The 55,961-nt window shown below is 70.9% G+C and carries 52 protein-coding genes, 3 pseudogenes and 1 riboswitch (2 of these 56 only partly in view); of the genes and pseudogenes, 31 read left to right on the forward strand and 24 right to left on the reverse strand.

Features of this window, described 5'->3' with window-relative positions:
- The 4 genes from AB0N17_RS16850 to AB0N17_RS16865 form a co-directional block, all read left to right on the forward strand.
- Positions 1–587, forward strand: the final stretch of a protein-coding gene (locus AB0N17_RS16850) for a YifB family Mg chelatase-like AAA ATPase (RefSeq protein WP_366012059.1). 1,039 nt of this gene lie to the left of the window's left edge; the window shows 587 of its 1,626 coding nt (coding positions 1,040–1,626); its start codon lies off the left edge, out of view; the stop codon is at positions 585–587.
- Positions 584–1,744, forward strand: coding sequence for a DNA-processing protein DprA (dprA, locus tag AB0N17_RS16855; RefSeq protein WP_366012060.1), 1,161 nt, complete (start codon positions 584–586; stop codon positions 1,742–1,744). The genes AB0N17_RS16850 and dprA overlap by 4 nt, the downstream gene beginning before the upstream one ends.
- A gap of 341 nt (positions 1,745–2,085) precedes the next feature.
- On the forward strand, positions 2,086–2,928 hold the full coding sequence (whiG, locus tag AB0N17_RS16860) for an RNA polymerase sigma factor WhiG (protein WP_366012061.1): 843 nt from the start codon (positions 2,086–2,088) through the stop codon (positions 2,926–2,928).
- Between the two features lie 65 nt (positions 2,929–2,993).
- A complete protein-coding gene (locus AB0N17_RS16865) occupies positions 2,994–3,548 on the forward strand; it encodes a helix-turn-helix domain-containing protein (RefSeq protein ID WP_366012123.1) in 555 nt (184 codons plus the stop codon).
- A gap of 207 nt (positions 3,549–3,755) precedes the next feature.
- On the opposite strand, the gene AB0N17_RS16870 is transcribed toward AB0N17_RS16865, so the two are convergent.
- A complete protein-coding gene (locus AB0N17_RS16870) occupies positions 3,756–4,358 on the reverse strand; it encodes a peptidoglycan DD-metalloendopeptidase family protein (RefSeq protein ID WP_366012062.1) in 603 nt (200 codons plus the stop codon).
- Between the two features lie 272 nt (positions 4,359–4,630).
- Between AB0N17_RS16870 and rpsB the strand changes: the two genes are divergently transcribed.
- The 5 genes from rpsB (at position 4,631) to AB0N17_RS16895 (ending at position 9,603) form a co-directional block, all read left to right on the forward strand.
- Entirely contained in the window at positions 4,631–5,548 is a 918-nt protein-coding gene (gene rpsB / locus AB0N17_RS16875) for a 30S ribosomal protein S2 (protein WP_366012063.1), read from the forward strand.
- Between the two features lie 169 nt (positions 5,549–5,717).
- On the forward strand, positions 5,718–6,554 hold the full coding sequence (gene tsf, locus AB0N17_RS16880) for a translation elongation factor Ts (protein WP_366012064.1): 837 nt from the start codon (positions 5,718–5,720) through the stop codon (positions 6,552–6,554).
- Positions 6,555–6,758: 204 nt separating this feature from the next.
- On the forward strand, positions 6,759–7,517 hold the full coding sequence (gene pyrH / locus AB0N17_RS16885) for a UMP kinase (RefSeq protein WP_366012065.1): 759 nt from the start codon (positions 6,759–6,761) through the stop codon (positions 7,515–7,517).
- Between the two features lie 176 nt (positions 7,518–7,693).
- On the forward strand, positions 7,694–8,251 hold the full coding sequence (gene frr, locus AB0N17_RS16890) for a ribosome recycling factor (RefSeq protein ID WP_039656445.1): 558 nt from the start codon (positions 7,694–7,696) through the stop codon (positions 8,249–8,251).
- Positions 8,251–9,603, forward strand: a complete 1,353-nt coding sequence (locus AB0N17_RS16895; RefSeq protein WP_366012066.1) for a phosphatidate cytidylyltransferase — start codon at positions 8,251–8,253, stop codon at positions 9,601–9,603. The genes frr and AB0N17_RS16895 overlap by 1 nt, the downstream gene beginning before the upstream one ends.
- A gap of 82 nt (positions 9,604–9,685) precedes the next feature.
- Here AB0N17_RS16895 and AB0N17_RS16900 read toward each other — a convergent pair whose 3' ends face one another.
- Together AB0N17_RS16900 and AB0N17_RS16905 are read right to left on the reverse strand one after the other, a co-directional pair.
- Positions 9,686–10,336, reverse strand: coding sequence for a YceI family protein (locus AB0N17_RS16900; RefSeq protein WP_366012067.1), 651 nt, complete (start codon positions 10,334–10,336; stop codon positions 9,686–9,688).
- A 121-nt stretch (positions 10,337–10,457) separates the two neighbouring features.
- Positions 10,458–10,982 (reverse strand): hypothetical protein, encoded by a 525-nt coding sequence (locus AB0N17_RS16905; protein ID WP_366012068.1) that lies wholly within the window; start codon positions 10,980–10,982, stop codon positions 10,458–10,460.
- Positions 10,983–11,135: 153 nt separating this feature from the next.
- On the opposite strand from AB0N17_RS16905, the gene AB0N17_RS16910 reads away from it, so the two are divergent.
- On the forward strand, positions 11,136–11,438 hold the full coding sequence (locus AB0N17_RS16910; protein WP_366012069.1) for a hypothetical protein: 303 nt from the start codon (positions 11,136–11,138) through the stop codon (positions 11,436–11,438).
- Positions 11,439–12,402: 964 nt separating this feature from the next.
- Here the strand turns inward: AB0N17_RS16910 and AB0N17_RS16915 are convergent.
- The gene (locus AB0N17_RS16915; protein WP_366012070.1) at positions 12,403–12,927 is read right to left on the reverse strand and encodes a hypothetical protein; all 525 of its coding nucleotides are present in this window, start codon (positions 12,925–12,927) and stop codon (positions 12,403–12,405) included.
- A 219-nt stretch (positions 12,928–13,146) separates the two neighbouring features.
- Here AB0N17_RS16915 and AB0N17_RS16920 point away from each other — a divergent pair, with 219 nt between their 5' ends.
- The 6 genes from AB0N17_RS16920 (at position 13,147) to AB0N17_RS16945 (ending at position 19,492) form a co-directional block, all read left to right on the forward strand.
- Positions 13,147–13,461 carry a hypothetical protein gene (locus tag AB0N17_RS16920; protein ID WP_366012071.1) on the forward strand — a complete coding sequence of 105 codons (315 nt, stop codon included), beginning with the start codon at positions 13,147–13,149 and terminating at the stop codon, positions 13,459–13,461.
- A 136-nt stretch (positions 13,462–13,597) separates the two neighbouring features.
- Positions 13,598–14,704 (forward strand): 23S rRNA (adenine(2503)-C(2))-methyltransferase RlmN, encoded by a 1,107-nt coding sequence (gene rlmN, locus AB0N17_RS16925; protein ID WP_366012072.1) that lies wholly within the window; start codon positions 13,598–13,600, stop codon positions 14,702–14,704.
- A gap of 23 nt (positions 14,705–14,727) precedes the next feature.
- A riboswitch (TPP riboswitch) is annotated at positions 14,728–14,836 on the forward strand.
- 83 nt (positions 14,837–14,919) lie between these two features.
- A complete protein-coding gene (locus AB0N17_RS16930; protein ID WP_366012073.1) occupies positions 14,920–15,993 on the forward strand; it encodes a thiamine ABC transporter substrate-binding protein in 1,074 nt (357 codons plus the stop codon).
- Positions 15,994–16,049: 56 nt separating this feature from the next.
- Complete coding sequence (locus AB0N17_RS16935) at positions 16,050–17,651, forward strand: iron ABC transporter permease (protein ID WP_366012124.1); 1,602 nt, start codon at positions 16,050–16,052, stop codon at positions 17,649–17,651.
- Positions 17,651–18,670: an ABC transporter ATP-binding protein gene (locus tag AB0N17_RS16940; RefSeq protein WP_366012074.1), complete on the forward strand. Its 1,020-nt coding sequence runs from the start codon at positions 17,651–17,653 to the stop codon at positions 18,668–18,670. Before AB0N17_RS16935 ends, AB0N17_RS16940 begins: the two co-directional genes overlap by 1 nt.
- 24 nt (positions 18,671–18,694) lie before the next feature.
- Positions 18,695–19,492, forward strand: coding sequence for a maleylpyruvate isomerase family mycothiol-dependent enzyme (locus AB0N17_RS16945; RefSeq protein WP_366012075.1), 798 nt, complete (start codon positions 18,695–18,697; stop codon positions 19,490–19,492).
- A gap of 187 nt (positions 19,493–19,679) precedes the next feature.
- On the opposite strand, the gene AB0N17_RS16950 is transcribed toward AB0N17_RS16945, so the two are convergent.
- The 7 genes and pseudogenes from AB0N17_RS16950 to AB0N17_RS16980 all read right to left on the reverse strand — a co-directional run bounded on the left by AB0N17_RS16950 (position 19,680) and on the right by AB0N17_RS16980 (position 26,572).
- Positions 19,680–20,375 (reverse strand): LAETG motif-containing sortase-dependent surface protein, encoded by a 696-nt coding sequence (locus tag AB0N17_RS16950; RefSeq protein WP_366012076.1) that lies wholly within the window; start codon positions 20,373–20,375, stop codon positions 19,680–19,682.
- Positions 20,376–20,538: 163 nt separating this feature from the next.
- Positions 20,539–21,663, reverse strand: a pseudogene (locus AB0N17_RS16955) (Rossmann fold nucleotide-binding protein).
- 35 nt (positions 21,664–21,698) lie between these two features.
- Positions 21,699–22,106: a VOC family protein gene (locus AB0N17_RS16960; protein ID WP_366012077.1), complete on the reverse strand. Its 408-nt coding sequence runs from the start codon at positions 22,104–22,106 to the stop codon at positions 21,699–21,701.
- Positions 22,107–22,218: 112 nt separating this feature from the next.
- On the reverse strand, positions 22,219–23,772 hold the full coding sequence (locus AB0N17_RS16965; RefSeq protein ID WP_366012078.1) for a hypothetical protein: 1,554 nt from the start codon (positions 23,770–23,772) through the stop codon (positions 22,219–22,221).
- Positions 23,754–24,494: an ATP-binding cassette domain-containing protein gene (locus AB0N17_RS16970; protein WP_366012079.1), complete on the reverse strand. Its 741-nt coding sequence runs from the start codon at positions 24,492–24,494 to the stop codon at positions 23,754–23,756. The genes AB0N17_RS16965 and AB0N17_RS16970 overlap by 19 nt, the downstream gene beginning before the upstream one ends.
- A 189-nt stretch (positions 24,495–24,683) precedes the next feature.
- Positions 24,684–26,048 (reverse strand): aspartate aminotransferase family protein, encoded by a 1,365-nt coding sequence (locus tag AB0N17_RS16975; RefSeq protein ID WP_366012080.1) that lies wholly within the window; start codon positions 26,046–26,048, stop codon positions 24,684–24,686.
- A gap of 2 nt (positions 26,049–26,050) precedes the next feature.
- A complete protein-coding gene (locus AB0N17_RS16980; protein WP_366012081.1) occupies positions 26,051–26,572 on the reverse strand; it encodes an Lrp/AsnC family transcriptional regulator in 522 nt (173 codons plus the stop codon).
- A 207-nt stretch (positions 26,573–26,779) separates the two neighbouring features.
- Here AB0N17_RS16980 and AB0N17_RS16985 point away from each other — a divergent pair, with 207 nt between their 5' ends.
- Both AB0N17_RS16985 and AB0N17_RS16990 read left to right on the forward strand, forming a co-directional pair.
- Positions 26,780–28,219 (forward strand): gamma-aminobutyraldehyde dehydrogenase, encoded by a 1,440-nt coding sequence (locus AB0N17_RS16985; RefSeq protein ID WP_366012082.1) that lies wholly within the window; start codon positions 26,780–26,782, stop codon positions 28,217–28,219.
- Positions 28,220–28,533: 314 nt separating this feature from the next.
- The gene (locus AB0N17_RS16990; RefSeq protein ID WP_366012125.1) at positions 28,534–29,697 is read left to right on the forward strand and encodes an extracellular solute-binding protein; all 1,164 of its coding nucleotides are present in this window, start codon (positions 28,534–28,536) and stop codon (positions 29,695–29,697) included.
- 356 nt (positions 29,698–30,053) lie between these two features.
- On the opposite strand, the gene AB0N17_RS16995 is transcribed toward AB0N17_RS16990, so the two are convergent.
- Entirely contained in the window at positions 30,054–30,521 is a 468-nt protein-coding gene (locus AB0N17_RS16995; RefSeq protein ID WP_366012083.1) for a hypothetical protein, read from the reverse strand.
- A 202-nt stretch (positions 30,522–30,723) separates the two neighbouring features.
- On the opposite strand from AB0N17_RS16995, the pseudogene AB0N17_RS17000 reads away from it, so the two are divergent.
- Positions 30,724–30,892: pseudogene (locus tag AB0N17_RS17000) on the forward strand (IS5/IS1182 family transposase); the annotation flags it as partial.
- Positions 30,893–31,131: 239 nt separating this feature from the next.
- Here the strand turns inward: AB0N17_RS17000 and AB0N17_RS17005 are convergent.
- From AB0N17_RS17005 to AB0N17_RS17030, 6 genes are all read right to left on the reverse strand, one after another.
- Positions 31,132–31,512 carry a hypothetical protein gene (locus AB0N17_RS17005; protein WP_366012084.1) on the reverse strand — a complete coding sequence of 127 codons (381 nt, stop codon included), beginning with the start codon at positions 31,510–31,512 and terminating at the stop codon, positions 31,132–31,134.
- A gap of 93 nt (positions 31,513–31,605) precedes the next feature.
- Positions 31,606–32,475 carry a carbohydrate ABC transporter permease gene (locus AB0N17_RS17010; protein ID WP_366012085.1) on the reverse strand — a complete coding sequence of 290 codons (870 nt, stop codon included), beginning with the start codon at positions 32,473–32,475 and terminating at the stop codon, positions 31,606–31,608.
- Complete coding sequence (locus tag AB0N17_RS17015; RefSeq protein WP_366012086.1) at positions 32,472–33,434, reverse strand: sugar ABC transporter permease; 963 nt, start codon at positions 33,432–33,434, stop codon at positions 32,472–32,474. The genes AB0N17_RS17010 and AB0N17_RS17015 overlap by 4 nt, the downstream gene beginning before the upstream one ends.
- Entirely contained in the window at positions 33,428–34,768 is a 1,341-nt protein-coding gene (locus AB0N17_RS17020) for an ABC transporter substrate-binding protein (RefSeq protein ID WP_366012087.1), read from the reverse strand. Before AB0N17_RS17020 ends, AB0N17_RS17015 begins: the two co-directional genes overlap by 7 nt.
- Entirely contained in the window at positions 34,765–35,763 is a 999-nt protein-coding gene (locus AB0N17_RS17025; protein WP_366012088.1) for a GNAT family N-acetyltransferase, read from the reverse strand. Before AB0N17_RS17025 ends, AB0N17_RS17020 begins: the two co-directional genes overlap by 4 nt.
- A gap of 48 nt (positions 35,764–35,811) precedes the next feature.
- Positions 35,812–37,008 carry a DUF1343 domain-containing protein gene (locus AB0N17_RS17030; protein WP_366012089.1) on the reverse strand — a complete coding sequence of 399 codons (1,197 nt, stop codon included), beginning with the start codon at positions 37,006–37,008 and terminating at the stop codon, positions 35,812–35,814.
- Between the two features lie 206 nt (positions 37,009–37,214).
- Here AB0N17_RS17030 and AB0N17_RS17035 point away from each other — a divergent pair, with 206 nt between their 5' ends.
- Positions 37,215–37,745, forward strand: a complete 531-nt coding sequence (locus AB0N17_RS17035) for a hypothetical protein (RefSeq protein WP_366012091.1) — start codon at positions 37,215–37,217, stop codon at positions 37,743–37,745.
- 12 nt (positions 37,746–37,757) lie between these two features.
- Here AB0N17_RS17035 and AB0N17_RS17040 read toward each other — a convergent pair whose 3' ends face one another.
- From AB0N17_RS17040 to AB0N17_RS17050, 3 genes are all read right to left on the reverse strand, one after another.
- Positions 37,758–38,957, reverse strand: coding sequence for a serine hydrolase domain-containing protein (locus AB0N17_RS17040; RefSeq protein ID WP_366012092.1), 1,200 nt, complete (start codon positions 38,955–38,957; stop codon positions 37,758–37,760).
- A 156-nt stretch (positions 38,958–39,113) separates the two neighbouring features.
- The gene (locus tag AB0N17_RS17045; protein WP_366012093.1) at positions 39,114–39,803 is read right to left on the reverse strand and encodes a glycerophosphodiester phosphodiesterase; all 690 of its coding nucleotides are present in this window, start codon (positions 39,801–39,803) and stop codon (positions 39,114–39,116) included.
- Positions 39,804–39,816: 13 nt separating this feature from the next.
- On the reverse strand, positions 39,817–40,905 hold the full coding sequence (locus AB0N17_RS17050; RefSeq protein ID WP_366012126.1) for an adenosine deaminase: 1,089 nt from the start codon (positions 40,903–40,905) through the stop codon (positions 39,817–39,819).
- Positions 40,906–41,072: 167 nt separating this feature from the next.
- Between AB0N17_RS17050 and AB0N17_RS17055 the strand changes: the two genes are divergently transcribed.
- A complete protein-coding gene (locus AB0N17_RS17055; protein ID WP_366012094.1) occupies positions 41,073–41,858 on the forward strand; it encodes a DUF4190 domain-containing protein in 786 nt (261 codons plus the stop codon).
- Positions 41,859–41,966: 108 nt separating this feature from the next.
- Complete coding sequence (locus AB0N17_RS17060; protein ID WP_366012095.1) at positions 41,967–42,395, forward strand: DUF4190 domain-containing protein; 429 nt, start codon at positions 41,967–41,969, stop codon at positions 42,393–42,395.
- Positions 42,396–42,638: 243 nt separating this feature from the next.
- Here the strand turns inward: AB0N17_RS17060 and AB0N17_RS17065 are convergent, their stop codons facing one another.
- Complete coding sequence (locus tag AB0N17_RS17065) at positions 42,639–43,202, reverse strand: NADAR family protein (RefSeq protein ID WP_366012096.1); 564 nt, start codon at positions 43,200–43,202, stop codon at positions 42,639–42,641.
- A gap of 208 nt (positions 43,203–43,410) precedes the next feature.
- Between AB0N17_RS17065 and AB0N17_RS17070 the strand changes: the two genes are divergently transcribed.
- The 8 genes from AB0N17_RS17070 to AB0N17_RS17105 all read left to right on the forward strand — a co-directional run bounded on the left by AB0N17_RS17070 (position 43,411) and on the right by AB0N17_RS17105 (position 53,097).
- Positions 43,411–44,946, forward strand: coding sequence for a gamma-aminobutyraldehyde dehydrogenase (locus AB0N17_RS17070; RefSeq protein WP_366012097.1), 1,536 nt, complete (start codon positions 43,411–43,413; stop codon positions 44,944–44,946).
- Between the two features lie 48 nt (positions 44,947–44,994).
- A complete protein-coding gene (locus AB0N17_RS17075; protein WP_366012098.1) occupies positions 44,995–46,242 on the forward strand; it encodes a spermidine/putrescine ABC transporter substrate-binding protein in 1,248 nt (415 codons plus the stop codon).
- Complete coding sequence (locus AB0N17_RS17080; protein ID WP_366012099.1) at positions 46,239–47,399, forward strand: ABC transporter ATP-binding protein; 1,161 nt, start codon at positions 46,239–46,241, stop codon at positions 47,397–47,399. Before AB0N17_RS17075 ends, AB0N17_RS17080 begins: the two co-directional genes overlap by 4 nt.
- Positions 47,399–48,328: an ABC transporter permease gene (locus tag AB0N17_RS17085; protein ID WP_366012100.1), complete on the forward strand. Its 930-nt coding sequence runs from the start codon at positions 47,399–47,401 to the stop codon at positions 48,326–48,328. The genes AB0N17_RS17080 and AB0N17_RS17085 overlap by 1 nt, the downstream gene beginning before the upstream one ends.
- Complete coding sequence (locus tag AB0N17_RS17090; RefSeq protein WP_366012101.1) at positions 48,328–49,128, forward strand: ABC transporter permease; 801 nt, start codon at positions 48,328–48,330, stop codon at positions 49,126–49,128. The genes AB0N17_RS17085 and AB0N17_RS17090 overlap by 1 nt, the downstream gene beginning before the upstream one ends.
- Before the next feature lie 36 nt (positions 49,129–49,164).
- The gene (locus tag AB0N17_RS17095; protein ID WP_366012102.1) at positions 49,165–50,595 is read left to right on the forward strand and encodes an FAD-dependent oxidoreductase; all 1,431 of its coding nucleotides are present in this window, start codon (positions 49,165–49,167) and stop codon (positions 50,593–50,595) included.
- 116 nt (positions 50,596–50,711) lie between these two features.
- Positions 50,712–51,170: a hypothetical protein gene (locus AB0N17_RS17100; protein WP_366012104.1), complete on the forward strand. Its 459-nt coding sequence runs from the start codon at positions 50,712–50,714 to the stop codon at positions 51,168–51,170.
- Positions 51,171–51,255: 85 nt separating this feature from the next.
- Positions 51,256–53,097, forward strand: coding sequence for a glycoside hydrolase family 18 protein (locus AB0N17_RS17105; protein ID WP_366012105.1), 1,842 nt, complete (start codon positions 51,256–51,258; stop codon positions 53,095–53,097).
- Here AB0N17_RS17105 and AB0N17_RS17110 read toward each other — a convergent pair.
- Together AB0N17_RS17110 and gabT are read right to left on the reverse strand one after the other, a co-directional pair.
- Positions 53,039–53,734 (reverse strand): annotated as a pseudogene (locus tag AB0N17_RS17110) (phosphatase PAP2 family protein); the annotation flags it as partial. The gene AB0N17_RS17105 and the pseudogene AB0N17_RS17110 overlap by 59 nt on opposite strands.
- 385 nt (positions 53,735–54,119) lie before the next feature.
- Positions 54,120–55,454, reverse strand: a complete 1,335-nt coding sequence (gene gabT / locus AB0N17_RS17115; RefSeq protein ID WP_366012106.1) for a 4-aminobutyrate--2-oxoglutarate transaminase — start codon at positions 55,452–55,454, stop codon at positions 54,120–54,122.
- Between the two features lie 310 nt (positions 55,455–55,764).
- Between gabT and AB0N17_RS17120 the strand changes: the two genes are divergently transcribed.
- Positions 55,765–55,961, forward strand: the start of a protein-coding gene (locus AB0N17_RS17120) for an ATP-binding protein (protein ID WP_366012107.1). The gene runs 1,930 nt beyond the window's last position; 197 of the gene's 2,127 nt are visible here — the first part of the coding sequence; it begins with the start codon at positions 55,765–55,767; its stop codon lies off the right edge, out of view.

A 55,961-nucleotide genomic window follows, 5' to 3' on the forward strand; every position in this document is an offset into this window, starting at 1 on the left:
AGTCGGGACACGTCGTCATCGCCCGCAGCGCGGGCGTGGTCCGGTTCCCGGCGCGGTTCCTGATGGTGCTGGCGGCCAACCCCTGCCCCTGCGGGCGCTTCTCGCAACGCGACTCCCTCTGCGAATGCCCGCCCGCGACGATCCGCCGCTACCAGTCCCGGCTCTCCGGTCCGCTGCTCGACCGGGTGGACCTGCGTGTCGAGGTCGATCCCGTGACCCGGGCCGAGCTCACCGAGCCGGGCGCGCGGGGCGAGTCCACGGCGACTGTGGCCGCCCGGGTGCGACAGGCCCGCGAGCGCGCGGCGGCCCGTCTCACCGGGACACCGTGGCGCACCAACAGCGACCTGCCCGGCCGGGAGCTGCGCAGCCGGTACCGGCCCGCGCCCGGCGCCATGGACGAGGCCGAACGCAATCTCGAACGGGGCGTGCTCACGGCACGCGGCATCGACCGGGTGCTGAGGGTCGCCTGGACGGTCGCCGACCTCGTCGGACACGACCGCCCGGACGCCGGCGACGTCGCCCTGGCCCTGCAGCTGCGCACCGGGGTGCCCCGAGGGGTGCCGATGGCGATCGGAGCCCTGACATGACCGCAGGCGCGGAGGCCGGCGACGAGCTGCTCGGACGGGTGTTCCTCGCCCGGGTCATCGAGCCGGGGGACGAGGTCGCGGGGCGGTGGGTGCGGGAACGGGGGGTCACCGCGGTGGTGCGGCGGCTGCGCCAGGGCGGGGAGCCCTTGCCGGGGGCGAGCGGGGTGCGCTGGGCGGGGCTCGTCGAGCGGGCCCGGCGGACCGTGCCGGAGCGGGACCTCGCCGCCGCCGCGGAGGCCGGCGCCCGTTTCGTCGGGCCGGGGGACGCCGAGTGGCCGGGACAGCTCGACGACCTCGGGGACGCCCGCCCCCTCGGGCTCTGGGTGCGCGGCCGGGCCGGTCTGCGGATGTGGGCACTCAGATCCGTTGCCGTGGTGGGCGCGCGCGCCTGCACCGCGTACGGCACCCACGTGGCCGCCACCCTCGCCGCCGGCCTCGCCGAGCGCGGCTGGGTGGTGGTGTCGGGCGGCGCCTACGGCATCGACGGCGCCGCCCACCGAGGCGCCCTCGCCGCCCGCGGAGCCACCGTCGCCGTCCTGGCCTGCGGCGTCGACCGGCCCTACCCGCGCGGCCACGCCGCCCTGATCGGAAGGATCGCGGAACAGGGACTGGTCGTCGGCGAGTTGCCGCCGGGCGACCATCCGACCCCGACCCGGTTCATCCTCCGCAACCGGGTGATCGCCGCCCTGACCAGGGGAACCGTCGTCGTGGAGGCCGCCTGCCGCAGCGGCTCGCTGTCCACCGCGCGTGCCGCGCAGCGCCTCGGCCGGATCACGATGGGCGTGCCCGGACCGGTCACCAGCGGCCTCTCCGCCGGTGTGCACGAACTGCTGCGCGGAGAGGCCGCCCTGGTCACCGACGCCGCGGAGGTCGTCGAACTGGTGGGTGACATCGGTGACCTGGCGCCCGCCCGGCGGGGGCCCGTGTTCCCGCGCGACCTGCTGGAACCCGGTGCCCGGGCCGTTCTCGCCGCCCTGCCCGGGGACCGTGCCGCCCCCGCCGAGGAGATCGCGCTCGGCGCACGGACCACCCGGGACGAGGCGATCGCCCGGCTGTACGAACTCCGAGCACTTGGTTACGTCGAACGACACGGCGATGGCTGGAAGTTGACACGCCAGGCGGTGATGTCGGTCCGGGAAGGCCGAGGCCCATGCTGACCGAGCGTGTTCGGCCGTCCGGGGGAACCCCCGACACCCTTGGTGTTTCCCGGAGTTGGTGGCCCCGGCCGGTCACACAGAGCGAGCTGCCCGGCGCGGTCACGGGGCCGGCCGGAGGGCCCCGCGCAGGGGTGAGGCCACTTCGTTCGCACACCGCGACACCTCAGTCACGCTACGCTCACGAAGGCGCCGAGCAGATCGGGTCAACCCGACACCGGACCGACAGCTCACCCAGGCAGCTCACTTCCGCCCACGAACCCCACCCCCGCCCACGTCCCCGCACTTCGCAGCACCTCACTGCACTTCACAGCACTTCACAGCAGAACGGCACAAGGCGACGAATGCCCCAGCACACCTCCGGGTCCGACCGGGCGGCGATCCCCCCAGCCGCCCGCGACGGTGGCAGCGTGCGGCCGCCCGCTCCGTCGACGCTCGACGAGCTGTGGCGGTCGTACAAGGCGACGGGGGACGACCGGCTGCGGGAGCAGCTGATCCTGCACTACTCGCCGCTCGTGAAATACGTCGCGGGCCGGGTGAGCGTCGGACTGCCGCCCAACGTGGAACAGGCCGACTTCGTCTCCTCCGGGGTGTTCGGGCTGATCGACGCCATCGAGAAGTTCGACATCGACCGGGAGATCAAGTTCGAGACGTACGCGATCACCCGGATCCGCGGCGCGATGATCGACGAGCTGCGGGCGCTGGACTGGATCCCCCGCTCGGTACGGCAGAAGGCGCGCAACGTGGAGCGGGCCTACGCCACGCTGGAGGCCAGACTGCGGCGCACGCCGAACGAGGGCGAGGTCGCCGCCGAGCTGGGCATGGAGGTCGACGAACTGCACGCCGTGTTCAGTCAGTTGTCGCTGGCCAACGTGGTCGCGCTGGAGGAGCTGCTGCACGTCGGCGGCGAGGGCGGGGACCGGCTCAGCCTCATGGACACGCTGGAGGACACCGCCGCCGACAATCCGGTGGAGGTGGCCGAGGACCGGGAGCTGCGCAGGTTCCTCGCGCGGGCGATCAACACGCTGCCCGAGCGGGAGAAGACCGTGGTCACGCTGTACTACTACGAGGGCCTGACCCTCGCCGAGATCGGCAACGTGCTCGGCGTCACCGAGAGCCGGGTCAGCCAGATCCACACCAAGTCGGTGCTGCAGCTGAGGGCCAAGCTGGCGAGCTTCGGGCGCTGAGTCGCTCCCGTTCGGCCGGGCTCGTCCGTAAAGTGTTTCACGTGCCAAGGATTCGAGCGGCCTCCGTGGCCGAGCACCGGTCGATGCAGCGAGCCGCCCTGCTGGACGCGGCTCGGTCCCTGCTGTCCGAGGGCGGGACGGAAGCGCTGACCTTCCCCGCGCTGGCCGAGCGGACGGGGTTGGCGCGGTCGTCCGTGTACGAGTACTTCCGGTCGCGGGCCGCCGTGGTCGAGGAGCTGTGCGAGGTCGACTTCCCGCTGTGGGCGGCGGAGGTGGCCGCGGCGATGGAGCACGCGGACTCGGCCGAGGGCAAGGTCGAGGCGTATGTGCGGCAGCAGCTGGCACTGGTCGGTGACCGGCGGCACCGGGCGGTCGTCGCCATCTCCGCGAGCGAGCTGGACGCCGGGGCGCGGGAGAAGATCCGGGCCGCCCACGGGGGCCTGGTCGCGATGATCGTTGAGGCGCTCGGGGAGATGGGGCATGCGCAGCCCCGGCTGGCGGCGATGCTGCTGCAGGGAGTGGTGGACGCGGCGGTCCGGCGCATCGAGCTCGGGGCGGAGGAGCCGGCGTCGGTGACCGAGGCGGCGGTGGGCATGGCGCTGCGGGGCGTGAAGGGCTGACCGGGGCTGTGGTTGCGGCTGCGGCTGACCGGCGCTGTGGTTGCGGTTGCGGCGGCGTGACGGTGGGCCGCGCTCACCGGTGCCGGCAGGACGTCCGGTGCCGGCAGGTCGTCCGGTGCCGGCAGGACGTCCGGTGCCGCGGCCGAGCGGGGCCTCGGTTTCGCTCGCGCGCGTCGGCAAGGTGCCCAAGCCATCGCCCGTCCGCCCCTACGGCATGACCGGCAGCAGCCTCGACGGGCCCCTCCCCAGCAGCCACGGTGGCAGCAGGGACAGCGGGTCCAGGTAGGTCTCCCCTCTCAGCAGCCCCCAGTGGACGCACGTCGCCGCCCCGCAGTGGGACCCCGACGGCTCCACCCCGCCCACCACCTGACCCGGTCCCACCTCGTCCCCCTTCCTCACCGACGGAGTCACCGGCTCGTACGTCGTGCGCAGGTCCGTGCCCGCCAGGGCGATCGACACCACGCCCCGTCCCGCCACCCGGCCCGCGAAGGTCACCCGGCCGGCCGCCACCGCACGGACGGGCGCCGCGGGCGGTGCGGACAGGTCCACACCCCGGTGCCCGGGGCCGTACACCGTCGCCGGTGGCTCCCAGCCCCGTAACACCAGGGGCCGCGTGCCCACCGGCCAGGCGCGGCCGATCGCCGGGACGGGAGCCCCGGCGGGGCGGGGCGGCGCCGGGGGAGGGGCGTCGGCCCAGGCCAGAGGTGTGAGTGCGGCCGGCAGGGCGATCAGGAGGGCGGCCGGCAGCGCTGCCGGCAGCAGCCCCCGCCGGCCCGGCCGTGCCGGGACACTTCGCATGAGTCGTCGCATGCGACACACCGTCCAGCACGCGCGCCGATCGCGGTCGAACCTGTGGATCACTCCCCGGTTGGGGACAGCGGCGTCACCCGGTGCCCCGACGGTCCCGTACACTTCTTCTGGCGATCCGGGTCACCGGGTCGACTTCGCACGCCCCGACACCTGGTGATCAAAAGCCGGTGTCAGCGCCTCTCGGTCCTTTGCGGCACGGCGCACCACGGGCGTCAGGCGCGGGAGCCGTCCGGCATCCGCGGCACAACCGAGAAATTCAAGGAGATACGGCCATGGCCGTCGTCACGATGCGGGAGCTGCTGGAGAGCGGCGTCCACTTCGGTCACCAGACCCGTCGCTGGAACCCGAAGATGAAGCGCTTCATCTTCACCGAGCGCAACGGCATCTACATCATCGACCTGCTCCAGTCGCTGTCGTACATCGACCGCGCCTACGAGTTCGTCAAGGAGACCGTCGCCCACGGCGGCACGGTCATGTTCGTCGGCACCAAGAAGCAGGCGCAGGAGGCCATCGCCGAGCAGGCCACCCGCGTCGGCATGCCCTACGTCAACCAGCGCTGGCTGGGCGGCATGCTCACCAACTTCTCGACCGTCTACAAGCGTCTGCAGCGCCTCAAGGAGCTCGAGCAGATCGACTTCGAGGACGTCGCCGCGTCCGGTCTGACCAAGAAGGAGCTTCTCGTGCTCTCGCGCGAGAAGGCCAAGCTGGAGAAGACCCTCGGCGGTATCCGCGAGATGCAGAAGGTGCCCAGCGCCGTCTGGATCGTGGACACCAAGAAGGAGCACATCGCGGTCGGTGAGGCCCGGAAGCTCAACATCCCGGTCGTCGCGATCCTCGACACCAACTGCGACCCCGACGAGGTCGACTACAAGATCCCGGGCAACGACGACGCGATCCGCTCCGTCACCCTGCTCACCCGCGTGATCGCCGACGCCGTCGCCGAGGGCCTCATCAGCCGCTCGCGCGTCGCCACCGGCGACAAGGGCGAGAAGGCCGCGGGCGAGCCGCTCGCCGAGTGGGAGCGCGACCTGCTCGAGGGCGGCGAGAAGAAGGCCGAGGAGGCCCCGGCCGCCGAGGCCCCCGCCGCCGAGGCTCCGGCCGCGGAGGCCCCCGCTGCGGAGGCCGCTCCGGCCGCCGAGGGCGAGAAGGCCCCCGAGGGCGAGAAGGCCGCCGAGGGCGAGCAGGCCTGACCTCAGCGTCGACAGTGGGGGCGGCACCGACAGCGCCTCCGGCGCGGTGAAGTCCGCCCCCGCTGTTCACCCGTAGGTCGGCGCGCCGTACGCGCTCCGCGATCGGATGTGGAGCGCACACCGTGCTGATCTGAAGATCTTCCAGACTTCGAGAAAGACTCACAGACTCATGGCGAACTACACCGCCGCCGACGTCAAGAAGCTCCGTGAGCTCACCGGCGCCGGCATGATGGACTGCAAGAAGGCGCTGGACGAGGCCGAGGGCAACGTCGAGAAGGCCGTCGAAGAGCTGCGCATCAAGGGCCAGAAGGGCGTCGCCAAGCGCGAGGGCCGCTCCGCCGAGAACGGCGCCGTGGTCTCCATCATCGCCGACGACAACTCCACCGGTGTCCTGGTCGAGCTGAAGTGCGAGACGGACTTCGTCGCCAAGGGCGACAAGTTCCAGGCCGTCGCCAACAAGATCGCCGAGCACGTCGCCGCGACCTCCCCGGCCGACCTCGAGGCCCTGCTCGCCTCCGAGATCGAGGCCGGCAAGACCGTCCAGGCGTTCGTGGACGAGGCCAACGCCAACCTCGGTGAGAAGATCGTCCTGGACCGCTTCGCGCAGTTCTCCGACGGCTACGTCACCGCCTACATGCACCGCACCATGCCCGACCTGCCCCCGCAGATCGGTGTCCTGGTCGAGCTGGACAAGCCGAACGCCGAGGTCGCCAAGGGCGTCGCCCAGCACATCGCCGCCTTCGCGCCGAAGTACCTCTCCAAGGACGAGGTCCCGGCCGACGTCGTCGAGTCCGAGCGCCGCATCGCCGAGGAGACCACCCGCGCCGAGGGCAAGCCCGAGGCCGCGATCGCCAAGATCGTCGAGGGTCGTCTCAACGGCTTCTTCAAGGACGCCACGCTGCTCGGCCAGCCGTACGCGCTGGACAACAAGAAGTCGGTCCAGAAGGTGCTGGACGAGGCCGGTGTCACCCTGAAGCGCTTCTCGCGCATCAAGGTCGGCATCTGAGTCCGTACCGCGATCGACGCGCGACCCGCGGGAAATTCTCGGTAGGGTCGACAGCAGTCGTCCGCGCACACCGCCACACCCTGGCGCGTGGCGGACGGCAGCAGATCTGACGAGGAGGCCATTGCCGCGAACGGGAGCGAAAAGCGACCCCACCGGCAATGGCCTTCTTCGTATGTGCAACACGTGAAAGAGGCGGGATCTCCCATGACCACCAAGGCCCAGAAGAGCGACGACGGCAAAGTACGCGGCCGGTTTCTGCTGAAGCTGTCCGGAGAGGCGTTCTCCGGTGGTGGGGGCCTGGGCGTGGACCCGGACGTGGTGCACAAGATCGCCCGCGAGATCGCGGCCGTCGTCCGGGACGGCGCGCAGGTCGCGGTCGTCATCGGCGGCGGCAACTTCTTCCGCGGCGCCGAGCTCCAGCAGCGCGGCATGGACCGCGCCCGCTCCGACTACATGGGCATGCTCGGCACCGTGATGAACTGCCTCGCCCTCCAGGACTTCCTGGAGAAGGAGGGCATCGACTCGCGGGTGCAGACCGCGATCACCATGGGCCAGGTCGCCGAGCCCTACATCCCGCTGCGCGCCGTGCGCCACCTGGAGAAGGGCCGCGTGGTCATCTTCGGCGCCGGTATGGGCATGCCGTACTTCTCCACCGACACCACCGCCGCCCAGCGCGCCCTGGAGATCGACGCCGAGGCGCTGCTCATGGGCAAGAACGGCGTGGACGGGGTCTACGACTCCGACCCCAAGACCAACCCGGACGCCGTCAAGTTCGACGCGCTCGGCTACGGCGAGGTCATCACCCGGGACCTCAAGGTCGCCGACGCCACCGCGATCACGCTGTGCCGCGACAACAAGCTTCCGATCCTGGTCTTCGAGCTGCTCGCCGAGGGCAATATCGCTCGGGCCGTCAAGGGTGAGAAGATCGGCACGCTGGTGGGTGACCAGGTCGGCCGCGGCTGACCCGGCATCAACCCGGCCGGTGGTCCCGGGCCTGTAACGGGGCCGGACCAGGGCCGGGGGATGGACAATGTCCTGCCGGTCGGGAACCGTGCAGGAAGAAGACGCGACGCAGCCGGCCGCCGCTCCGACTTCAGGAACCGCAGCCGGGCCTCACTCAAGACACGCAGGAGCAAGTGGTGATCGAAGAGACCCTCCTCGAGGCCGAGGAGAAGATGGAGAAGGCCGTCGTGGTCGCCAAGGAGGACTTCGCCGCGATCCGCACCGGCCGTGCGCACCCGGCGATGTTCAACAAGATCGTGGCCGACTATTACGGCGCCCCGACGCCGATCAACCAGCTGGCCTCGTTCTCCGTGCCGGAACCGCGCATGGCGGTCGTGACGCCGTTCGACAAGAGCGCGCTGCGCAACATCGAGCAGGCCATCCGCGACTCCGACCTGGGCGTCAACCCCAGCAACGACGGCAACATCATCCGTGTGGTGTTCCCCGAGCTCACCGAGGAGCGCCGCCGCGAGTACATCAAGGTCGCCAAGGGCAAGGGTGAGGACGCGAAGGTCTCCATCCGCTCCGTGCGCCGCAAGGCCAAGGACGCCATCGACAAGCTGATCAAGGACGGCGAGGTCGGCGAGGACGAGGGCCGCCGTGCGGAGAAGGAGCTGGACGACCTGACGGCGAAGTACGTCGCCCAGGTCGACGAGCTCCTGAAGCACAAGGAAGCCGAGCTGCTCGAAGTCTGATGAGCGACTCTTCCTGGGGCGCGCCGCCACCGGCGGGGCAGGCCGGTCACTGGGCGCCTGGTGAGGGCGGTCCTGTCCAGCCTGCCCAGGGGGCCGTTCCGGCGGGTCCCGCGTACGATGCGCCTCAGGCGCAGCAGACTCGCCCCATGCCCATCGTGCCCGACGGACCCGTGTACGGCGCTGACGCGTACGGCCGGGACGCGTACGGCGGAGACGAGTTCGGCGGAGACGAGTTCGGTGCAGACGCGTACGGCGGAGGCCGGGACGACGACCGGGGGGCCACTCAGCTGAGCGGCCCCTTGTTCCGGGACGAGCCGCGGTACGAGTCACCGCACGAACAGCGGTACGAATCGCGGTACGAGACGGCGTACGAGCCGCAGCACGCGTACGCCACGTACGAGCAGCAGCCCCGGTACGAGCCGCAGCAGCCGACCCCCCAGCCCGCCCCGCAGCCGACGCAGCAGCAGATCCCGCAGCCGACCCAGAATCCGGAGCCCATGTCCGACGCCCCGCAGCCGGCGCCAGCGCCGCAGAAGAAGAGCGCGGGCCGTGACCTGAGCGCGGCCATAGGAGTCGGCGTCGGGCTCGGTGTGGTGATCGTCGCCTCGCTGTTCATCGTCAAGGCCGTCTTCGTCGGTGTGGTCGCGGTCGCCGTGGTCGTCGGCCTCTGGGAGCTGACCAGCAGGCTGCAGGAGCGCAAGGACATCAAGGCGCCGCTCGTGCCGCTCGCGGTCGGCGGTGCGGCGATGGTCGTCGCCGGCTATGTGCGCGGTGCCGAGGGCGCGTGGGTCGCCATGGCGCTGACGGCTCTCGCGGTCCTGGTCTGGCGTATGACGGAACCACCGGAGGGCTACCTCAAGGACGTCACGGCCGGCGTCTTCGCGGCGTTCTACGTGCCCTTCCTGGCCACGTTCGTCGCGATGATGCTGACGGCCGGCGACGGCCCCTGGCGTGTCCTCACCTTCCTGCTCCTGACGGTGGTCAGCGACACCGGTGCCTACGCGGTCGGCTGGCGCTTCGGCAAGACCAAGCTCGCGCCGCGCATCAGCCCCGGCAAGACCCGCGAGGGGCTGCTGGGCGCGGTGCTGTTCGCGATGGTGGCGGGCGCGCTGTGCATGCAGTTCCTCATCGACGGCGGCACCTGGTGGCAGGGCCTGCTGCTGGGTCTCGCGGTCGCGGCGAGCGCCACGCTGGGGGACCTGGGCGAGTCCATGATCAAGCGTGACCTGGGCATCAAGGACATGGGCACCCTGCTCCCCGGTCACGGCGGCATCATGGACCGGCTCGACTCGCTGCTGCCCACGGCGCCGGTGGTGTGGCTGCTGCTGGTGATCTTCGTGGGCTCGGCCTGACCCGCGTGTCGCACGGCTTTCGGGCCCCCGTCCTGTGTGCAGGACGGGGGCCCGTCGCCGTTGCCGGTGGGGGAGGGCGGCCTCAGGTGACGCGGATGGCGGCGATGTCGAACTGCAGGCGCACCTTCTCGCTCACCATGGTCCCGCCCTGGGCCAGCCGGGCGTCGTAGGTGAGCCCCCAGTCGGTCCGGTTGATGGTGGTGGTGCCGTCGAAGCCGACCCGCTCGTCACCGAAGGCGTCGGTCACATGGCCGATGTAGGTGAGTTCCAGGTCGACGGGGCGGGTGGTGTTCTTGATGGTGAGATCGCCGGTCATGCGGTAGACGTCGGTGCCCGCGAGGTCCACGGAGGTGCTCGTGAAGGTCATCCGCGGGTAGGCCGCCGCATCGAGGAACTGCCGGCCGACCACGTGGGCGTCCCGCTGTTCCACTCCGGTGTCGACACTGGCGGTGTACAGGACGATGTCGGCCCGGGAGCGGACCGGGTCGCGGCCGTCGAAGTAGAGGCGGCTCTCGTACTCGGCGAAGGCGCCGCGCACCGTCGTCACCATCGCGTGCCGCACGGAGAACCCGATCCTGCTGTGCGCGGGATCGATCAGCCACTCGCCGGTGAGGCCCGCCAGGCCGGGATCGGGCAGTACGGCGGTACCGGTGCCCGCCGGCGCGGCGGTCGCCACGGGGGCGGCGGACGGCTGGGTGCGTCGGTGGAAGGAGTTGCGGCCGAAAAGGTTCATGGCTCATCTGGTTACGCGAGAGCCGGAGCCCGGGACAAGCCCCGACCAGGAAACCCGACCGTTCGTCAGCAGAACTTCACAGCTCATGGACGCCGGCGCGGCGGCCGTCCCGTGGGCGGTGTCAGTTCCACAGCAGCTGGACCACGGCCCGGAGCCTCCCGCGCCAGGTGAGTCCCCGAACGTCGGCCCACAAAGGGGTGCGCGGCCACAACCAGGCATGACGGCGGCTCAGCCCTGCGATGTCACCGCTGCACGCAGCCGCCACCGCGCCCGTCACCGGCATACCCGCCATCGTCAGCAGCACCGGCAGGATGCCGCCCTCCACGCCGACCACGACGACCTCGCCGAGGAAAAGCGTTCCGGCGACGACTCCCGCCAGAAGTCGGCGGAGCGGCCCGTGAGAGGTCAGCCGGCCGGGCGCGAGCGCCAGCGTCACACCGAGCCCGAGACCCACCACCGCACCCGCGAACAGGCTGCCGCCCACGAGGACCGCTTCGGAAACGAGAGCCGCGGGCACGGCGTGCCGGTGCCCCAGCACCGACGCGACCACCACGCCGGCCGTCCACACGGCGCCCCACCCCAGCGCGCAGACCCCGCCGACGGCCAGGCCGAACCGCAGGCCCCGCACCACTACGCCGCGCTTCATGTCCCCTCCCCGCATCGCACATGACAGCGAGTCGCTACGCCGCCCTCGGATATTCTCTGCCACCACGGCCCCGCCGATCACGGCTACGGATGGTCGGCCCGGGCGAGCCCGGCGTCACCGGCCGCCAGAGGACCAGCGAACGGGGTGGGAAAGTTGAGCGGCCACAGCGCCACGCGGGAACGGTGGTTCCGGCGGAACGCCGATGCGATAGGCCGATGGTCCGAGCGTGTGATGTTCCTCGGCGCCTGCGTCATCGGCGTACACCGCGCCTACCAGCACGCCTTCATCCACGCCGCGCTGTGGTTCGCCGCCGGCGTCGGCGGCACACTGATGCACATCGCCGACGCACGACAAGCGAGACGCGACACCGAGCGAGCACGCCGGCAGCAGCTGCGCACACTCGCCGCGCTGTTCCGCGAGGCCACCGAGCGGAAGACCGACCTCAGGAAGAAGTGATCCGGCCGCGCGGTCCACGTGCCACCGACCGCGGGTCAGCGGTCAGCGGTCTATGCGCTCCATTCTCAGCGGTGAGGTCCTCTCGCACGCCGACAACCACCAGGTCAAGGTCCCACGGACGACCGGCGCATCCCACTGACGACAGCCGTGGCCGGCGACACCCTCAGGTCACCCTTTTGGATCTGCGACACTGGTAACGCCATGCCTAAGGCCCGGAGAACTGGCAGTAGTTGGGCAGCGATAAGCTCCCTACCAGCGCGTTCGGCGCGAATAAAGGGCCTGGTGTGGGTCACTGGGCCGTCTCTGGGCCGCCTGTGGGCCGTCCGAGGCCCCCAGGGACCGACCAACGGCGGCCGACAATGACAGGCGAGCGACAGCCGCCCCAGCGAAACCCCAGGTCGGGGCCCCCGACCATACGGGTTTCCATCCAGGTCTGGCGGTCAGGCACGGTGGGATGTTTCGTACCAGCGTCTCAGCTCGAACGCATCTTCTCGACCGCCTGCCTCCCAAGGATGCACGACCGTAGGCTCAGTCGACCTTCACACTTCCTGCAGGAGTGCTTCCTTGCGTCGATTGGCCACAGTCGCGCTGATCATGGCGACTTGCATCCCAGGCTGTTCGTCCGCACCGTCAGCCGGACATGCGTCTTCCAGAGCTGAACCCGCGTCGGCGGCCCACCCCACTCCTTCTGCCCACCCACTGCGCCGGCGTGCGTTGCCTCGGCCAAAGCCAACGAGGCACTGTCCAAGTCGGGGGACTTGTTGGTGACTGCTGTGTCTCTGAGCGACGCAGCGCTGACCGCTGCCGGAAAGATCGTGAAGCAGGCTCAAGGCCTGAAAATGGTCTCTGACTCTGTGTGTCGGATCGAGACCGTTGACGGGGGCAAGCCGAACCGGGAGACAGTATGCGAGTCGGCTCGTGCCGTGGACGGCCCAGCCTTCTCATCGGGCGGGAGCAGGGGCAGTTAGCGGTCGAGGTCGATGGTGAAGCGCCTGGTGCCCGTACCGATCGTGTCGGCGTGGACCTGACCACGAGCCTGGTCGAACACCCCGGTGCCGCCGGTGATCGCGTTGTCGAACGAAGGGGGAGGGACCGCGACGCCGCCCTGCGCGTTGAGAATGCGGAAGACCATCCCCTGCGCGGTGAGCTGGCCGCCCGGGAGTTTGTAGGTCACGACGCACTCCTCCGCTCCGCGATTTTCGACCGTGGTGGTGGTGCAGAAGCCGTCGGTTTCGCCGACCTGGATTTTGTCGTTCTCGTCGAAGAGGATCGAGCGGACCACGGTCCGATCGCCCTGGGCGGCGGGGCCGCCGGGGTTGACGGGGAAGCGCGACTGCTGCGCGAGATGGCCGATGAGTGTGATGACCTTGTCTCCGCCCTTGGCGTGGGCGGAGTCGGTGTTCGTCGCGGCGGACGCGACAGGGGTGCAGGCGAGAAGGGTGACCAGGGCAGTGGCCGTGCCGAGACAGGCTGCTCTGATGGGGCGCATCGTGTGGCTCCTGAGGTTGATGCTCGTGGATGGTCAGGTGCCGCATTCATAACCTCGGCGGTGCCGCCGCCCGGAACGTCCCGGCGCGACCCACCGTCAGATCCGACCAGTCGGACCAACCCGGGACGAGAGACGGCCCGGACGACCGCGTACTACGAAGATCACGATCTACAGCCGGAGTACTAAGCCCTTGATCGCTCGCGATGTCATGATCCGGCGATGGATGAGTACGCGTGGCCCACGGGCCCCGAAGCGCCGGCTGCGGACACGGTGCTGGAAAGCTGGCCGGCAACCGTCGCGGCACTGCCCGTGGGGACCCACATCACCGGGGAAGTCATCGGTCGGCAGCCCTTCGGCGTCTTCCTGCGTATGGATGGCGTGCCGAACGCCATAGCGCTGGCCGAGATCACGTCCATGCCGCAGGGGATGGACCTCCCGGCCCTCGGGGCCATCGTCAGTGGTGAGGTCTTCTGGCACGCCGACAATCACCAGGTCAGGGTCCGCCTCGACGAGTGGCGGGCAGCCGACGAGTGATCGTCGTCGGGCCGTGCCTGGGCCGTCGCTGGGCCGTCCGAGGCCGCTCAGCAGTGACCGGTGACGCCTACTGACGACAGTCGTAGCATGCGGCAGCCGCAGGTCACCGAATTTGATCTGCGACACTGGTAACGCCATGCCTAAGCCCGGAGAACTCACTTTCGTCGCCCCGCGCGGAGCTCAGAAGCCGCCGCGGCATCTCGCCGATCTCTCGCCCGCCGAGCGCAAGGACGCCGTCGCCGAGGCCGGGGAGAAGCCGTTCCGTGCCAAGCAGCTCTCGCAGCACTACTTCGCGCGGTACGCGCACGACCCGGAGGAGTGGACCGACATCCCCGCCGGGTCGCGCGGCAGGCTGCAGGAAGCGCTGTTCCCGGAGCTGATGACCGTCGTACGGCATCTGTCCACCGACCAGGGCACCACCCGCAAGACGCTGTGGCGGCTGTTCGACGGGACCCTCGTGGAGTCCGTGCTGATGCGGTACCCGGACCGGGTCACCATGTGCATCAGCTCACAGGCCGGATGCGGCATGAACTGCCCGTTCTGTGCCACCGGGCAGGCCGGGCTGGACCGGAACCTGTCCACCGCCGAGATCGTCCACCAGATCGTCGACGGGATGCGGGCGCTCAGGGACGGAGAGGTGCCCGGCGGGCCCGCGCGGCTGTCCAACATCGTCTTCATGGGGATGGGCGAGCCGCTCGCCAACTACAAGCGGGTCGTCGGTGCGATCCGCGCGCTCACCGATCCCACGCCGGACGGGCTGGGCCTGTCGCAGCGCGGGATCACCGTGTCCACCGTCGGGCTCGTGCCGGCCATCCACCGGTTCGCCGACGAGGGCTTCAAGTGCCGGCTCGCGATCTCCCTGCACGCCCCCGACGACGAGCTGCGCGACACCCTCGTCCCCGTGAACACGCGGTGGAAGGTGCGCGAGGTGCTGGACGCCGGGTTCGAGTACGTCGAGAAGAGCGGGCGGCGGCTGTCGATCGAGTACGCGCTGATCCGCGACATCAATGACCAGGCGTGGCGAGGCGACCGGCTCGGGCGGCTGCTCAAGGGCAAGCCCGTGCACGTCAATCTCATCCCGCTGAACCCGACGCCGGGTTCGAAGTGGACCGCCTCGCGGCCCGAGGACGAGAAGGCGTTCGTGGAGGCCATCGCGGCCCATGGAGTGCCGGTCACCGTCCGGGACACCCGTGGTCAGGAGATCGACGGAGCCTGCGGTCAGCTCGCCGCCACCGAGCGGTAATCTGGCCGGGTCCACACATCTTCATATTCCGACAGGGGAGCGCCACAGCGCTGAGAGTGCGGCGGACAGGGCCGCAGACCCTCTGAACCTCGCCCAGGTCATTCTGGGTAGGAAGTTCGGTCATCACTCAAGCTGTTGCGCCCTGCCCGGCCTGCCGTACGGAAAGGCCGGGCAGGGCCGCGTCTCTTCCTGGCCAACCCCCAGGAGGACAACCAGTGCAGAACAAGACCTTCGTGGCCGTGGCGGTCGGGCTCGGCCTGATGGGCCTGTCCGCGTGCGGTTCCGGCGAGGGCACGTCGTCCGCGGACTCCCGGACCGTGACCCTGGTCAGCCACGACTCGTGGGCCGTCTCCAAGAACGTGCTGCGGGACTTCGAGAAGCGGTCCGGGTACAAGGTGCGGGTCCTCAACGACGGCGATGCCGGCCAGGCCGTCAACAAGGCCATCCTGACCAAGGACAACCCGCAGGGCGACGTCTTCTTCGGCGTCGACAACACCCTGCTCTCCCGCGCCCTCGACAACGGGCTGTTCGAGCCGTACACGGCCAAGGGCCTCGACAAGGTCGGCGCCCCCTACCAGCTGGACAAGGACAAGCACCGGGTCACGCCCGTCGACTACGGCGACATCTGCGTCAACTACGACAAGGCCTGGTTCGGCAAGCACCGGCTGACCCCGCCGCAGTCCTTCGCCGACCTGGTGAAGCCGCAGTACAAGAACCTCCTCGTCACCGAGAACGCGGCCACCTCCTCGCCCGGCCTCGGCTTCCTGCTCGGCAGCGCCGCGCAGTTCGGGAACGACGGCTGGCAGGACTACTGGAAGAAGCTCAAGGCCAACGGCGTCAAGGTGGTCGACGGCTGGGAGCAGGCCTATTCCCAGGAGTTCTCCGGCTCCACCGGGGGCAAGAAGGCCGGCGGCGACCGCCCGCTCGTGGTGTCGTACGCCTCCTCGCCGCCCGCCGAGGTGATCTACGCCGAGAAGCGGCCCGCCACCGCCCCGACCGGCATCGCCACCGGCACCTGCTTCCGGCAGATCGAGTTCGCCGGGGTGCTCGCCCACGCGAAGAACCCCAAGGGCGCCGAGGCGTTCGTCGACTTCCTGGTCTCCAAGGAGTTCCAGGAGGACATGCCGCTGAAGATGTACGTCTACCCGGTGGTGCAGGGCGCCGCGGTGCCCGCCGAGTTCACCGAGTTCGGTCCGGCCGCCCGGCACCCCGAGACCATGGCGCCCGGCAGGATCGCCGCCAACCGTGACCAGTGGGTCAAGTCGTGGACCTCGCTCGTACTGAAGTAGCCCCTCGCGCCCCGCGCGAGGGCAGCCGCACGGGGAACGCGGCGCGGCTCGGGCTCATGGCCCTGCCCGTCGCGTTCTTCGCGCTGTTCTTCGCCTGGCCGGTCGCCGCGATCGTCACGCGCGGGCTGAAGGCCGACGGCGTCTGGCGGTTCGGGCGGATCGTGGACGTGGTCACGCAGCCGGACATCCGGCACGTGCTGTGGTTCACCACCTGGCAGGCGCTCGCCTCCACCGCGCTGACCCTGGTGCTCGCGCTGCCCGCCGCCTACGTGTTCGCCCGCCTCGACTTCCCGGGCAAGCAGCTGCTGCGGGCCGTGGTCACCGTGCCGTTCGTGCTGCCGACCGTCGTCGTGGGCAGCGCCTTCCTGGCGCTGGTCGGGCACGGCGGGCTGCTGGACCGGCTGTGGGGCGTACGGCTGGACACCACCGTGTGGGCGATCCTGACGGCCCACGTCTTCTTCAACTACGCGGTCGTCGTGCGGACCGTCGGCGGGCTGTGGGCCCAGCTCGACCCCCGTCAGGAGGAGGCCGCCCGGGTGCTGGGCGCCTCGCCCCTGCGAGCCTGGCGGAAGGTGACCCTGCCCGCGCTCGCGCCCGCCGTGGCCGCCGCCGCGCTGATGGTGTTCCTGTTCACCTTCACCTCCTTCGGCATCGTGCAGATCCTCGGCGGTCCCACCTTCTCCACCCTCGAAGTGGAGATCTACCGGCAGACCTCCGAGGTTCTCGATCTGTCGACGGCCGCCGTCCTCACCCTCGTCCAGTTCGCCGCCGTCGGCGCGATCCTCGTCGTGCACGCCTGGACGGTACGGCGGCGGGAGGGCGCCCTGCGGCTCGTGGCCCCGGAGTCGACCGCGCGCCGGCCGCGCGGCGCCGGGCAGTGGGCGCTGTTCGCCGGGGTGCTCGTCACCATCGCGCTGCTGCTCGTCCTGCCGCTCGCCGTGCTCGTCCGGCGCTCCCTCGACGCGCCCGGCCTCGGCTACTACCGGGCGCTGACGGACGCCGACGGCGGTACGTTCCTGGTGCCGCCCGTGCACGCCGTGTGGACCTCGCTGCAGTACGCCGTCGCCGCCACCGCGATCGCCCTCGTGATCGGAGGTCTCGCGGCCGCCGCGCTGGCCCGCCGGGACGCCGGGCGGCTGGTACGGGGCTTCGACGCGCTGTTGATGCTGCCGCTCGGCGTGTCCGCCGTGACCGTCGGCTTCGGTTTCCTGATCGCGCTCGACAAGCCGCCGCTGGACCTGCGCCAGTCCTGGTTCCTGGTGCCGCTCGCGCAGGCGCTGGTCGGCGCACCCTTCGTCGTACGGACGATGCTGCCGGTGCTGCGTGCGGTCGACGGACGGCTGCGTGAGGCCGCCGCCGTGCTCGGGGCGTCGCCCTGGCGGGTGTGGCGCGAGGTGGACCTGCCACTGGTGCGGCGGGCGCTGCTGGTCGCGGCCGGGTTCGCGTTCGCCGTGTCGCTCGGTGAGTTCGGGGCGACCGTGTTCATCGCCCGGCCCGACAGCCCGACGCTGCCGGTCGCCGTGGCCCGGCTGCTCAGCCGCCCCGGAGACCTCAACTACGGCCAGGCGATGGCCCTTTCGACCATTCTGATGGTGGTGTGCGCCGCCGCGCTGCTGCTGCTGGAGCGGCTGCGCATCGACCGGACGGGGGAGTTCTGATGCTGCTCGGGCTCAAGGCCGCGACCGTGCGCTTCGGCGGGCGGGCCGTGCTTGACGCCGTCGACCTCGATGTCGCCGAGCACCAGGTGGTGTGCGTCCTCGGGCCCAGCGGCAGCGGGAAGTCGACCCTGCTGCGGGCCGTGGCCGGGCTGCAGCCCCTCGACTCCGGGCGGGTGCTGCTGGACGACCGCGACCAGTCCGGCGTGCCCGCGCACCGGCGGGGCGTCGGCCTGATGTTCCAGGACCACCAGCTCTTTCCGCAGCGGGACGTCGGCGCCAACGTGGCCTTCGGGCTGCGGATGCACGGCGTGGCCAAGGGGGAACGGGACGCGGCGGTGGGGAAGTTGCTGGAGCTGGTCGGGCTGCCCGGGGCCGCCCGGCGGGCCGTGGCCGGGCTGTCCGGCGGTGAGCAGCAGCGGGTGGCCCTCGCCCGCGCGCTCGCGCCCCGGCCGCGGCTGCTGATGCTGGACGAGCCGCTCGGCCAGCTCGACCGCTCGCTCCGGGAGCGGCTCGTGGTCGAACTGCGGGAATTGTTCGGCCGGTTGGGGACGACCGTGCTCGCGGTGACGCACGACCAGGGTGAGGCGTTCGCGCTGGCCGACCGGGTGGTGGTGATGCGGGACGGGCGGATCGCGCAGTCCGGTACGCCCCTGGAGGTCTGGCAGCGGCCCGCCGACGCGTTCGTGGCCCGCTTCCTCGGGTTCTCCAACGTGATTCCGGCGACGGTCGTGGGGGCGGCCGCCGACAGTCCCTGGGGCAAGCTGCCGGTGCCCGACGGCTCCGCGCAGGGGGAGCGCACGCTCCTGGTCCGGCCCGCCGGCGTCCGCCTCGTCCCGGCCGGCGAGGGCCTGCCCTGCACGGTGACCGCCCGCACCTTCCAGGGCACCCATGTGGCCGTTCACCTGCAGCCCGAGGACGCTCCGCGGCTGGAGGCGGCCTGCGCGCTCCGGGACGCACCGGAGGCCGGCGCCCGGGTGGGCGTGGAGTTCGACGCGCCGGAAATCGTCGTGCTCGACTGATCACCCTGCTTCTAGGGTGAGCCCATGACACTCCTCGCACACGATCGCTACTGTGACGAAATCGGCCACCAGGTCGGTCAGTTGAGGGCCCTGGTGACCTCCGGCGCCGATCTGTCGGCCACCGTGCCCACCTGCCCGGACTGGTCGCTGGAACAGCTCGTGCGGCACATGGGCGGCGCCCTGCGCTGGGCGGCCGCACTGGTCCGCACCCGGGCTCAGGAGCAGCTGCCGACCGAGCAGGTCCCGCTCGGCGGCGGTTCCGAGGCCAAGGGTGACGCGGCGGCCCTGGACGCCTGGCTGGCGGAGACGGGCGAGCTGGTCGTCGCGGCGCTGCGCGAGGCCGGGCCGGACGCCAAGGTGTGGTCCTGGACCGGCATGGCCACGAGCGGGTTCTGGGCCCGCCGGATGGCCTGCGAGATCACCGTTCACCGCGCGGACGCCGCGCTCACCGTCGGGGCGCCCTACGAGGTCGCGCCCGACATCGCCGCCGACGCGCTGGACGAGTGGCTGCAGCTCGTGGAGTGGGTGCAGCGCTCCGGGGCCCGCGAGTGGGCGCGGGAACTGCGCGGCCCCCGTCGCAGCATCCATCTGCACGCCACCGACACCGCCCCGGAGCTGAACGCCGAGTGGCTCGTCGAGGTGGGCGAGGACGGCGTCGGCTGGCGGCGCGGCCACGAGAAGGCCACGGTCGCCCTGCGCGGACCGCTCACCCCCGTCCTGCTCGCCTTCTACCGCCGGCTTCCGCTGGACACCCCCGGCCTGGAGGTCCTCGGCGAGCGCGAGGTGCTGGAGGCCTGGCTGACGCACACGACCTTCGGCTGAGCCGCATGGCCTCCGGCCGAGGCGCATGACCTCCGGCTGAGACGCATGACCTCCGGCTGAGACGCATGGCCTCCGGCCGAGGCGCATGGCCTCCGGCCGAGGGAAGCGGTCTCCGGCCGGGACACGACCGCGGCCCGTCCCCTGGGGATAGGAGGACGGGCCGCGGTGGTGTGCGGTGGGTGAGTCGTCAGCCGTTGTCGCGCGACCCACGGCGGCGCATGCCGAAGAAGACCGCGCCACCGCCGACGGCGACCAGGGCGGCCGCGACGCCGGCGATCAGGCCGGTGTTGGAGCTGGCACCGGTCTCGGCGAGGTTCGAGTCACCGGCCGCCGGGGACGGCGCGTTGTCCGAGGTGCCCGCCGGGGCGGAGCTGGACTCGGAGGCCGACGGGGTCGGGGTCGCCGACTCGGCCGGGGCGGAGGTGGACGGAGCCGGGGACGGCGAGTCGCTGGCCGACGGCGACGGGGATTCCTTCTTCTTGCAGGCCTCGGCGGGGGTGACCAGGTCCGGGTTGATGAACTGGTCGAACTTGAACTTGCCGCTGTTGACCTTCACGTTGACGCGGTAGGTGGTGCCGGCCTTCCAGGCCACGTCAATGGGGGTCTTCGTGCCCTGGGCGGAACCCTTGACGTTCGCCTCGGCGATCTTCGTGTCGACGGCGTCGTTCGTCTCGAACACGGTGATGTGAGCGGTGGTGCGGGACGAGTCGGTGTCGGTGATGATGATCTGGCCCTGGTCACCGGCACAGCCGGCCTCGGCCGTGAAGTCACCGATCTGGCACGCGAACGCGGAGCCGGACAGGCCCAGCAGGACGGCGGCCGAGGCGGAGGCGACACCGAGGATGCGCACGGAACGGCGTGCGCCACGACGAGTTATGGACAACGTTTGTCCTTTACAGAGTGCATAACTGCGGGGGGCTTAAGGGGGATTCGGGGCGTTTGATGAGGTGAGGCCCCAGCACCCCCAGGAGGCTCACAGGTCTATAAGCGCTCCATAAGGAGTGTCAACGCATATGCCATGCACGGCCGTTGACTTTACCCGCATATTAATCACCGAGACGTTTGATCTCTTCCGTCGCCTGCTCGATCCGGTCAACGAGGGCGATACGGGACTCCATCGCCCGCCCCCGCGCCAACGACTGCAAGAGGGGCCAGGCCGGCAGCTCACGCGTCCAGTGCTCCCGGTCCACGAGGACCATCGGGGCCGGCTCGCCGCGCGACTCGTAGTAGTTCGGCGTCGCGTTGTCGAAGATCTCCTGTACGGTGCCGGCGGCGCCCGGCAGGAAGACCACCCCGGCGGTGGAGCGGGCCAACAGGCCGTCCTCGCGGGTGGCGTTGGCGAAGTACTTCGCGATGTGCGCGGCGAAGGCGTTCGGCGGCTCGTGCCCGTAGAACCAGGTCGGGATGCCCACCGACGCGCCGCCGCCGGGCCAGCGTTCGCGGACCTCGAAGGCGGCCCGCGCCCAGTCCGTCACGGACGGCCGGAACGAGGGCGCCTTGGCGAGGATGCGCAGCGCCTCCTCCAGCATGCCGTCCCCGAACGGGGCCGCGTACGCGCCGAGGTTCGCCGCCTCCATCGCGCCCGGACCGCCACCGGTGGCGACCGTGTACCCGGCGCGGGCCAGTTCGCGGCCGAGCCGGGCGGCACCGGCGTAGGCGGCGGTGCCCCGGGACATCGCGTGACCGCCCATGACCCCCACCACGCGGGCGTCGACGAGGAGTTCGTCCAGTGCGTCGGAGACCGCGTCGTCGTGGATCGCGCGCAGCATCGAGGCGAAGACGTCACCGTCGGCCTTCGTGCGCTGGAACCAGGCGTAGGCCCGCGCGTCCGGCGTCGCCCCGTAGTCCGCCCGCAGCGACTCGAACAGCTCGTCGGGCGTGTAGACGAAACCCCGTTACGGGTCGAAGGGGAGGCCGGGGACCGGTGGGAACACCAGGGCGCCGGCCGAGCGGACATGGGCGGCGGCCTCGGGGGTCATCGGGCAGCCGAGGAAGACGGCGTCGGTGGCGTCGAGGCGGAGCAGCGCACTCGTACGGCCGGTCAGATCGACGGCCTGGACGCGGAATCGGCCGAGCGAGCCGTGCTCGGCGACGACCGCGTCGAACTCGGCGAGTGACTCGATCTCACGGTCGTGGGCGGCACGGTGCGGCTGGGCGGGTATCGGATGCACCCGCCCATGCTGGCACGTCCGTTCGGCCGGGAGGGTCAGCTTTCGATCGCGGCCGGGTCCATCCAGATGACCTCCCAGGTGTGGCCGTCGAGGTCGTCGAAGGAACGGCCGTACATGAAGCCGTGGTCCTGGGTCTCCCCGCTGGCCGAACCGCCCGCCGCGATCGCCTTGTCGACCAGCTCGTCCACCTTCTCGCGGCTCTCGGCGCTCAGTGCGATCAGCACCTCGCTGGTGCTCGTCGCGTCCGCGATCCGCTTCTTGGTGAAGGTCGCGTAGAAGGGCTTGGTGAGCAGCATCGCGACGATGGTGTCGCTGATCACCACGGAGGCGGCCTTCTCGTCGCTGAACTGCGGGTTGATCGTGTAGCCGAGCTCAGTGAAGAACTTCTTCGAGGTGTCGAGGTCGTTCACGGGCAGGTTCACGAAGATCATCTGCTGGTACATGGGGTTTTCGCTCCCGTCGAGCATCGTGCGGCGTTGGCGTGTGCGGTGGGTAGACCGGCGTACCGCGCCGAACTCATCGGTGGCCGGAGATCCTCTTCCCGCGCGGGCCCGCTCAGCGTTCCAGGGGCAGCGCCGCCAGCGTGGCGACGCCGAGTGTGAGCGGGCCGAACAGGGCCAGCAGGGCGGCGGCGCGCAGGGCGGCGGCACCGCGCAGCATCATGGCCGTCGCGCCGAGGCGGAGCAGGGCGGCGGTGGTGTCGGCGCGGGACTGGCGTGCCTCGATCGCGGCCGTGAGGAGCGTCGCGACCGTGCAGCCGAGGACCAGGAGCGCGCCGAGGGTGCTCAGCGGGCCGAAGGACGGGGCGGAGCCGGCGTACAGGGCGGTCATGGCGTACCCGGCGGAGGCGACCGCGCAGACCACGCCGAGGGGGCGGCCGATGCGGGGGGCCTCCGTCATCAGGACCCGCCCGGCGAGCAGGCGGAGCGCACCGGGGCGGACGGACTGCAGGAGCCGGCCGCACAGGTGGGTGAGGCCGGGGGAGGCGAGGACCAGGCCGGTGGCGGTGAGGAGCCAGCCGAGGAGGACGGTGACGGCTTCGGAGGGGAAGGTGAGCGCGGAGGCCGTGGGGCCGGTGGGGGCGGAGCGGCCGGCGTAGGCCTGGACGGCGAGCCCCGCGGCGAGGAGGGCGATGCCCCAGGGGAGGCCGGTGGAGGTGCTCGACGCGGTGCCCGGGCTCGGGAGTGCGGGGGCGGACGCGATGTCCGGGACCGGGAGCTCGGGGTGGGACTCGCCGTCCGGCGCCGCCGGGGTGCCGTTCACCTCCGGGACGGGCGCCGCCACGGCGGTACGACCGCCCGCGGGATGCGGAGGCGATTGCGCCGCGCCCGGGTGTACCCCGCCCGGCTGCGCCCCGCCCGGCCGTGCCGCGCCCGGCCGTGCCGCGCCCGGCCGTGGCCCGCCCGACTGCGTGCCGCCCGGCTGTGCCCCGCCCGGCTGCGCCCCGCCCTCGGGGCTCGCCTCCGCTGCCTCCGGCGCCCGGCGTGGGCCGAAGCGGGCGCCGAACCTCCCGTACGCGCCGAACGTCTCCCGCTGCGCCGCCGTGCCGTACGCGCCGAACCGGCCGAATCCGCGCGGGCCCCTGGTGGCGGGGCGGGGGTCTGACGGGCGGAGGGCCAGTGCCACCGCCGTCGAGGCGACGGCCGGGAGCAGCGCCAGCAGGGTCAGGGTCCCCGCGACGGGGAGGGGGTGGCCCGCCGCCAGGAAGTCCGCCGCCGCGCCGTCGAAGGGCAGGCCCCTGAGATCGCCGCGCAGGTGCAGGAAGAACAGCAGGGCCAGCATCGAGCCCAGCGCGCAGGACAGGGCCGTGGTCAGGGAGGAGATCGCCATCAGGCGGGCCGGGCCGAGGCCGACCGCGGACAGCCCGGTGCGCGGCCGGGTGGCGGGGTCCGTGCGGGCCACGGCGAGCGCGAAGTACACCGTCGCGGCCAGCGGCAGCGCGCACCAGGCCAGCCGCAGCGCGGCGGCGTCCGTGGCCTCGGGGTGGTTCAGGGCGTAGCCGAGGCAGGACAGCAGGAGGAAGCCGGTGCCCGCCGAGGCGGCGGCCACCAGGAGGCGGCGCAGCTGGACGGCGGGCCGGGCGGCGCGGGTCAGGCGGAGAGCGAGCACGCGGCCCGGCCTTCCGTGTCGGGCGCGTCCGGCAGGTGCACGGTGGCCACGCGCCGGCCGTCCAGCAGGGCCACCGTACGGTCGGCGAGGGCGGCGGTGTCGGGGTCGTGCGTGGCGAGGACCACGGTGATGCCGTGCGAGCGGGCGGCCGTGGCCAGGGTGCGCAGGACGTGGGTGCGGTCGGCGCGGTGCAGGGGCGCCGTGGGCTCGTCCGCGAAGAGGACCGAGGGGGTCGTGGCCAGCGCCCGGGCGATCGCCACGCGCTGGCGTTCGGCCTGCTGCAGTTCGTGCGGGCGCCGGCGGGTCCGGTCGCCGACGTCCAGCCGCTCCAGCCACTCCAGCGCGGCCGCCTTGGCCCGGCGGCGGCTGGTGCCGCGCAGCATCAGGGGGAGCGCGGCGTTCTCCCAGACGTTCAGCTCGGGGACCAGCACCGGCTCGGGGTCGATCCAGCCGAAGCGGTCCCGGCGCAGCCGTTCCCGGCGCATCGGGCCGAGGGTGTGCATGGGCGCGCTGTTGAACCACACCTCGCCGTGCCGCACCGGCACCAGGCCGGACAGACAGCGCAGCAGGGTGGTCTTGCCGCTGCCGCGGGGACCGCTGACGGCGAGGATCTCGCCCTCCCGCACACCGAGTGAGACCCCGGCGAGTCCCGGGGAGCCGTCGGGGTGGATGAAGTGCAGGGAGCGTGCCCAGAGCACGTCGTTGTCCGGCGGGGCCTCCATGGCGTACACCTCGGTTCTGATCCGTTGTCCCGGGCCTGTTCCCTCGTCCGGGGGAACGAAGGCTGGGCCGATCGGTCACTGGAACGCTAGGCAGCCGGTACGCGGAGGCCGGACAGCACACGGCCCCGGGCCGCCGTTCCCACTCGAACGGACGGCACCGGGGCCGGTGGTGATCATCCAGTCGGATGATCAGAGCTTCGTCCACGCCTCCGTGAGGGTGGCGCGCAGGATCTGCTCGATCTCGTCGAAGGTCTCCTGGTTGGAGATCAGCGGCGGGGCGAGCTGGATGACCGGGTCGCCGCGGTCGTCGGCACGGCAGTACAGGCCGTTGTCGAACAGGGCCTTGGAGAGGAAGCCGTACAGGACGCGCTCGGTCTCCTCCTCGTTGAAGGACTCCTTGGTGTGCTTGTCCTTCACCAGCTCGATGCCGTAGAAGAAGCCGTTGCCGCGGACGTCGCCGACGATCGGCAGGTCGTGCAGCTTCTGCAGGGTCTTCAGGAAGGCGCCCTCGTTGTCGAGCACGTGCTGGTTGAGGCCCTCGCGCTCGAACAGGTCGAGGTTGGCGAGGCCCACGGCGGCGGAGACCGGGTGGCCACCGAAGGTGTAGCCGTGCAGGAAGGTGTTGTCACCCTTGTAGAACGGCTCGGCCAGGCGGTCGGAGACGATGCAGGCGCCGATCGGGGAGTAGCCCGAGGTCATGCCCTTGGCGCAGGTGATCATGTCCGGGACGTAGCCGAACTTGTCGCAGGCGAACGTCGTGCCCAGGCGGCCGAAGGCGCAGATGACCTCGTCCGACACGAGCAGCACGTCGTACTGGTCGCAGATCTCGCGCACGCGCTGGAAGTAGCCGGGCGGGGGCGGGAAGCAGCCGCCGGCGTTCTGCACGGGCTCCAGGAAGACCGCGGCGACGGTGTCCGGGCCCTCGAAGAGGATCTGCTGCTCGATCTGGTCGGCGGCCCAGCGGCCGAAGGCCTCCGGGTCGTCACCGAAGATCGGGGCGCGGTAGATGTTGGTGTTCGGCACCTTGTGCGCGCCCGGCACCAGCGGCTCGAAGGGGGCCTTCAGACCCGGCAGGCCGGTGATGGACAGGGCGCCCTGCGGGGTGCCGTGGTAGGCGACCGCGCGGGAGATGACCTTGTACTTGGTGGGCTTGCCGACCAGCTTGAAGTACTGCTTGGCGAGCTTCCAGGCGGTCTCGACCGCCTCGCCGCCGCCGGTGGTGAAGAAGACCTTGTTCAGGTCGCCGGGGGCCTCGTGGGCCAGGCGCTCGGCCAGTTCGACAGCCTTGGGGTGGGCGTAGGACCACACCGGGAAGAACGCGAGCTCCTGGGCCTGCTTGGCGGCGGTCTCGGCGAGCTCGGTGCGGCCGTGACCGGCCTGAACCACGAACAGACCGGCGAGACCGTCGAGGTAGCGCTTGCCCTTGTCGTCGTAGATGTAGGTGCCCTCGCCCCGGACGATGGTCGGGACGGGGGAGTTCTCGTACGAGGACATGCGGGTGAAGTGCATCCACAAGTGGTCGTACGCGGTGCGGCTGAGGTCCTTCTGGCTCACGGTTATCGGGTTCCCCACATGTAGGTCTGCTTCTTCAGCTTCATGTAGACGAAGCTTTCGGTGGAGCGCACACCGGGAAGGGCCCGGATGCGTTTGTTGATGACGTCCAGCAGGTGGTCGTCGTCCTCGCAGACGATCTCGGCGAGGATGTCGAACGAGCCCGCGGTCATCACCACGTACTCGACTTCCGACATGGCGGTCAGCGCGTCCGCGATCGACTCGACGTCGCCCTCGACGTGGATCCCGACCATCGCCTGCCTGCGGAAGCCCACGGTGAGCGGGTCCGTGACGGCGACGATCTGCATCACGCCCTGGTCCAGCAGCTTCTGGACGCGCTGGCGCACGGCCGCCTCGGAGAGGCCGACGGCCTTGCCGATCGCGGCGTACGGCCGGCGGCCGTCCTCCTGGAGCTGCTGAATGATGGCGAGGGAGACGGCGTCCAGCTGGGGACTGTTGCCGTTCCTGGACTCGCGGGACGAGTCCCTCTGGTCTGCGCTTCGACTGGCCACGACCTCACTCTGCACGACGTCTCGACAGTTTTGCAACCCTCAAGCGATGAAATTCGTTGTTTGGGTGGCTGAAGCTTGCGGATTTCGCAGAACGGATCGCCGTGGGGGTGTTGAAAACGTGGGTGTGCCGATTAGGGTGGGGTGTCTCAGCGATCGGACAGCCTCAAGCAGGCTGGCCGGGCTGGACAGCTCCAACCCTCGAACCAGATCAGGAGGCCGGCAGTGAGCACCGAGCTGCGTCGTCTGCGCAACTACATCGACGGTGAGTTCCGGGACGCCGCCGACGGACGGACCACCGAGGTGGTCAACCCCGCGACGGGCGAGGCGTACGCGACCGCGCCGCTGTCCGGACAGTCGGACGTGGACGCCGCCATGGAGGCCGCCGCCCGTGCCTTCCCGGCCTGGCGCGACACCACGCCCGCCGAACGGCAGAAGGCCCTGCTCAAGATCGCGGACGCCTTCGAGGAGCGCGCCGAGGAACTGATCGCGGCCGAGGTGGAGAACACGGGCAAGCCGACCGGGCTCACCCGCTCCGAGGAGATCCCGCCGATGGTCGACCAGATCCGCTTCTTCGCGGGTGCGGCGCGGCTGCTCGAGGGCCGTTCGGCCGGCGAGTACATGGACGGGATGACCTCGATCATCCGCCGTGAGCCGGTCGGCGTGTGCGCGCAGGTCGCGCCGTGGAACTACCCGATGATGATGGCCGTGTGGAAGTTCGCCCCGGCGATCGCCGCGGGCAACACGGTCGTCCTGAAGCCGTCGGACACCACCCCGGCCTCCACCGTCCTGATCGCCGACATCATCGGCTCGATCCTGCCCAAGGGCGTCTTCAACGTCATCTGCGGCGACCGCGAGACCGGCCGCGCGATGGTCGAGCACCCGACCCCGGCCATGGCCTCCATCACCGGCTCCGTCCGCGCGGGCATCTCGGTCGCCGAGTCCGCCTCCAAGGACGTCAAGCGGGTCCACCTGGAGCTGGGCGGCAAGGCCCCGGTCGTCGTCTTCGAGGACACCGACATCGCCAAGGCCGTCGAGGACATCTCCGTCGCCGGCTTCTTCAACGCCGGCCAGGACTGCACGGCCGCGACCCGCGTCCTCGTCCAGGAGTCCATCCACGACGAGTTCGTGGCCGCGCTCGCGAAGGCCGCGTCCGAGACGAAGACCGGTCAGCCGGACGACGAGGACGTCCTCTTCGGCCCGCTGAACAACCCGAACCAGCTGAAGCAGGTCTCCGGCTTCATCGACCGCCTCCCGGCCCACGCCAAGGTCGAGGCGGGCGGCCAGCAGGTCGGCGACAAGGGCTACTTCTACGCCCCGACCGTCGTCTCCGGCCTGAAGCAGGACGACGAGATCGTCCAGAACGAGGTCTTCGGCCCGGTCATCACCGTCCAGTCCTTCTCCGACGAGGACCAGGCCGTCGAGTGGGCCAACGGCGTCGAGTACGCCCTCGCCTCCTCGGTGTGGACCAAGGACCACGCCCGCGCGATGCGCATGTCCAAGAAGCTCGACTTCGGCTGCGTGTGGATCAACACGCACATCCCGCTGGTCGCCGAGATGCCGCACGGCGGCTTCAAGAAGTCCGGCTACGGCAAGGACCTGTCGGCGTACGGGTTCGAGGACTACACGCGGATCAAGCACGTGATGACGTCGCTCGACGCGTAGGGCTCCGCTGGTTCGGCGGGCTTTCGGCCGCGGGTGCGTGGGGGCTGGTCGCGCAGTTCCCCGCGCCCCTGGGCCGGTCGTCCGCACCGGCACCGGCACCGGCACAGCGCGGCCCCGGACGGGTTCACCTCCCCGTCCGGGGCCGCGCTGTGCCGTTCCCCCACCGTGAACTCCGGGTGATCTCCGGGTGATCTCCGGGTGATCGACAAGGTGTCGGGGAGGCCGCGACTTGCTCGACGCAGCGTCGATTGTCCGTCCGCCTGGCGGGACGGCATCCTGCGTGGGTGCCCCAGACTTCCTCGCGTACCTCCGTGATGTCCCGCCGCTCCCTCCTGCGCGCACTCGGCGGCACCGCCGCGCTCGGTGCTCTGGCCGGCTGCGGGGTACCCGCCGCCTATGTCGGGCCCGGCGACCGCGCCGTCACCGACGAGTCGGCCACCGACAAGAGGCTGACCTGGGCGAACTGGCCGCTGTACATCGACACCGACGATCACAACCCCAACCGGCGGCCCACACTGGAGGCGTTCGAGAAGCGCACCGGGATCTCCGTGAACTACACCGAGGAGATCAACGACAACGACGAGTTCTTCGGCAAGATCAGCCCCTCGCTGATGAACCACCAGTCCACCGGCCGCGACCTGATCGTCGTCAGCGACTGGATGTGCGCCCGGTTCGTCCGGCTGGGCTGGGTGCAGCAGATGGACCGCGCCCGGCAGCCGAACGTGGCGAAGTACATGGACCCCCTGCTGCGCTCGCCCGCCTTCGACAAGGGCCGCCGGTTCACCGTGCCCTGGCAGTCGGGCATCACCGGCATCGCCTACAACCGCAAGAAGCTCGGCCGCGACATCCGCCACGTGAAGGACCTCTGGGCGAACGACCTCAAGGGCCGCGTGACCCTCCTGTCCGGCCTCGACGAGTCGTTCGCGCTGCTGATGCAGGGCAACGGCGTGGACATCACCCGGTGGACGGCGGACGACTTCCACCACGTCTGCGACGAGGTGGAGCGCCAGATACACCGCGGCCAGGTCCGCCGCTTCACCGGCAACGACTACACCAAGGACCTGGTCAGCGGGGACGTGCTGGCCTGCCAGGCGTACTCCGGCGACGTCATCCAGCTCCAGGCGGACAACCCCGACATCCGCTTCGTCGTCCCCGAGGAGGGCGCCGAGCTGTGGTCGGACTCCCTGATGATCCCCAACCGGGCCGGCCACAAGGCCAACGCCGAGCGCCTGATCGACTACTACTACGACCCCGCGGTCGCCGCGGAACTCGCCGCCTGGGTCACCTACGTCTGCCCCGTCCCGGCGGCCCGCGAGGTCCTGGCGGCCTCGAAGGACAAGGACACCGCGGCCCTCGCCGACAACCCCCTGATCTTCCCGAACGACACCATGCGCCGACGCCTCGCCATCGCCCGGGACATCACGTCCACGGAGAGGGTGGAGTTCGCGAAGCGGTGGAACAAGATCGTGGGGTTGTGAGCATGTCCCGGTGTCCTGTGACGAGGAGTTACAGTCGGCACAAAATACGGGTAGTCGGCGCCGAGTCCGGTGCTTGCTCTGACGGGCGTGGGACTTCTCGGCGTGTATGCCTGACCGTCTTGATCTGGCGCTCCGGCGGTCCGATCACGGCGATGCCATGGTGTGCAACCGCCTCTTATGTGTGACGACGTCGGCGCAGACGGAAGAGGTGGCCCCGTCCCAGATCCGCTTCGTTGAATTTACTGACGACGGGCGTGAGGCCCGCGGCGTCTCCCGCCGCGGGCAGCTTCTGGACCAGAGGGCAACGGGGGGCCTCCGTAACTCGATTTACGGCGCGAGAAAAGGCAGGCCAGACTTCACGGCTGCCATCGGATCAGCGCAGGCATCGCAGCGTGGTCGGTGCCCTCCATTGTCACGATGACTGCCCGGCCCGTCGCCCTTCCCAGCCAGGTCACGAAGGCGCGAACGGGTGCAAAGGTCGCCTCGTCGACCACGTCGGAAGGATCGAAGGTGAACTCGATCTCTTCGATGTCGAAGAAGTAGCAGGTGAACCACACGCCGTCGACGTCGATGGCCAGGCTCGCCGATTCCTCCGGGTCCTGCTCAAGCCGGGACCATACGACTGAGGCGTCCAAGGCGCCGCTCTCCGTGGTGCCGGAGAGCGTCCAGGTAAGGAAATGGTTACCCGGGGCCGCACGCAGCCCGTCGAAGACGCGCCGCCAGTCGTCGAGCGTGGTATCGAGGACGCAAACGTCCCGCAGCGCTCCGTCTGCGACGAAGTCCTCCACCCGGTAGACCGGTTCGGCCTGATGCTGCCCCGCCATCACAGGAATCCTTCGAAAGTGAGTTGGCCCCCACGCCAACTCCATCGGGCGCCCCAGCCGCCGGGAACTTTGAAGTCACGAGTGATGCCGCCGTATTGAGCCGACGCAGAGGTGTTGACCTTCTCGACCACGTTCGGGTCAGTGAGTATGTCTTGGATCATCTCATTGGCGATCTCGGTCCGCTCACTATTGGTGACCTTGCCGAAACAGGGACTGCAAGGAGTGGGAGCGGTCCGGGGTGAGGGCCACCGTCAGCAACACCATGGTGATTGCCCGACGGCGGCTACCGCGGTGCTGGGCTGGTGATCCCGCACGGTCGCGAACGCGGCTTGAAGGAGGAGCACAACCGTTCACACCACAAGGTCCGCGCTGGCGGCGTAGTCCTGACCGCCAGACCAGTTGCTCATTGCCGGACAGTCTTGGCTTTCGTCATTCGGTGCGCTGCCACACCTCTCGTGACCTGCGCTGTACGAAAGTGCCAACCATCTCTCTGATTCTGCGCCTGCATCGACGGAAGTTGCTTGGCATCAGTGCAGGTCACGAATGATGCCCAGTGCCAACTAGCCGCCCTGGTCACATGTCCCCGGGGTCGACTCCCAACGTTCCGTCGTCAGCCCCTGGCGTCCGGTACGAGCAGACGGAAGTCAGCGATGGCGTTCTCCCAGTCGAATCCGACCGTGTCTTCCGGAGGAAGGCTGCGGTCGAGGTCCTCCGCAGCGTGAAGTGCAGCGAGGGCCAGCTCCGGGGCGGTTGTGCGGGCGATGACGCCGTTCTTGCCGGCGACCGACAGGCCCTCCTTGTTTCGTCTCACCACGAGGTTGAACGACGTATCGGCGCCGACGTAGCTGAGCACGCGGTCGTCGCCCAGCAGGAACTCGCGCAGGCCGTCCAGCAGTTGGACGACCGAGAGGTAGATCATCATGTCCTGATCGGGGACGTGGCCGGCCGATTCGACCGTGCCGAAATCCCCGGTGACGACCATGCCGCCCATGTCGAACCCGTGGGGTGCTCCTTGGCCGGGGCGCACGGTGAACTGGAAAGTGATCAAGGGGTGTGCCCCTTTCGTGGTCACAGTCGGCGCTGCTCACTTCAAGCCGCTCATCATGACCCCCCGGATGTAGTGCTTCTGCAGCAGCAGGAACAGGGTCAGGACCGGGAGGATGCTCAGGACCAGGCCGGCCATGACGATGGGGAGGGTGCGGGCCGGGTCGACGTAGTCCTGCAGGAGTTGGATGCCCACGGGCAGGGTCATCACGTCCGGGTCGGCGGTCGAGACGAGCAGGGCCCAGATGTACTCGTTCCAGGCGTCGACGAAGGTCAGCAGTCCGAGCGTCACCAGGACCGGCTTGGTCTGGGGCAGCACGATCCGCCACCACACGGCGAACTCGCCGGCCCCGTCGATGCGCGCGGCCTCCAGGACCTCGTCCGGGATGGAGAGCATGAACTGGCGCGTCAGGAAGATGCCGAAGCTGCTGACGAGGAACGGCATGGCGAGCGCCACGATGCTGACGGTCAGGCCCGCCCCGCCGCGCCCCAGCAGGTCGTTGCCGCCCGCCAGCGGCCAGTGCACCAGGATCAGGAAGTGCGGGATGAAGAAGAGGAACGGCGGGAACATCATGGTCGACAGGACGAGCCGGAAGACGAAGTCCCGGCCGGGGAAACGGAGTTTGGCCAGCGCGTAGCCGGCCAGCGACGACGTCAGCAGCACCGAACCGGTGATCAGGCCCGTGGCGACGACGCTGTTGCGGAAGAGCAGCGGCAGATCGAGCTGGTCGATCGCCGCCCGGTAGTTGGACAGGTCGAACGCCTCGGGCAGGAACCGGTACGGCAGCGTGCCGGCCTCACCGGGCCCCTTGAAGGACGTCATCACCATGTCGAGGAACGGCACCAGCGTGATCACGGCCCCGGTCACGACCAGCAGATACGACAGCCACGGGAAACGGCGGCGGATCATGCGTCCTCCCCCTTGCGCCGGAAGATCCACAACTGCGCCAGGGTGACGACCAGGACCACCAGGAACAGCACGAAGGCGGCGGCGCTCGCGGTGCCCCAGTCGCCGTAGGAGAAGGCCTGCCGGTACATCTCCAGTGCGGCCACGTCGGTCGCGTCACCCGGCCCGCCCTGGGTCATCACGATGATCAGCGCGAAGGACTGCAGCCCGGTGAGGAACTGGGTGACGCACACGAACAGCAGGGACGGCCGCAGCAGCGGCAGCGTGATCCTCCGGAAGACGGTGACGGGCCCGGCGCCGTCGAGCGCGGCGGCCTCGTAGTACGACTCGGGGATCGACTTCAGACCGGCGGTCAGCACGAGGATCGCCGAGCCGACCGAGGCCCAGGCCTGGACGACCACGACCGAGGGCAGCGCGGTGTCCGGGTCCTGCAGGAACGCCACCGAGCCGAGTCCGACGGCGTTGAGGACGCCGTTGACCAGGCCGCCCGGCTCGTACATGTACTTCCACACGTTGCCGACGGCGACCACGGTCGTGACGATCGGCAGGAAGTACAGGGTGCGCCACAGGCCCTGGAAGCGGAGTTTGTCGATGCAGGTCGCGATGAGCACGGAGCCGGCGAGCGCGAGGACCACGGTGCCCAGGGCGAACAGCAGCGTGTTGGTGAGGACCGGAGTCAGGAACGTCGAGCCGTCCGCGAAGAGGCCGGCGAAGTTGTCCCAGCCGACCGGATCGATGCCGCCGAGGTCGAACCCGGCCCAGCGGGACATCGACAGCAGCAGCGCGAAGCCCAGCGGCAGGAACAGGAAGACGGCGAAGAACAGCAGCGTCGGCGCGAGGAAGAGGTAGGCGACGACGGTCTGGCGGCGCCGTTGCCGGGCGCGGTGGCCGACGGCGGCCTCGGCGCCGCGCGGGCCGGCCGCCGCCCGGTCGGCCGCCTCCGGCGCCAGGGTGTTCACCACGAGCGCGCCACCTCCTGGTCGACCTGACGGCGGATGGTGCGCAGGGCCTCGTCGACCGACTGCTGACCGGTCCACAGCGCCTCGATGTTCTTGCGCAGCAGCGACTTGGCCGCTTGCGCGCCCGGCCCGTTCGGCTCCGGCACCGCGTACGCCAGCGCGTCCAGGAACGGGCGCAGGTTCGGATCGGCGCCCGCCTTCAGCAGGGTCGACATGTCGTCGGCGCGGCCGGTCAGGGAGCCGACCGACACCTGCAGGGCGCTCATCCGGGTCGCCGTCGCGCCCTTCCCGCCACTCTTCACGGCCGCCTTGTCCGAGTTGAGCCAGTGCAGGAACTCCCAGGCCTCGCGGGGGTGCCTGCTGGCCGTGTTGACGCCGAGCATGAAGCCGGTGGAGAGCGTGGCGCGCCTGCCGTCCGCCTCGGGTACGGGCACGGGCGCGACGCCGACGTCCCGGTAGTCCGTGCCCATCACCTCCTTCAGGCTTCCGGTCCACCAGCCGGCGCTGATCACCATGGCCACCTGCCCGGACGCGAACGCCTTGTAGACGTTGACGCCGGGGGCGCTGGCCCCCTCGGTGACGAGCCGGTGCTCCAGGTCGAACACGGCCCGGCCGGCCGGTGAGTCGATCGCGGTGCTCCTGCCGTCCGCGGAGACGAACCGCCCGCCGGCGGCGTTGAGCAGGGCCAGCGTCTGGCCGACGGTGGTGGAGTCGTCGTACGACGACAGCCCGAACCCCTGGACGAGCGTGTTGCCGTACCGGTCCCGCCGGGCCGTGCGGTGCGCCGCGTCCTCCAGCTCCCGCCAGGTGCGCGGTGGGCCGTCGAGGCCGGCCTCGCGCAGCAGCCGCCTGTTGTAGTAGAGGGCGTACGTCTGCACCTCGGTGGGGTAGCCGTAGACGGTGCCCCCCACCGACGAGGAGCCGACCGCGGCCGCGCTGTAGCCGCGCCTGATCTCCTCGGCCCGCTCGGCGGGAGCGGGCCGCAGCACGCCGGCCCGCACGAGCTGGCCGTTCCACAGGCAGTACGGGTGGAGGAGGTCGGGGCCCTGGCCGGCGGCCTGGCGGACCATGAACGTGGTCAGCAGGTCCGTGAACTCGACCGCCTTCGTCCGCACCTTGACCCGCTCGTGGGTGGCGTTCCACTCGTCGACCGGGCCCTGCAGGGCCTGCTTCAGTTCCCCGCTCGCGTAGTGGGAGAGCAGGGTGAGGACGATCGGGTCCCCGGGCCGCCCGGTTCCCCGGTGCGGCGCGGCGCATCCGGAGACGAGCAGCGCCGAGGGGAGCGCGAGCGCGAAATGCCGGCGGGTCAGGCCGCCGGTGCGCGGGGACGGTGTCATCGGACGGCTCCCCGGCCTGCTTCCGCCTCGTGGCGCAGCACGCGGAACACCCGGGTCGTGGTGAAGCCGGCCTTGCGGTACAGATGGCCCGCCGGGGACCGCTCACCGGTCCACAGGAACCACGCCGAGTGCGCGCCGCGCGCCCGCATCCGCTCCAGGACCAGATGGAGCAGGACCTTGCCGAGCCCGGTGCCGCGCATCTCCTCCAGCACCCCGAACGGGCCGAACCGCTCGTCCGCCGACTGGTACGCGCCGTGCATCGCCCAGCCGGCCAGGCGGCCCGCCGGGTCCCGGGCGACGACGATCCGGTCGAGCGGTGTGCCCGAGGCCAGGCACTCCCGGATCGCGCGCGCCCAGTCCGGGTTGAAGTGGTTCCCGGCGAGCGCGACCAGGTCCACCAGGTCGTCGTCGGACGGGGTGGCGAACCGGTGGCCGAGGGCCGTCAGTTCGTCCGAACGGCACGCCACCTCGTCCGGGAGGCGGTAGCCGACCAGGCAGCGGTCCATGGCGGCCGCCTCGTACAGCGTGCGAAAGCCCAGGGAGGCGAGGAGCCCCGCCGCTTCCGGGTACGCCTCGGCGTCCAGGCCGGGCAGGACGTAGTTCGGGGTGTACGACGAGAAGTCCACCCGGGTGCGGCCGTGGCCGTGCAGCCAGTCGAGGGCGTCGGTCAGCAGCCGGCGGCCGAGGCCGCGCCCGCGGACGGCCGGGTCGACGAAGAAGAACGGGATCCAGCCCTGCTCCGGTTCCAGGTCGGTGCCCGCCAGGGGCGTCAGACGGCGCACCGCGTAGGCCGCGCCGACGACACGGTCACCGTCGACGGCGACCCGGAGGCCCTCCGGATCGAAGTTGGCGTCGAGCAGCACCAGGGAGCGGAAGCGGTCCGGGGTGATCGGGTCGGCCGGCGCGCTGCGCCGCCACGCCTGCACCAGTCGCGGGCCGTCACCCGTGCGGAAGCCGCGTACCCCGGCCCGGCACGGCGTCGTGCGATCGGTCATCGTCGGGGCCGCCCTTCCCCGCGCGGTGCGCGCGGTGGGACCGGATCTTCAGGCATAGAGCAGCGCGTCGTCACCGGCCCAGCGGGCGGGCGGCGCCGGCGGATCGCACAGCGGCAGCGGGTCGTCGCCCGCGTCCACGGCGCGGCGCAGCCGGTCCGATCCCCACAGCAGGTCGATGAAGTGACGGTGGCCGGTCCCCTCCGCCCCGCCGTCCACGGTGTGCCAGGCGAAGTCGTCCGGGTACAGCCGCCGCAGCGTGGCGAGCATCGCGACGGCGGTGCGCACGGGAGCGAACGCCTCGCGGTCGGTGAGGTGGAGCTGGACCCCGCGCAGCGGCCGTCCGGCGTGTTTGTGGAAGGTCGGTACGTACCGCAGATCACGGAAGTGGACTCCGGGCAGGGCGAGTTCGGTGAGCGAGGGCGCGAACCGCGCGTCGATGTAGGGGGCCCCGACGATCTCGAAGGGCTGCGTGGTGCCGCGGCCCTCGGACAGGTTCGTGCCCTCGAACAGGCAGGTGCCGGGGTAGACGGCGGCGGTGACGGGGGTCGGGATGTTCGGCGAGGGCGCGACCCACGGCAGGCCGGTGTCCTCCGCGTGCAGGGCGCGCCGCCAGCCGGCGGCCTCGATCACCGTCAGGTCGACCGCCTCGCCCGCCACCCGGGACACGAGTGTGGCGTTGAGATGCCGGGCGAGTTCGCCGCAGGTGAGGCCGTGCCGGACGGGGATCGGGGCGCGCCCGACGAAGCCGGCCCACGCTTCCTCCAGCAGCGGGCCCTCGCTGACGAGCCCCCCGAGGGGGTTCGGACGGTCGGCGACCACGAACCGTACGCCCGTACGGGCCGCCGCGACCATCAGGTCGCACATGGTCCACACGTAGGTGTAGAACCGGGCCCCGATGTCCTGCAGGTCGTACACCAGGGCGTCGACGCCGCTGTCGATCAGCAGTTTGTCGAGGCGTTCGCCGCCGCACCGGTAGGTGTCGTGGACCGGCAGCCCGGTGTCGGGGTCCGTCCCGGCGGTCCCGCTCTCGCCGGCCTGGCCGGTCCCGTGCAGCCCGTGTTCGGGACCGAACAGGGCGACCAGCCGCGCGCCCGCCTCCAGCAGGGCGGGCGCGGCCGGGCGCAGGTCGGGCAGGACGCCGGTGTGGTTGGTCACCAGGCCCAGCCGGCCGGGCCCGGCACGTCCGGGCGACGCGTGCAGGCGTGCGATGCCGGTCGTCACCGCGACGCGGTCGTCCGTGCTCATCCTGGGGCCCCGTCCACCGGTGACATCTCGAAGAGGTAGGCGGCAATTTACTGGTATGTGCGGGAATTTCGCGGTGACTCACCGAGAGAGGTGCCGACATCCTCCGTATCGGCCGGATGCGGACGGGCGTGTCGGCACCGTGCGCTTCCGGGTCGGTCGCCGCACCCCACTTTTGAACATGTTCAACTTCGGCGTACGCTGCTGCCATGAGCGACAGAGCCGCCCTGCTCAAGGGCATTCGCGTGTGGCTGGCCCTCTTCGTGGTGTGTCTGGTGCTCAGCGGGGCGACCGCCTTCCCGCTGGTGCACGAACTGCACTGGACCGAGAGCGCGTTGCGCGCACTGTCCGTGCCGGACCACCTGCCCGGCCTGATGGCCTGGATCTCCCGGGTGCGCGACGGGCTCGACACCGTCGACGCCGAGTACCCGTTCGTCCTCTACGGCACGGACTGGCTGGCGTTCGCCCACCTCGTCATCGCGGTCGCCTTCTACGGGCCGTACCGCGACCCCGTCCGCAACATCTGGGTGGTCGAGTTCGGGATGATCGCCTGCGCCGGGATCATCCCGCTCGCCCTCGTCTGCGGACCGATCCGGGGGATTCCCTTCTGGTGGAGCCTGATCGACATGTCCTTCGGGGTCCTCGGCGTCATCCCGCTGTACGTCGTCCGCGGGAAGATCAAGCGGCTGGAGGCGCTCGGCGCGGCGCCCGCGTCCGCAGCGCTCGCCGTCGGCGGCTGAGCCCCCCCTGCCTCAGCGGTTGAACGCGGGGAACCCGAAGCGCGCGACGGCGGCCTCCTGCCCGGAGCCCTTCGCGTCGGTGGAGTCCACCGACATCACCAGGGTGCGGGACAGATCGCGGGTCGCGGCGATCGCCGTGACATACCCCGGCCGCGAGCCGGTCTTGCCCCAGATCACCTTGCCGTTCAGCTCGAACCGCTCCAGTCCCGCGCCGTACCGCGCCCCGGGCACGTCGGGCACGGTGAACATCTCCTTCAGCTGCGGCTCCGGCACCACCCGGCCACGGAACAGCCCCACCAGCAGCCGCTCCAGGTCGGCGGTCGTGGAGATCAGGTCGCCGGCCGCGAACCGGTCGGACATGTTCCAGTCGGTCACGTCGACCAGCTTGCCGTCGATCCAGTCGTAACCCCGGTTGTGCGGACCGTGGATACGGGGATCGGCGCCGGCCGGGAACGAGCTGTCCCGCATGCCGAGCGGCCGGAAGATCCGCACCGCGGCCTGGTGCGCGTAGGAGTCGCCGGTCACCTTCTCGACGAGCATGCCGAGGACGGTGTAGTGGATGTTGCCGTACTCCTGGTGCGTCCCGGGCGCGTACGCCGGGCCCTGCGCGACGGAGCTCGCGACGACCTGCCGGGGTGTCAGCGTCTCGAAGCGGTGCGGGTAGCCCGTCTCGACGGTGTCACCGAGGGACGCGCCCGGCTTCAGGCCGCTGGTGTAGTTCAGCAGTTCCCGGACGGTGACCGGGCCGAAGTCCTTCGTGAGCAGGCCCGGCAGGTACCGCTGCACCGTGCCGTCGAGGTCGATGCGTCCCTCCGCGGCCAGCTGGAGCACGAGCGCCGCGGTGACCACCTTCGTCACCGAACCGGCCCGGAAGCGGGCGTTCGCCAGGGCCGGCGCCCCGCTTCGGACGTCCCGCACCCCGGCCGTGCCACGCCAGGTCCCGTCGCCGCCGACGCGGATCAGCGCGGCCGTGGCGTCATGGTCGGGCAGGCCGGCGAGCGCGGCCGAGAGCGCCTCGGTGTCCGGGCCGGTGACCGTACGTCCCGGTGCCTCGCCCGGCGCGGTCGCCGTCCGGTCGGCCGCGGCGAAGGCGGGTGCGGGCGAGGCGAACGCGGGTGCGGCCGCGGCGAACGCGGGTGCGGCCAACGGGCCGGCGCCCAGCGCGAGGACGAGACCGGCGGCCAGGAGGGTCGAACGGCTGCTTCGGCGCATGCGGGGCTCCTCGAGGAGATCGGGTGAAGCGACGTGATCATCCTCAGGCGCCGGGCCGCCGCCCGGATCGTCGCCGAGGAGGGTGCCCGACCCCGGCGTGTCCCTCAGTAAAGCCCTTCGGGAGTAGGGGAGTTGTACGGGATGGCCCCTACGGGGTCAGGCGCCCGGGGAGCGCAGCGCGTGCAGGACGTCGATGCGGTTCGTGGTGATCGAGTCGACGCCCAGGTCCAGCAGGCGGCGCAGGGAGCGGCGGGTGTCCGGGGTCCAGACGGACACGAGGCAGCCGTCGCGGTGGACGCGGGCGGCGAGGTCGTGGTCGACCAGCGAGAAGCGGTAGTTGAGCCAGCGCGGGCGGACCGCGTCGAGCAGGGCGGGCCGGGGCGGGGCGAGGGTCGTCCGGGTCAGGGCGATCTCGGCGGCCGGGTCGGCGGCGCGGACGGCGAGCATGGCCTCGGCGCCCGCGGTGTAGTAGACGCGGTCCCGGGCCCCGCTCTGCCGGACCACGTCCACGACCGGTTCGACGAGCCGGCGGTCGACCCGCCCGCACACGTCGACCATCACCCGGCACTCCCCGGTCGCGGCCAGCGCCTCCGCCAGGGTCGGCACACCGCCCGCCGTGAGCCCGCGCAACTCCTCGGCGGACAGCGCGCGCAGCGGCCGGTCGATCCCCCACAGCCGGCGCAGCGTCTCGTCGTGCAGCAGCACGGGAACGCCGTCACGGGTGAGCCGTACGTCGATCTCGACGGCGTCCGCGCCCCTTTCGAGCGCGGACCGCAGCGAGTCGAGCGTGTTCTCGCGGATGCGGTAGGGGTCGCCGCGGTGGGCCACGGCGGTCACGGTCTGCATGGCCCCCAGTGTGTCAGGGGGCGAGCCACCCGGCGGTGTAGGTGTCGATCTCCTGCGTGATCCTCGCCTTGCCCGCCGCGTCCAGGAAGGACGCCTCCACCGCGTTCCTGGCGAGATCGGCCAGGCCCCGCTCGTCCAGGTCGAGCAGGCGGGCGGCCACCGCGTACTCGTTGTTCAGGTCGGTGCCGAACATCGGCGGGTCGTCCGAATTGATCGTGACCAGCACACCGGCCCGCACGAACTCCCTGATCGGATGCTCGTCCAGGGTGCGCACCGCGCGGGTGGCGATGTTGGACGTCGGGCAGACCTCCAGCGGGATGCGGTGCTCGGCGAGGTGCGCGAGCAGCTTCGGGTCCTGCGCGGAGCTGGTGCCGTGTCCGATGCGCTCGGCGCGCAGCTCGGTCAGGGCGTCCCACACCGTCTGCGGGCCGGTCGTCTCGCCGGCGTGCGGGACCGAGTGCAGACCGGCGGCGACGGCCCGGTCGAAGTACGGCTTGAACTGCGGCCGGGGCACGCCGATCTCGGGCCCGCCGAGCCCGAACGACACCAGGCCCTCCGGGCGGATCCGGTCGTCGGTCGCGAGGCGGGCGGTCTCCTCGGCGGACTCCAGCCCCGCTTCACCGGGGATGTCGAAACACCACCGCAGCACGGTGCCGAAGTCGGCCTCGGCGGCCTTCCGGGCATCCTCGATCGCGGCCATGAAGCCCAGTTCGTCGATGCCGCGCCGGGTGGACGAGAACGGGGTGATGGTCAGCTCGGCGTACCGCACCTGCTGGCGGGCCAGGTCGCGGGCGACCTCGTAGGTCAGCAGCCGGACGTCCTCCGGGGTGCGGATCAGGTCGACGACCGACAGGTACACGTCGATGAAGTGCGCGAAGTCGGTGAACGTGAAGTAGTCGACCAGGGCCTCGGGATCGGTGGGCACCTTGGAATCGGGGTGCCGGGCGGCCAGCTCCGAGACGATGCGGGGGGAGGCGGAGCCGACGTGGTGGACGTGCAGTTCCGCCTTGGGGAGTCCGGCGATGAAGGCGTGCAGATCGCGGTCGGCCGTGCCGGCGGCGGGTACGGAGCTGCTGTCGGTCAAGGGGTCCTCCCCGGGCAGGGCGCCGGCGGCCCGTTCGGGCGCGGCGCGGGTGATCGGCTGATCGTGGCCACGCACATCGTAGGCACGCGGGTGGCATGGTGCGGGCCGGTGCGGGTGCCGGCGGGAGCGGGGGCGGGAACAGGGGAGAGGACCGGGCGGTGATGCCGTCAGGGGGAGGTCGTAGCATGGCGGCACGAACGACCGAGGGGGATCCGCACGTGACGGACGAAACGCAGTCGAGTGGCGCCGCCGGAGCCGGTGACCACGACCCGTGGGCGCCGCCCGAGCAGCGGACCTCGCTGGAGAAGAAGCCCCGGGTGGAGGACCAGCCGGCGGCGCAGTCCCCGGCCGCGCAGCCGTCCGTGCACGACCAGGCCACGCTGGCCTCCTTCCCGTCCGACGGCTTCGGCGTGCCCGCGCCGCAGCCCGGCTTCGCCCCGCCCGGCGCGGGCACCCCGGGTTACGCCCCGCCCGGTGCCGCGGCCCCCGGGTTCGGCGTGCCCGGCGGTGCCCCGGCCGGCGGTGCCCCGGTGCCGCCCCCGCCGATCGCGCCCACCGGCCCGGCGATGGCCGCCCCGCCGGCACCCGGCGGCTACGGCTACCCCGGGGGCTACGGCTGGCCCGGCATGCCGATGGTCCCGCAGAACGGCATGGGCACCGCGGCGATGGTGCTCGGCATCCTCTCCATATGCCTGTTCTGCCTGTACGGCGTGGTCTCCGTGATCTGCGGCATCCTCGCGGTGGTCTTCGGTGTGAAGGGCCGCCGGCGGGCCGAGCGCGGTGAGGCCACCAACCACGGCCAGGCCCAGGCGGGTCTGATCATGGGGGTCATCGGCATCCTCATCGGTATCGCCGTGATCGTCCTGCTCGCGATCGGCATCACGGCCGCCATCAAGAACCACGACTCGGAGCCCGACCCCTACTACGGCTCCGCGCACACCCTCTCGGCGACCGTCGCGACCGGCCGCTGAGACCGGAGCCGTTCCGCTCCCCTTCCGCACCGGCCTGGGAAAACGTGTCCTGCGCTCCTTATCCGGCCATTACGATGCCTTGAGATCAAACGGAGGGGAGACCACTTCATGTCCAACACCAATCCCGCACCCGGATTCGGCCCGCCGAACCAGCCCCCGCAGCAGTCGGCCCCCGGCTACGGCTACCCCCAGTCGGGTCCGTCCTACCCGGCGGCCCCGCCCGTGGGCTACCCGCAGGCTCCCGGCTACGGCATGCCGATGCAGCCGAGCAACGGCATGGGGACCACGGGTCTGGTGCTGGGCATCATCGGCGTGGTCTGCAGCATCACGGTCTTCCTGTGGTTCTTCGGCGTGATCCTGGGCATCCTCGCGATCATCTTCGGCGCCATCGGCCGGGGCAAGGCCAACCGCGGTGAGGCCACCAACAAGGGTGCGGCCACCTCGGGCCTGGTCTGCGGGATCATCGCCACGGTGATCCTGCCGGTGCTGGGGCTGACGATCTTCGCCAGCATCATGGGCAGCGCCAGCACGTTCTGACGAAGTCCCCGGCGGCCGCCGCACCGGCGACCGCCACAAGGGCCGGCCCCGGGCCGGCCCTTTCGGGCTTCGGCCCGTGCGGGGCTCCGGCCGTTCCGGGCCCCCGCTCCTGTGGGCACCGCGCCTCCGGCCCGGCCCCTCACTCCCGGCCGGCTCGGGCCACCGCCCCCGGCCCGCTCAGGTCCAGGTCCGCTCAGGCCCCCGGCCCGCTCAGGCCCAGGTCCGCTCAGGCCCCCGGCCCGCTCAGGCCCCCGCGCCCGCCAGCCGCTCCCGGGCCGCCATCAGCGCGAAGCCCAGCAGGTTCGGGCCGCGCCAGCGCTCCGGGTCGGACGCCGCCTCGTCGTCCGCCGCGAGGCCGATGCCCCACACGCGGTCCACCGGGCTCGCCTCCACCAGGACCCGGTCACCGGTGTTCAGCAGGAACAGCCGGAGATCGTCGTCCGACGCGAACTTGTGGACGCTGCCCTCGACCACGATCCGGAAGCGCTCCCGCTCCCATATCGCCTCGTCGAAGTCACGGACCAGCCGCCCCGCCTTCTTGGCCTGCGAGGGATGCCCCGCGGCCAGCACCCGGCGCTCCGCCTCCGCGTCCGCGAACAGCCGCGCCTTCTGCGCCATCATCCAGTGCTCCGCCGTGGCGTACTCCACGCCGTCCACCGCGAAGGGCGACGGCCACCACTGGCTCAGACAGCTCGCGCCGATCCTGCCGTCCGGCCTCGGCCGGTGCCCCCAGAAGTGCAGGTACTTCACCCGGGATCCCGCCCGGACCTCGCTGATCAGGGCTTCCACCCCGTCGATCTTCCCCATGCACGCCAGTCTGGCAGGCACCACTGACAGTCCGTCCGTCCTTTTCCTTTCCGACTCGACACCTGGTCGACAGATTCCGTCGCGTAACCAAAAGGCAACAACGGAATCACTTGTTGGAGTCCTATTGCTCTGCCAGGATCGGCACTCAAATCGAGCTGGAGCTACGCCACCCACCCCCGCGACGGGGCGCACGGCGGAGGAGAGCGACATGCACAACCCGGGCATTGCCACCCCGGAACGATTCCCCGCGCAGGACCGTTTCGCCGACGGTGCGCAGTTCATCGCGGGCCGCCTCACCAAGGGCACCTCGGGCCGCACCCACGCCGTGGTCGACCCGGCGAGCGGCGAGGAGGTGTACACGTACGAACTGGCCGGCACCGACGATGTCGACGCGGCCGTCGCCGCCGCGCGGGAGGCCTTCCCGGGCTGGTCCTCGGCCACCCCCGGCGAGCGTTCCGACGCGCTGCACCGGTTCGCCGCCGTGCTCGCCGAGCGCGCCGAGGACTTCGCCCGCGCGGAGTCGCTGCAGTGCGGCAAGCCGCTGAAGCTCACCCGCGAGTTCGACGTACCGGGGACCATCGACAACACCGCCTTCTTCGCGGGCGCCGCCCGGCATCTGCAGGGGCAGTCCGCCGGTGAGTACTCCGGGGACCACACCTCGTACGTGCGGCGCGAGCCGATCGGTGTCGTCGGGTCCATCGCCCCCTGGAACTACCCCCTCCAGATGGCCGCCTGGAAGATCCTCCCGGCGATCGCCGCGGGCAACACCATCGTGCTGAAGCCGGCCGAGCTGACCCCGCTGACCTCCCTGCTCTTCGCCCAGGCCGCCACCGACGCCGGGCTCCCCGACGGTGTGATCAACATCGTCACCGGCACCGGCAAGGAGGCCGGTGAGCACCTGATCGGGCACCCCGACGTCGCCATGACCTCCTTCACCGGGTCCACCGCCGTGGGCAAGCGCGTCGCCGAGATCGCCACCGCCACCGTCAAGCGGCTCCATCTGGAGCTGGGCGGCAAGGCGCCCTTCGTGGTCTTCGACGACGCCGATCTCGAGGCCGCCGTCCACGGCGCCGTCGCCGGTGCGCTCATCAACACCGGGCAGGACTGCACGGCCGCCACGCGCGCGTACGTGCAGCGCCCGCTGTACGACGCCTTCGTGGAGCGGACCGCCGCCCTGATGGAGACCGTGCGGCTCGGCGACCCCTTCGCCCCCGGCACCGACCTCGGACCGCTCATCTCGCACGTCCAGCGGGACCGCGTGGCCGCCATCGTGGACCGGGCGCGTGACCACGCGCGCGTGGTGACCGGCGGCGAGGCGCCGAAGGGCGACCTGGAGAGCGGCGCCTACTACCGCCCCACCCTGGTCGCCGACGCGGCGCAGGACAGCGAGATCGTCCAGTCCGAGATCTTCGGCCCGGTACTGGTCGTGCTGCCGTTCGACAGTGATGATGAGGGCATCCGGCTGGCCAACGACACCCCGTACGGCCTGGCCGCCTCCGCGTGGAGCCGTGACGTCTTTCGCGCGAACCGCGCCACCCGCGAGATCAAGGCCGGCTGCGTGTGGATCAACGACCACATCCCGATCATCAGCGAGATGCCGCACGGCGGCTACAAGGCCTCCGGCTTCGGCAAGGACATGTCGGCGTATTCCTTCGAGGAGTACACGCAGGTCAAGCACGTAATGTTCGACAACACGGCGGTGGCCCGCAAGGACTGGCACCGCACCATCTTCGGGGACCGATAGACGACCCGGCCACGACAGGCCCATCCCTCCCGAAAGGGCACCACGCGCATGGAGCAGTACGAGCCCCACCGCCTGACCCCGGCCGAAGCGGCCGCCATGCGGCGCAGTCTCCGCGACGGCCGGGCCGCCATGACCCGCCGGTCCGTCCTGCGCGCCTCAGCAGGCGGCGCGCTGGCGGTCGGCGGGCTGGGAGCGCTGAGCGCCTGCGGCATCCCCGCCGCGAGCAAGACGCAGGGCGGCGTGTCCGCCGACGACCACTCGGCCAAGGAGAAGGTGGTCAACTTCTCCAACTGGCCCGAGTACATCGACGTCGACGACAAGACCAAGCGGCACCCCACGCTCGACTCGTTCGGGAAGCGGACCGGCATCCAGGTCAAGTACACCGAGGACATCAACGACAACGACGAGTTCTTCGGCAAGATCCAGCCGGAGCTGGCCGCCGGCCAGGACACCGGCCGTGACCTCGTCGTCCTCACCGACTGGCTGGCCGCCCGGATGATCCGCCTCGGGTACGTCCAGAAACTGGACCCGGCCAACCTGCCGCACGCCTTCGCCAACCTGTCGGACCAGTTCCGCGCCCCCGACTGGGACCCGGGTCGGGCGTACTCGTACCCCTGGCAGGGCATCTCGACCGTCATCGCGTTCAACAAGAAGGCGCTCGACGGCGTCGAGGTGAAGTCGGTCTCCGACCTGCTGGACAACCCCAAGCTCAAGGGCCGTGTGGGCTTCCTGACCGAGATGCGCGACAGCATCGGCATGACCATGCTCGACATGGGCAAGGACCCGGCGAAGTTCACCGACGACGACTTCGACGCGGTGATCGCCCGGCTGCAGAAGGCCGTCGACAAGGGGCAGATACGCCGCTTCACGGGCAACGACTACACGTCCGACCTCACCAAGGGCGACTTCGCCGCCTGCGTCGCCTGGGGCGGCGACATCGTCCAGCTCCAGGCGGACAACCCTGACGTCGGCTACATCATCCCCGACAGCGGCTACATGACCTCGACCGACAACATGCTGATCCCCAACAGGGCGCGTCACAAGACGAACGCCGAGCGGCTCATCGACTTCTTCTACGAACCGGAGCCGGCCGCCGAACTCGCCGCGTACGTCAACTACGTGAGTCCGGTCGCGGGAGTGCAGCCCTACCTTGCCAAGATCGACAAGTCGGCCGCGACGAACCCGCTGATCGTGCCCGACAAGGCCATGCAGGCCAAGTCCCACGCCTTCCGTGCGCTGACGCAGAAGGAAGAGACGGCCTACCAGACCAAGTTCTCGAAGCTCACAGGGGCGTGACGACGATGACGACACCAGACAACAGCGGCGACGTCCGCCTCTCCGGTATCAGCAAGACCTACGACAACGGCTTCACCGCCGTGCAGCCGCTCGACCTGACCGTGCCGCAGGGTTCCTTCTTCGCCCTGCTCGGCGCCTCCGGCTGCGGCAAGACCACCACCCTGCGCATGATCGCCGGTCTGGAGGAACCTTCCTCCGGGACCGTGCGCCTCGGCGACCAGGACGTCACCCACCTGCCGCCGTACAAGCGGCCGGTGAACACGGTCTTCCAGTCGTACGCCCTCTTCCCGCACCTCGACATCTTCGAGAACGTCGCCTTCGGTCTGCGCCGGCGGGGCATCAAGAGCGTGAAGAAGCAGGTCGAGGACATGCTGGAGCTGGTCCAGCTCGGCGAGCAGGCGCGCAAGAAGCCGCACCAGCTCTCCGGTGGCCAGCAGCAGCGCGTCGCCGTCGCCCGCGCCCTCATCAACCACCCGAAGGTGCTCCTCCTCGACGAGCCGCTCGGCGCCCTCGACCTCAAGCTGCGCCGCCAGATGCAGCTGGAGCTCAAGCGCATCCAGACCGAGGTCGGCATCACCTTCGTGCACGTCACGCACGACCAGGAGGAGGCCATGACCATGGCCGACACGGTCGCCGTGATGAACGCGGGCCGCGTGGAGCAGCTGGGCTCGCCGAGCGACCTGTACGAGAACCCGCAGACGACGTTCGTCGCGAACTTCCTCGGCACCTCCAACCTGATCGAGGCCGAGGTCGACACGAAGAACGGCGAGGACATCGTGCTCAAGGCGGGCGGCGGCAAGCTGGTGCTGCCCGAGGCGCGATGTTCCGCCCCGGCGACGGCGGGCGGCAAGGTGCTGGTCGGCATCCGCCCCGAGAAGATCTCCCTCACGCACGCCGACGACGCGGGCGAGATCCCGGCGGGCCGCAACCGCCTCACCGGCAGGATCGCCGACGCGAGCTTCATCGGTGTCTCCACGCAGTACGTGATCGACAGCCCCGTCTGCGACGAACTGTCGGTGTACGTCCAGAACGTCGAGCGCGACGGCCGGCTCGTCCCCGGCGCCGACGTCGTCCTGCACTGGAGCCCGGCACACACGTTCGGTCTGGACGCCGCTCAGGACATCGACGCAGGCACCGAGGAAGAGGCGGCCGCCTGATGTCGACGCTCACCGAGGCGCCCCCGCCTCTCGCCCCCGCCGCCGAGGAGAACAAGCCGCCACGCAAGCGCGGCCGGTTCACCCCGTACTGGCTGTTGCTGCCGGGCCTGCTCTGGCTGGTCGTCTTCTTCGCGCTGCCGATGATCTACCAGGCCTCCACGTCCGTGCAGACGGGCTCCCTGGAGAGCGGTTACAAGGTCACCTGGCACTTCGTGACCTACTGGGACGCGATCAGCGAGTACTGGCCGCAGTTCCTGCGCTCGGTGTTCTACGCCGCCGCCGCGACGGTCCTGTGCCTGCTGCTCGGCTACCCGCTGGCCTACCTCATCGCCTTCCGCGCGGGCCGCTGGAAGAACCTGCTCATGATCCTGGTGATCGCGCCGTTCTTCACCAGCTTCCTGATCCGCACCCTGGCCTGGAAGACGATCCTCGCGGACAACGGCCCGGTCGTGCACACCCTGAACTCGCTGCACGTCCTGGACCTCACCGACTTCCTCGGCTGGACGGCCGGCGACCGCGTCCTCGCCACACCCCTGGCGGTCGTCTGCGGTCTGACGTACAACTTCCTGCCGTTCATGATCCTGCCGCTCTACACCTCGCTGGAGCGGATCGACGGGCGGCTGCACGAGGCGGCCGGCGACCTCTACGCCAAGCCCTGGACCACCTTCCGCAAGGTCACCTTCCCGCTGTCGATGCCGGGCGTCGTCTCCGGCACGCTGCTGACCTTCATCCCCGCGGCCGGTGACTACGTCAACGCCGAACTGCTCGGCTCCACCGACACGCGCATGATCGGCAACGTCATCCAGACGCAGTTCCTGCGGATCCTGGACTATCCGACCGCCGCGGCGCTCTCCTTCATCCTCATGGCCGCGATCCTGGCCATGGTCACGATCTACATTCGCCGCTCCGGGACGGAGGATCTGGTCTGATGCCCGCCGTCACCTGGCTCAAGCGCCGTCTCGTCGTCATCGCCGGTCTGCTGACGCTCGCGTACCTGCTGCTGCCCAACGTCATCGTCACGGTGTTCTCCTTCAACAAGCCGAAGGGGCGCTTCAACTACGAGTGGCAGCACTTCTCCCTGGACGCCTGGAAGCAGCCGTGCGGCGTCGCCGACATGTGCGGCTCGCTCTCCATCAGCCTGCAGATCGCCGTCTGGGCGACGATCGGCGCGACCGTCCTCGGCACGATGATCGCCTTCGCGCTGGTCCGCTACCGCTTCCGGGCCCGCGGCGCCGTGAACTCGCTGATCTTCCTGCCGATGGCGATGCCCGAGGTCGTCATGGCCGCCTCGCTGCTCACCCTGTTCCTCAACATGGGCGCGCAGCTCGGCTTCATGACGATCCTCATCGCCCACATCATGTTCTGCCTCAGCTTCGTCGTCACCGCGGTCAAGGCACGCGTGATGTCGATGGACCCGCGCCTGGAGGAGGCCGCCCGGGACCTGTACGCCGGCCCCGTGCAGACCTTCCTGCGGGTCACCCTGCCGATCGCGGCGCCCGGAATCGCCGCGGGCGCGCTGCTGTCCTTCGCGCTCTCCTTCGACGATTTCATCATCACCAATTTCAACGCGGGCTCGACCGTCACCTTCCCCATGTTCGTCTGGGGTTCGGCCCAGCGCGGCACGCCCGTCCAGATCAACGTGATCGGTACGGCCATGTTCCTCGTCGCCGTGCTGTTCGTCCTGACCTCGATGGTCATCAGCAATCGCCGGAACAAGCAAAAGGCATAGGCCTTTTCGGGACATCCCCTGTAGGGAGTTGAAATCATGGCCCCAAGCGCCATGAGCCGTGGCAAAGACAGCTGGATCGCCTCTCTTTCCGAAGCCCAGCCGGTCCCGTACTGGCTGGAAGACCCCGGCAAGCCGGCCGCCGAGCCCGCTCTCACCGGTACCGAGACCTGTGACCTGCTGGTCGTCGGCGGCGGCTACAGCGGCCTGTGGACCGCGCTGGGCGCCAAGGAGCGCGACCCGCAGCGCGATGTGGTCCTGCTGGAAGGCCGCGAGGTGGGCTGGGCCGCCTCCGGCCGCAACGGTGGCTTCTGCGCCTCCTCCCTCACCCACGGCCTGCCCAACGGCCTGGCCCGCTGGCCCGACGAGATCCAGAAGCTGGAGGAGCTGGGCCGGCGCAACCTCGACGAGATCGAGGCCGCGGTCGCCCGGCACGGCATCGACTGCGAGTTCGAGCGCACCGGTGAGATCGACGTGGCCACGGAGACCTACCAGGCCTGGGAGCTGCGCGACTGGCACCGGGAGCTGGAGGAGAGGGGCCTCGCCGACGGCGTCGAGTTCCTGGACGCCGACGCCGTGCGCGAGCAGGTGAACTCGCCCACCTTCGAGGCGGGGCTGTGGGACCGCCGGGGCGTGGCCATGCTGCACCCCGCGAAGCTGGCCTGGGGCCTGAAGAAGGCCTGCCTGGAGCTGGGCGTGCGGGTGTACGAGCACACGCCCGCGCTGACGCTGAGGAGTTACGGCGCCGGGATGGCCGTACGCACCCCCTACGGCGCGGTCCGCGCCCGCAAGGTCGCGCTCGGCACCAACATCTTCCCGAGCCTGCTGCGCCGCGTGCGCTCCTACACCGTCCCGGTCTACGACTACGCGCTGATGACCGAGCCGCTGAGCACCGACCGGCTGGCGGAGATCGGCTGGAAGAACCGGCAGGGGCTGGGGGACAGCGCCAACCAGTTCCACTACTTCCGGCTGTCCGCCGACAACCGCATCCTGTGGGGCGGCTACGACGCGATCCACCACTACGGCGGCCGGGTCCGCGCCGAGTACGACGACCGGCCGGAGACGTACGCCAAGCTCGCGGGCCACTTCTTCACCTGCTTCCCGCAGCTGGAGGGCGTCCGCTTCACCCACGCCTGGGGCGGCGCGATCGACACCTGCTCACGCTTCTCGGCGTTCTTCGGCACCGCGCACCAGGGGAACGTCGCGTACGCGGCCGGCTACACCGGCCTCGGCGTGGGCGCCACCCGCTTCGGCGCGGACGTGATGCTGGACCTGCTGGACGGCGAGCGCACCGAGCGGACCGAACTGGAGATGGTCCGCAAGAAGCCGCTGCCCTTCCCGCCGGAGCCCTTCGCCTGGACGGGCATCGCCCTGACCAAGTGGTCCCTGGCCCGCGCGGACGCGCACGGCGGCCGCCGCAACCTGTGGCTGCGGACGATGGACCGGCTGGGACTGGGCTTCGACAGCTGAGGGTGACCCGGGTCACTCCGAAAGAGGACCCGGAACCCGCGTAATGCTCCCGGAAGACCTCCCTCTCTCCTCCTGACGCGACCGCGTCGCACGGGGACGAGAGGGAGGTCTTGTCGATGACCGGGGTGAAGACGGCGGTCGAATGGCTCGCATCCGTCGCACCGGACCCCGACGCCTGCCGCTGGGAGTGGGAGCGCAGCCCCCTCGGGGTCGCCCTGCTGCCCGCCGGCAAGGCGTGGGACGTCCTGATGCTGCCGGGCAGGCTCGGCTACCCGACCCTGGACGTGCTCACCCGCGTCCTCGGCCGGCCCGGCCCGGTGCTCGTCGACTTCGGCGACGACCGGGTCGGGTTCTTCGTGCCGCCGGGCACCGCGGCCCGCTGGCTCGGCACCGGCATCCGCACCGCCGGGGCCGGCACCTGGATCGTCGTGCCGTATCCGGGCCGCGCCACCCGGGGTGTGCGCTGGCTGGTGCCGCCGGACGGCGCGGGCACGTTGACCGATCCGGCGCTGCTGGAGCTGGCGATGCACGAGGCCGCCGCCGGCCTGGCGAGGGGCCGGGGTGAGGACGGATAGCGCCGGGACACCTTGACAACGCAATTGGTCTGGACCAAGTTGTGTGCGCTCCGCTCCTCCAACCCCCCTGACTCCGGAGGCCCTTGTGGACCGCGCCAGACGTGCCCCACGCGCCCCGCGCGTACGACGCCCCAGATCCGTCCTCGCCGTGCTCACGGCGGCCGTGCTCGCCGTGCCCGGCATCACCGCGCTCTCGTCGGCCGCCCGTGCGGCCGACGCGGACCTCGCGGTCAACGGCGGTTTCGAGTCGGGCCTGACCGGCTGGACCTGCACGGCAGGCACGACGGCCGGCTCACCCGTGCACAGCGGGAGCGCCGCGCTGCAGGCGACACCGGCCGGCAGCGACAACGCCCAGTGCGGCCAGACGGTGACCGTCCGGCCCGACGCCCAGTACACCCTGTCCGGCTACGTCCGCGGCTCCTACGTCTACCTCGGCGCGAACGGCACCGGCACCACCGACGTCTCCACCTGGACCCAGTCCGCCTCCGACTGGCAGCGGCTGAGCACCACCTTCCGCACCGGACCGGCCACCACCAAGGTCACGATCTACACCCACGGCTGGTACGGCACCGGCACCTACTACGCCGACGACATCTCCCTCGTCGGTCCGGGCGGCGGCACCACCGCACAGCCGCCCGCCCCGCCCACCGGCCTCAGGGCCACCGGCGTCACCTCGTCCTCCGTCGCCCTGTCCTGGTCGGCGGTCACCGGCGCCACCGGCTACGCGGTCTACCGCGACGGGGCGAAGGTCCAGACGGTGACCGGCACCTCGGCCACCGTCACCGGACTGTCCGCCTCGACGGCGTACGGCTTCCAGGTCACCGCGGCCAACGACGCCGGCGAGTCCGCGAAGTCCGCGGTCGTGACGGCGACGACCGGCGCGGGCACCGGCACCGGAGGCGGCTCGGCCGACCTGCCGGCCCACGCCCTCGTCGGCTACCTGCACGCGAGCTTCGCCAACGGCTCCGGCTACACCCGCCTCGCCGACGTCCCCGACAGCTGGGACGTCATCGACCTGGCCTTCGGTGAACCCACCTCGGCCACCTCGGGGGACATCCGCTTCACCCGCTGCCCCGTCACCGAATGCCCGAACGTGGAGAGCGACGCCGACTTCAAGGCCGCGGTCAAGGCCAAGCAGGCGGCCGGCAAGAAGGTGCTGATCTCGATCGGCGGCCAGAACGGCCAGGTCCAGCTGACCACCACGGCGGCCCGCGACGCCTTCGTCTCCTCCGTCTCGAAGATCATCGACACCTGGGGGCTGGACGGCCTCGACATCGACTTCGAGGGCCACTCCCTGTCCCTGGACACGAACGACACGGACTTCAAGAACCCGACGACGCCCGTGATCGTCAATCTCATCTCGGCCCTGAAGACCCTGAAGGCCGAGTACGGCCCGAAGTTCGTGCTGACCATGGCCCCGGAGACGTTCTTCGTGCAGAACGGCTACCAGTACTACGGCACCGGCAAGTGGGGCGGCCAGGACCCGCGCTGCGGCGCCTACCTCCCGGTGATCCACGCCCTGCGCGACGACCTCACGCTGCTGCACGTCCAGGACTACAACTCGGGCCCGATCATGGGCCTGGACAACCAGTACCACTCCATGGGCGGCGCCGACTTCCACATCGCCATGACCGACATGCTGCTCACCGGCTTCCCGGTCGCGGGCGACGCGAACAACGTCTTCCCGCCCCTGCGCCCGGACCAGGTCGCCATCGGCATGCCGGCGTCGACCAATGCGGGCAACGGCTACGTCTCCCCGTCCGAGGTCACCAAGGCCCTGGACTGTCTGACCAAGAGGACGAACTGCGGCTCGTACGCGACCCACGGGACCTGGCCCGCGCTGCGGGGTCTGATGACGTGGTCGGTGAACTGGGACCGCTACGCGAACTGGGAGTTCCAGAAGAACTTCGACGCGTACTTCGGCTGAGGCCGTGCCCCGGCCGGAAGCCGGGGCCGAGGCGGAGGACGAGCGCGAGGGCGGTCAGCAGCACCGTGCACAGGCACCAGCTGGCCACCACGTCCAGCGGCCAGTGGTAGCCGTGCCGGACCAGCCCGAAGCCGACGCCGGCGTTGAGGACGCCGCAGCCGATGACCAACTCGCGCCGGGCATAGGCCGTCCTGAGCCAGGGGAGCAGCAGCAGGGTCGCGGAGCCGTAGGCGACGGCGGCCGTCGCCGTGTGGCCGGACGGGAAGTAGCCGACGGCCGGGGGCACCACGGGGGTCCCCGGCCGGGCGGTCCAGTCCTTCAGCGGGACGACGATCGCCGGGAGCGCCGCCATCAGCAGGGCCGCGGCGAGCGGCGGCAGCCACCACCGGTCCACACCGGCCGCGCGGCCCCGCCAGGCCGCGTAGCACACGGCCGCGGCGAGTACGGGGACGGCGACCTGGATGTCGCCGAGGTCGGAGAGCAGCCCGGAGAAGCGGTCCGGGCGGACGAGGGCCGCGCTGACGCGGGTGTCCAGACGCAGCAGTGGGCCGTGGGACACCACCTGCGAGGTGATCAGCACGAAGAGGACGGCCGGGACCCCGAGGAGGGGCAGCGCGCGGCGGGCTGAGGTCGACACGGCACTCAGCTTGGCAGGTCCGGTGCGGGAAACGGAGAAGGAGGTCGGCCGCCCCGGAACAGGGGGGGGTGGTTCCGAGGCGGCCGTCCGGATCGGAACGTCGCTCGCCCCGGGGGGTTTGGGGCGGCGACCGTCCGATCGGTGAGGAGATCCCGGAGCCGTCAGGCGCCGGTTGTGTGCGCGAGGGCACGGCCAGGCCGAAGCTGGGGAGGCCCCGTCCTGAGATCGCCCACAGTCCCCTGTGGGCGGGGTGTATCTCTCATCTGGGTAGAACCTACGGCAGGCCGAGGCGGTTGGGCAGACGGAATCGCGTCCCGTCATCCACCTCGCACACGTTCTTCACACGGCCTGCCGCAGGCGCCCTTCAGAGGTGCAGACCTGCTGCTCAGATGCGCGCGAACGCCTGCTCGATGATGTCGAGGCCCTCGTTCAGCAGGTCCTCGCCGATGACCAGCGGAGGCAGGAAGCGCAGCACGTTGCCGTAGGTGCCGCAGGTCAGGACCAGCAGGCCCTCGGCGTGGCAGGCCTTGGCGAGCGCGGCGGTGGCCTCGGGGTTCGGCTCCTTGGTGGCGCGGTCCTTGACCAGCTCGATGGCGATCATCGCGCCGCGGCCACGGACGTCACCGATGATGTCGAACTTCTCGGCCATGGCGCCGAGGCGGGCCTTCATGACCGCCTCGATGTTCTTCGCCTTGGCGTTGAGGTCCAGCTCCTTCATCGTCTCGATGGCGCCGAGCGCACCGGCGCAGGCCACCGGGTTGCCGCCGTAGGTGCCGCCCAGGCCACCGGCGTGCGCGGCGTCCATGATCTCGGCGCGGCCGGTGACGGCGGCCAGCGGCAGACCGCCGGCGATGCCCTTGGCGGTGGTGATCAGGTCCGGGACGATGCCCTCGTCCTCGCACGCGAACCACTGGCCGGTACGGCAGAAGCCGGACTGGATCTCGTCGGCGACGAAGACGATGCCGTTGTCCTTGGCGAACTGGCTGATCGCCGGCAGGAAGCCCTTGGCCGGCTCGATGAAGCCGCCCTCACCCAGCACCGGCTCGATGATGATCGCGGCCACGTTGTCCGGGCCGACCTGCTTGGTGATCTGGTCGATGGCCTGCTTGGCGGCCTCGGGGCCCGCGTTCTCCGCACCGGTCGGCCAGCGGTAGCCGTAGGCGACCGGGACGCGGTAGACCTCGGGGGCGAACGGGCCGAAGCCGTGCTTGTACGGCATGTTCTTGGCCGTCAGCGCCATGGTCAGGTTGGTCCGGCCGTGGTAGCCGTGGTCGAACACGACGACCGCCTGGCGCTTGGTGTACGCACGGGCGATCTTCACGGCGTTCTCGACGGCCTCGGCGCCCGAGTTGAACAGCGCGGACTTCTTGGCGTGGTCACCCGGGGTGAGCTCCGCGAGGGCCTCGGCGACCTCCACGTAGCCCTCGTAGGGGGTGACCATGAAACAGGTGTGGGTGAAGTCGGCCAGCTGCGCGGAGGCGCGGCGCACGACGGCCTCGGCGGAGGCGCCGACGGAGGTCACGGCGATACCGGAACCGAAGTCGATCAGGCGGTTGCCGTCGACGTCCTCGATGATGCCGCCGCCCGCGCGCGTGGTGAAGACCGGCAGCACCGAGCCCACGCCCTGGGCGACCACGGCGGTACGACGGGCCTGCAGCTCCTGCGACTTCGGGCCGGGGATGGCGGTGACGACGCGGCGCTCCTGCGGAAGTGCGGTCATGGGGGCTCCCTGATGATCTTGCGTACCGGGCGGTCCCGGGTGGTCCGGGTAGGTCCCGGGCGGTTCCGGTGAGGCGTTTTTCGGACGCTTGCCTATCTTTCTTCGCAGGCTAGGGCCGTGTGCGGAGCGTGGGCATGCTCCATGTGGGCGTTGTCCGCGCCCCGGGTTGTCCTCGATGGACATAGCCGTCCGGGTCGGGTGCGCACGGCCGGAGCGTGTTCTCGGCCGCGTAAGCGGTGAACTCGCCCTGCCGGGGCGTTAGATTGGCTCGCTGACGGTGGACGGAACGGCTGGTCAGGGGGCAGGAGCGATGGACAGCGACGGGACGCGGGACGCGCGCGGCACGCATGCGAATCCGGTGCCACGCCCAGCGGCCCCCATCGAGGGTTCCGCGGTGCCGCCCATGCCCCCGGTGCCCCCCGGCGCACCGCCGAAACCGGACGGCTCCGCCTTCCTGACCTGGCTGCGCACCCCCCGCCCCGAGGCGGCCCCAGGCGTGTGGCGCCT

The sequence above is a fragment of the Streptomyces sp. NPDC051133 genome, from assembly GCF_040682635.1.
In the GTDB taxonomy this organism is placed as follows: Bacteria; Actinomycetota; Actinomycetes; order Streptomycetales; family Streptomycetaceae; genus Streptomyces.

Excerpts from the sequence above, each read along its gene's own strand:
- AB0N17_RS16900 (WP_366012067.1), bottom strand. The coding sequence starts at position 10,336 with ATGAACCTTTTCGGCCGCAACTCCTTCCACCGACGCACCCAGCCGTCC.
- whiG (WP_366012061.1), top strand. The coding sequence starts at position 2,086 with ATGCCCCAGCACACCTCCGGGTCCGACCGGGCGGCGATCCCCCCAGCC.
- AB0N17_RS16995 (WP_366012083.1), bottom strand. The coding sequence starts at position 30,521 with ATGGCGGGGCAGCATCAGGCCGAACCGGTCTACCGGGTGGAGGACTTC.
- gabT (WP_366012106.1), bottom strand. The coding sequence starts at position 55,454 with ATGACCGCACTTCCGCAGGAGCGCCGCGTCGTCACCGCCATCCCCGGC.
- AB0N17_RS16990 (WP_366012125.1), top strand. The coding sequence starts at position 28,534 with ATGTCCCGCCGCTCCCTCCTGCGCGCACTCGGCGGCACCGCCGCGCTC.
- AB0N17_RS16915 (WP_366012070.1), bottom strand. The coding sequence starts at position 12,927 with ATGCGCCCCATCAGAGCAGCCTGTCTCGGCACGGCCACTGCCCTGGTC.
- AB0N17_RS17060 (WP_366012095.1), top strand. The coding sequence starts at position 41,967 with ATGTCCAACACCAATCCCGCACCCGGATTCGGCCCGCCGAACCAGCCC.
- AB0N17_RS17095 (WP_366012102.1), top strand. The coding sequence starts at position 49,165 with ATGGCCCCAAGCGCCATGAGCCGTGGCAAAGACAGCTGGATCGCCTCT.
- AB0N17_RS17035 (WP_366012091.1), top strand. The coding sequence starts at position 37,215 with ATGAGCGACAGAGCCGCCCTGCTCAAGGGCATTCGCGTGTGGCTGGCC.
- AB0N17_RS16895 (WP_366012066.1), top strand. The coding sequence starts at position 8,251 with ATGAGCGACTCTTCCTGGGGCGCGCCGCCACCGGCGGGGCAGGCCGGT.
- AB0N17_RS17010 (WP_366012085.1), bottom strand. The coding sequence starts at position 32,475 with ATGATCCGCCGCCGTTTCCCGTGGCTGTCGTATCTGCTGGTCGTGACC.
- AB0N17_RS17075 (WP_366012098.1), top strand. The coding sequence starts at position 44,995 with ATGGAGCAGTACGAGCCCCACCGCCTGACCCCGGCCGAAGCGGCCGCC.
- AB0N17_RS17020 (WP_366012087.1), bottom strand. The coding sequence starts at position 34,768 with ATGACACCGTCCCCGCGCACCGGCGGCCTGACCCGCCGGCATTTCGCG.
- AB0N17_RS17085 (WP_366012100.1), top strand. The coding sequence starts at position 47,399 with ATGTCGACGCTCACCGAGGCGCCCCCGCCTCTCGCCCCCGCCGCCGAG.
- AB0N17_RS16940 (WP_366012074.1), top strand. The coding sequence starts at position 17,651 with ATGCTGCTCGGGCTCAAGGCCGCGACCGTGCGCTTCGGCGGGCGGGCC.
- AB0N17_RS17065 (WP_366012096.1), bottom strand. The coding sequence starts at position 43,202 with ATGGGGAAGATCGACGGGGTGGAAGCCCTGATCAGCGAGGTCCGGGCG.
- AB0N17_RS17090 (WP_366012101.1), top strand. The coding sequence starts at position 48,328 with ATGCCCGCCGTCACCTGGCTCAAGCGCCGTCTCGTCGTCATCGCCGGT.
- AB0N17_RS17005 (WP_366012084.1), bottom strand. The coding sequence starts at position 31,512 with ATGGGCGGCATGGTCGTCACCGGGGATTTCGGCACGGTCGAATCGGCC.
- tsf (WP_366012064.1), top strand. The coding sequence starts at position 5,718 with ATGGCGAACTACACCGCCGCCGACGTCAAGAAGCTCCGTGAGCTCACC.
- AB0N17_RS16960 (WP_366012077.1), bottom strand. The coding sequence starts at position 22,106 with ATGTACCAGCAGATGATCTTCGTGAACCTGCCCGTGAACGACCTCGAC.
- AB0N17_RS17040 (WP_366012092.1), bottom strand. The coding sequence starts at position 38,957 with ATGCGCCGAAGCAGCCGTTCGACCCTCCTGGCCGCCGGTCTCGTCCTC.
- AB0N17_RS16870 (WP_366012062.1), bottom strand. The coding sequence starts at position 4,358 with ATGCGACGACTCATGCGAAGTGTCCCGGCACGGCCGGGCCGGCGGGGG.
- AB0N17_RS17055 (WP_366012094.1), top strand. The coding sequence starts at position 41,073 with ATGGCGGCACGAACGACCGAGGGGGATCCGCACGTGACGGACGAAACG.
- AB0N17_RS16935 (WP_366012124.1), top strand. The coding sequence starts at position 16,050 with ATGGCCCTGCCCGTCGCGTTCTTCGCGCTGTTCTTCGCCTGGCCGGTC.
- pyrH (WP_366012065.1), top strand. The coding sequence starts at position 6,759 with ATGACCACCAAGGCCCAGAAGAGCGACGACGGCAAAGTACGCGGCCGG.
- rlmN (WP_366012072.1), top strand. The coding sequence starts at position 13,598 with ATGCCTAAGCCCGGAGAACTCACTTTCGTCGCCCCGCGCGGAGCTCAG.
- AB0N17_RS17045 (WP_366012093.1), bottom strand. The coding sequence starts at position 39,803 with ATGCAGACCGTGACCGCCGTGGCCCACCGCGGCGACCCCTACCGCATC.
- dprA (WP_366012060.1), top strand. The coding sequence starts at position 584 with ATGACCGCAGGCGCGGAGGCCGGCGACGAGCTGCTCGGACGGGTGTTC.
- AB0N17_RS16905 (WP_366012068.1), bottom strand. The coding sequence starts at position 10,982 with ATGAAGCGCGGCGTAGTGGTGCGGGGCCTGCGGTTCGGCCTGGCCGTC.
- AB0N17_RS17025 (WP_366012088.1), bottom strand. The coding sequence starts at position 35,763 with ATGACCGATCGCACGACGCCGTGCCGGGCCGGGGTACGCGGCTTCCGC.
- AB0N17_RS16945 (WP_366012075.1), top strand. The coding sequence starts at position 18,695 with ATGACACTCCTCGCACACGATCGCTACTGTGACGAAATCGGCCACCAG.
- rpsB (WP_366012063.1), top strand. The coding sequence starts at position 4,631 with ATGGCCGTCGTCACGATGCGGGAGCTGCTGGAGAGCGGCGTCCACTTC.
- AB0N17_RS17100 (WP_366012104.1), top strand. The coding sequence starts at position 50,712 with ATGACCGGGGTGAAGACGGCGGTCGAATGGCTCGCATCCGTCGCACCG.
- AB0N17_RS16970 (WP_366012079.1), bottom strand. The coding sequence starts at position 24,494 with ATGGAGGCCCCGCCGGACAACGACGTGCTCTGGGCACGCTCCCTGCAC.
- AB0N17_RS16920 (WP_366012071.1), top strand. The coding sequence starts at position 13,147 with ATGGATGAGTACGCGTGGCCCACGGGCCCCGAAGCGCCGGCTGCGGAC.
- AB0N17_RS17070 (WP_366012097.1), top strand. The coding sequence starts at position 43,411 with ATGCACAACCCGGGCATTGCCACCCCGGAACGATTCCCCGCGCAGGAC.
- AB0N17_RS17030 (WP_366012089.1), bottom strand. The coding sequence starts at position 37,008 with ATGAGCACGGACGACCGCGTCGCGGTGACGACCGGCATCGCACGCCTG.